General features: G+C 63.6%; 46 protein-coding genes (1 of these 46 running past the window's edge). 32 read left to right on the top strand and 14 right to left on the bottom strand.

The annotated features are described in order from the left end of the window. Positions 1-1,440, bottom strand: partial view of a sulfatase-like hydrolase/transferase gene (locus tag AAZU54_RS16630; protein WP_434727413.1) — the 5' portion only. The gene continues 258 nt to the left of window position 1, outside the view; only the first 1,440 of its 1,698 coding nucleotides appear in the window; its start codon is at positions 1,438-1,440; the stop codon falls past the left edge of the window. 390 nt (positions 1,441-1,830) lie between these two features. On the opposite strand from AAZU54_RS16630, the gene AAZU54_RS16625 reads away from it, so the two are divergent. The 15 genes from AAZU54_RS16625 to AAZU54_RS16555 all read left to right on the top strand — a co-directional run bounded on the left by AAZU54_RS16625 (position 1,831) and on the right by AAZU54_RS16555 (position 17,855). After that, positions 1,831-3,183 carry a UDP-glucose dehydrogenase family protein gene (locus tag AAZU54_RS16625; protein WP_434727412.1) on the top strand — a complete coding sequence of 451 codons (1,353 nt, stop codon included), beginning with the start codon at positions 1,831-1,833 and terminating at the stop codon, positions 3,181-3,183. Then, positions 3,180-4,244, top strand: a complete 1,065-nt coding sequence (locus tag AAZU54_RS16620; RefSeq protein WP_264233040.1) for an NAD-dependent epimerase — start codon at positions 3,180-3,182, stop codon at positions 4,242-4,244. The genes AAZU54_RS16625 and AAZU54_RS16620 overlap by 4 nt, the downstream gene beginning before the upstream one ends. After that, positions 4,241-4,987, top strand: a complete 747-nt coding sequence (locus AAZU54_RS16615; protein ID WP_312155706.1) for a sugar transferase — start codon at positions 4,241-4,243, stop codon at positions 4,985-4,987. The genes AAZU54_RS16620 and AAZU54_RS16615 overlap by 4 nt, the downstream gene beginning before the upstream one ends. Before the next feature lies 1 nt (position 4,988). Continuing rightward, positions 4,989-5,636 carry a CpsD/CapB family tyrosine-protein kinase gene (locus tag AAZU54_RS16610; RefSeq protein WP_186554560.1) on the top strand — a complete coding sequence of 216 codons (648 nt, stop codon included), beginning with the start codon at positions 4,989-4,991 and terminating at the stop codon, positions 5,634-5,636. Positions 5,637-5,655: 19 nt separating this feature from the next. Continuing rightward, the gene (locus AAZU54_RS16605; protein ID WP_186554561.1) at positions 5,656-6,675 is read left to right on the top strand and encodes a polysaccharide biosynthesis/export family protein; all 1,020 of its coding nucleotides are present in this window, start codon (positions 5,656-5,658) and stop codon (positions 6,673-6,675) included. Positions 6,676-6,689: 14 nt separating this feature from the next. Next, positions 6,690-8,264 (top strand): GumC family protein, encoded by a 1,575-nt coding sequence (locus tag AAZU54_RS16600; protein WP_186554562.1) that lies wholly within the window; start codon positions 6,690-6,692, stop codon positions 8,262-8,264. Further along, a complete protein-coding gene (locus tag AAZU54_RS16595; RefSeq protein ID WP_434727411.1) occupies positions 8,261-9,343 on the top strand; it encodes a glycosyltransferase family 4 protein in 1,083 nt (360 codons plus the stop codon). The genes AAZU54_RS16600 and AAZU54_RS16595 overlap by 4 nt, the downstream gene beginning before the upstream one ends. Beyond that, entirely contained in the window at positions 9,340-10,710 is a 1,371-nt protein-coding gene (locus AAZU54_RS16590; protein WP_405129083.1) for an O-antigen ligase family protein, read from the top strand. Before AAZU54_RS16595 ends, AAZU54_RS16590 begins: the two co-directional genes overlap by 4 nt. Then, on the top strand, positions 10,707-11,672 hold the full coding sequence (locus AAZU54_RS16585; RefSeq protein WP_186554564.1) for a glycosyltransferase family 2 protein: 966 nt from the start codon (positions 10,707-10,709) through the stop codon (positions 11,670-11,672). The genes AAZU54_RS16590 and AAZU54_RS16585 overlap by 4 nt, the downstream gene beginning before the upstream one ends. Then, positions 11,665-12,801 carry a glycosyltransferase family 2 protein gene (locus tag AAZU54_RS16580; protein ID WP_405129082.1) on the top strand — a complete coding sequence of 379 codons (1,137 nt, stop codon included), beginning with the start codon at positions 11,665-11,667 and terminating at the stop codon, positions 12,799-12,801. The genes AAZU54_RS16585 and AAZU54_RS16580 overlap by 8 nt, the downstream gene beginning before the upstream one ends. A gap of 9 nt (positions 12,802-12,810) precedes the next feature. After that, positions 12,811-13,821: a polysaccharide deacetylase family protein gene (locus tag AAZU54_RS16575; protein WP_264233047.1), complete on the top strand. Its 1,011-nt coding sequence runs from the start codon at positions 12,811-12,813 to the stop codon at positions 13,819-13,821. Further along, positions 13,818-15,122 carry a lipopolysaccharide biosynthesis protein gene (locus AAZU54_RS16570; RefSeq protein WP_186554567.1) on the top strand — a complete coding sequence of 435 codons (1,305 nt, stop codon included), beginning with the start codon at positions 13,818-13,820 and terminating at the stop codon, positions 15,120-15,122. Before AAZU54_RS16575 ends, AAZU54_RS16570 begins: the two co-directional genes overlap by 4 nt. Before the next feature lie 106 nt (positions 15,123-15,228). Further along, entirely contained in the window at positions 15,229-15,918 is a 690-nt protein-coding gene (locus AAZU54_RS16565; protein WP_186554568.1) for an N-acetyltransferase, read from the top strand. 4 nt (positions 15,919-15,922) lie between these two features. Continuing rightward, entirely contained in the window at positions 15,923-17,092 is a 1,170-nt protein-coding gene (locus AAZU54_RS16560) for a GNAT family N-acetyltransferase (protein ID WP_405129080.1), read from the top strand. Continuing rightward, positions 17,064-17,855 carry a ChbG/HpnK family deacetylase gene (locus AAZU54_RS16555; RefSeq protein ID WP_186554570.1) on the top strand — a complete coding sequence of 264 codons (792 nt, stop codon included), beginning with the start codon at positions 17,064-17,066 and terminating at the stop codon, positions 17,853-17,855. Before AAZU54_RS16560 ends, AAZU54_RS16555 begins: the two co-directional genes overlap by 29 nt. Before the next feature lie 19 nt (positions 17,856-17,874). Here the strand turns inward: AAZU54_RS16555 and AAZU54_RS16550 are convergent, their stop codons facing one another. Further along, positions 17,875-20,109 (bottom strand): putative bifunctional diguanylate cyclase/phosphodiesterase, encoded by a 2,235-nt coding sequence (locus AAZU54_RS16550; protein WP_186554571.1) that lies wholly within the window; start codon positions 20,107-20,109, stop codon positions 17,875-17,877. Positions 20,110-20,249: 140 nt separating this feature from the next. Between AAZU54_RS16550 and AAZU54_RS16545 the strand changes: the two genes are divergently transcribed. The 3 genes from AAZU54_RS16545 to AAZU54_RS16535 all read left to right on the top strand — a co-directional run bounded on the left by AAZU54_RS16545 (position 20,250) and on the right by AAZU54_RS16535 (position 23,786). Then, a complete protein-coding gene (locus AAZU54_RS16545; protein WP_186554572.1) occupies positions 20,250-21,875 on the top strand; it encodes an NADP-dependent glyceraldehyde-3-phosphate dehydrogenase in 1,626 nt (541 codons plus the stop codon). A 174-nt stretch (positions 21,876-22,049) separates the two neighbouring features. After that, a complete protein-coding gene (locus AAZU54_RS16540) occupies positions 22,050-22,517 on the top strand; it encodes a VOC family protein (protein WP_434727410.1) in 468 nt (155 codons plus the stop codon). Positions 22,518-22,601: 84 nt separating this feature from the next. Continuing rightward, the gene (locus AAZU54_RS16535; RefSeq protein WP_428630216.1) at positions 22,602-23,786 is read left to right on the top strand and encodes a hypothetical protein; all 1,185 of its coding nucleotides are present in this window, start codon (positions 22,602-22,604) and stop codon (positions 23,784-23,786) included. Positions 23,787-23,850: 64 nt separating this feature from the next. On the opposite strand, the gene yiaY is transcribed toward AAZU54_RS16535, so the two are convergent. The 3 genes from yiaY to AAZU54_RS16520 all read right to left on the bottom strand — a co-directional run bounded on the left by yiaY (position 23,851) and on the right by AAZU54_RS16520 (position 27,308). Beyond that, on the bottom strand, positions 23,851-24,999 hold the full coding sequence (gene yiaY / locus AAZU54_RS16530) for an L-threonine dehydrogenase (RefSeq protein ID WP_312153358.1): 1,149 nt from the start codon (positions 24,997-24,999) through the stop codon (positions 23,851-23,853). A 129-nt stretch (positions 25,000-25,128) separates the two neighbouring features. Continuing rightward, the gene (gene ilvA / locus AAZU54_RS16525) at positions 25,129-26,691 is read right to left on the bottom strand and encodes a threonine ammonia-lyase, biosynthetic (protein WP_392466801.1); all 1,563 of its coding nucleotides are present in this window, start codon (positions 26,689-26,691) and stop codon (positions 25,129-25,131) included. Between the two features lie 185 nt (positions 26,692-26,876). Further along, positions 26,877-27,308, bottom strand: a complete 432-nt coding sequence (locus AAZU54_RS16520; protein WP_186554577.1) for a PACE efflux transporter — start codon at positions 27,306-27,308, stop codon at positions 26,877-26,879. A 187-nt stretch (positions 27,309-27,495) separates the two neighbouring features. Between AAZU54_RS16520 and wecB the strand changes: the two genes are divergently transcribed. From wecB to AAZU54_RS16495, 5 genes are all read left to right on the top strand, one after another. After that, positions 27,496-28,650 carry a non-hydrolyzing UDP-N-acetylglucosamine 2-epimerase gene (wecB, locus tag AAZU54_RS16515; RefSeq protein ID WP_186554578.1) on the top strand — a complete coding sequence of 385 codons (1,155 nt, stop codon included), beginning with the start codon at positions 27,496-27,498 and terminating at the stop codon, positions 28,648-28,650. Then, a complete protein-coding gene (gene nrfB, locus AAZU54_RS16510; RefSeq protein ID WP_312154158.1) occupies positions 28,647-30,821 on the top strand; it encodes a cyclic di-3',5'-guanylate-activated glycosyltransferase NrfB in 2,175 nt (724 codons plus the stop codon). The genes wecB and nrfB overlap by 4 nt, the downstream gene beginning before the upstream one ends. After that, positions 30,818-33,808: a phage receptor gene (locus tag AAZU54_RS16505; protein ID WP_434727409.1), complete on the top strand. Its 2,991-nt coding sequence runs from the start codon at positions 30,818-30,820 to the stop codon at positions 33,806-33,808. Before nrfB ends, AAZU54_RS16505 begins: the two co-directional genes overlap by 4 nt. After that, on the top strand, positions 33,808-34,647 hold the full coding sequence (locus AAZU54_RS16500; protein ID WP_186554580.1) for a DUF4434 family protein: 840 nt from the start codon (positions 33,808-33,810) through the stop codon (positions 34,645-34,647). Before AAZU54_RS16505 ends, AAZU54_RS16500 begins: the two co-directional genes overlap by 1 nt. A 118-nt stretch (positions 34,648-34,765) precedes the next feature. Continuing rightward, entirely contained in the window at positions 34,766-35,854 is a 1,089-nt protein-coding gene (locus AAZU54_RS16495; protein ID WP_405129074.1) for a GGDEF domain-containing protein, read from the top strand. 105 nt (positions 35,855-35,959) lie between these two features. Here AAZU54_RS16495 and AAZU54_RS16490 read toward each other — a convergent pair whose 3' ends face one another. Beyond that, positions 35,960-37,258 carry an ATP-binding protein gene (locus AAZU54_RS16490; protein ID WP_186554582.1) on the bottom strand — a complete coding sequence of 433 codons (1,299 nt, stop codon included), beginning with the start codon at positions 37,256-37,258 and terminating at the stop codon, positions 35,960-35,962. Positions 37,259-37,265: 7 nt separating this feature from the next. Next, positions 37,266-37,967 carry a response regulator transcription factor gene (locus AAZU54_RS16485; protein ID WP_312154667.1) on the bottom strand — a complete coding sequence of 234 codons (702 nt, stop codon included), beginning with the start codon at positions 37,965-37,967 and terminating at the stop codon, positions 37,266-37,268. Positions 37,968-38,125: 158 nt separating this feature from the next. On the opposite strand from AAZU54_RS16485, the gene AAZU54_RS16480 reads away from it, so the two are divergent. From AAZU54_RS16480 to mobA, 3 genes are read left to right on the top strand one after another with little or no spacing between them, the layout of a single operon-like run. Further along, a complete protein-coding gene (locus tag AAZU54_RS16480) occupies positions 38,126-39,301 on the top strand; it encodes an efflux RND transporter periplasmic adaptor subunit (protein WP_434727408.1) in 1,176 nt (391 codons plus the stop codon). 11 nt (positions 39,302-39,312) lie between these two features. Then, positions 39,313-42,435, top strand: coding sequence for a multidrug efflux RND transporter permease subunit (locus AAZU54_RS16475; protein ID WP_405129072.1), 3,123 nt, complete (start codon positions 39,313-39,315; stop codon positions 42,433-42,435). A 60-nt stretch (positions 42,436-42,495) separates the two neighbouring features. Next, a complete protein-coding gene (mobA, locus tag AAZU54_RS16470) occupies positions 42,496-43,071 on the top strand; it encodes a molybdenum cofactor guanylyltransferase MobA (RefSeq protein WP_186554586.1) in 576 nt (191 codons plus the stop codon). Between the two features lie 314 nt (positions 43,072-43,385). Here the strand turns inward: mobA and AAZU54_RS16465 are convergent, their stop codons facing one another. The 5 genes from AAZU54_RS16465 to AAZU54_RS16445 are packed head-to-tail and all read right to left on the bottom strand — an operon-like array spanning position 43,386 to position 48,465. Continuing rightward, complete coding sequence (locus tag AAZU54_RS16465) at positions 43,386-43,529, bottom strand: DUF2474 domain-containing protein (protein WP_186554587.1); 144 nt, start codon at positions 43,527-43,529, stop codon at positions 43,386-43,388. Positions 43,530-43,531: 2 nt separating this feature from the next. Further along, positions 43,532-44,539, bottom strand: coding sequence for a cytochrome d ubiquinol oxidase subunit II (gene cydB, locus AAZU54_RS16460; RefSeq protein WP_186554588.1), 1,008 nt, complete (start codon positions 44,537-44,539; stop codon positions 43,532-43,534). Positions 44,540-44,553: 14 nt separating this feature from the next. Beyond that, the gene (locus AAZU54_RS16455; RefSeq protein ID WP_186554589.1) at positions 44,554-45,978 is read right to left on the bottom strand and encodes a cytochrome ubiquinol oxidase subunit I; all 1,425 of its coding nucleotides are present in this window, start codon (positions 45,976-45,978) and stop codon (positions 44,554-44,556) included. A gap of 2 nt (positions 45,979-45,980) precedes the next feature. Beyond that, a complete protein-coding gene (locus tag AAZU54_RS16450; protein WP_405130356.1) occupies positions 45,981-46,466 on the bottom strand; it encodes a DUF934 domain-containing protein in 486 nt (161 codons plus the stop codon). Next, a complete protein-coding gene (locus AAZU54_RS16445) occupies positions 46,453-48,465 on the bottom strand; it encodes a DUF2849 domain-containing protein (RefSeq protein ID WP_434727407.1) in 2,013 nt (670 codons plus the stop codon). The genes AAZU54_RS16450 and AAZU54_RS16445 overlap by 14 nt, the downstream gene beginning before the upstream one ends. A gap of 168 nt (positions 48,466-48,633) precedes the next feature. Here AAZU54_RS16445 and AAZU54_RS16440 point away from each other — a divergent pair, with 168 nt between their 5' ends. The 3 genes from AAZU54_RS16440 (at position 48,634) to AAZU54_RS16430 (ending at position 52,251) form a co-directional block, all read left to right on the top strand. Next, entirely contained in the window at positions 48,634-50,040 is a 1,407-nt protein-coding gene (locus AAZU54_RS16440; RefSeq protein WP_434727406.1) for a PLP-dependent aminotransferase family protein, read from the top strand. A 378-nt stretch (positions 50,041-50,418) separates the two neighbouring features. Continuing rightward, positions 50,419-51,711, top strand: a complete 1,293-nt coding sequence (locus tag AAZU54_RS16435) for an MFS transporter (protein WP_186554593.1) — start codon at positions 50,419-50,421, stop codon at positions 51,709-51,711. Between the two features lie 222 nt (positions 51,712-51,933). Continuing rightward, positions 51,934-52,251 (top strand): hypothetical protein, encoded by a 318-nt coding sequence (locus AAZU54_RS16430; RefSeq protein WP_186554594.1) that lies wholly within the window; start codon positions 51,934-51,936, stop codon positions 52,249-52,251. Between the two features lie 148 nt (positions 52,252-52,399). On the opposite strand, the gene AAZU54_RS16425 is transcribed toward AAZU54_RS16430, so the two are convergent. After that, positions 52,400-53,332 (bottom strand): LysR family transcriptional regulator, encoded by a 933-nt coding sequence (locus tag AAZU54_RS16425; RefSeq protein WP_392463362.1) that lies wholly within the window; start codon positions 53,330-53,332, stop codon positions 52,400-52,402. Positions 53,333-53,452: 120 nt separating this feature from the next. Here AAZU54_RS16425 and AAZU54_RS16420 point away from each other — a divergent pair, with 120 nt between their 5' ends. Continuing rightward, positions 53,453-53,722: a DUF2790 domain-containing protein gene (locus AAZU54_RS16420; protein WP_186554596.1), complete on the top strand. Its 270-nt coding sequence runs from the start codon at positions 53,453-53,455 to the stop codon at positions 53,720-53,722. Between the two features lie 22 nt (positions 53,723-53,744). Here the strand turns inward: AAZU54_RS16420 and AAZU54_RS16415 are convergent, their stop codons facing one another. Continuing rightward, the gene (locus AAZU54_RS16415) at positions 53,745-54,437 is read right to left on the bottom strand and encodes a tRNA (adenine(22)-N(1))-methyltransferase (protein ID WP_434727405.1); all 693 of its coding nucleotides are present in this window, start codon (positions 54,435-54,437) and stop codon (positions 53,745-53,747) included. Between the two features lie 176 nt (positions 54,438-54,613). Between AAZU54_RS16415 and AAZU54_RS16410 the strand changes: the two genes are divergently transcribed. Together AAZU54_RS16410 and AAZU54_RS16405 are read left to right on the top strand one after the other, a co-directional pair. After that, positions 54,614-54,994, top strand: coding sequence for a RidA family protein (locus AAZU54_RS16410; protein ID WP_312154519.1), 381 nt, complete (start codon positions 54,614-54,616; stop codon positions 54,992-54,994). A 136-nt stretch (positions 54,995-55,130) separates the two neighbouring features. Beyond that, positions 55,131-57,215, top strand: coding sequence for a TonB-dependent receptor family protein (locus AAZU54_RS16405; protein ID WP_434727404.1), 2,085 nt, complete (start codon positions 55,131-55,133; stop codon positions 57,213-57,215). Positions 57,216-57,671: the final 456 nt, after the last annotated feature.

The following is a 57,671-nucleotide window of genomic DNA, read 5'->3' as shown; positions in this document are numbered from 1 at the left end:
CCAGTCGAGGGTCTTGAGGCCCTTGCCTTGGATGATCACCAGTGGCACCAAACCTTCCTCAGGCACCGGATCACTGTCGCAATGGGTATTGAGCCCTGGGTTGCCGCGCTCGTGCAGGTCCTGGCCATGGTCGGAGGTGTAGATCACCACCGCCTGGCTCAAGTCGGCTTCGGCGAACAAGCGGCGGAAGAACTCGCCAACGCTCCACAGCACGCTGTTTTTATAGGAGTTGCGATACAGCACCCAATCCTCGCTACGTCCATCGAAGCCTTCACGCGTGCCTGAGTCGGCCACGTCGGCAAAGCGTCCACGCGGCAGCGCCGGCTGATACTTCATGAACTCATCCGGGTACTTGTCGTGCACCGGAAAGTGCGCACCCACCTTGTTGATCACGATCAACTGCGCCTGGCCATCGTTGAGCAATGCGCTAAGCTTGGCTACCGCTGCCATGTCACGCTGTAACACGGGCGTGTCATCAAACTGAATGAACTGGTCGATATCCTGCTTCTCAGTGGCGGTCATCAGGTTCTGCAGATTACCCGCAGTGCGCTGGCCGTCGATGTACACCGTGCGTAGCCCGGCTTGCTTGGCGTACTGCCAGATCGAAGGCAGGGTCGAATTGATCCGCAGGTAATCCTCGCGGGTGCCGCCATAGCGCAACGTGATGTTGGTATCAGCACTACAATTGGCAATGGATGCGGCATATCCGTAATTGAAGATGTCTGCCTTGGGTTGCAACTGGGCCAGATGGCTGGTCACCCCGCCCGCCGCATTGACGTCCAGGTAGTTGCCAGAAATGCTTTCGTCGATCACCAGCACGATGTCTCGCGCCAGCGGTGCACCGCTGCGTGCCAGGCTTACGGGTTCGCGCGGGCCGACATTGTCGCTCAGCGTTTCATAAGTGAGCAGGCTCACGTAGGCCAGCGGCGTGTACATCACCGGCAGCCCGCGCGCACCTTCGCCAGCGCGCACGAACAGCACGCTGATCAGCAGCAGCAAGGCCAGTACTGGCGCGGCAATCGGCAACCACTGCGGCAGGCGCGGCGCCGGGCCTGGGCGCAGGCCGACACCCAGGAGCAGCAACAGCGATTTGGCCAACGCCAAGGTAATTGCGTAGTGGTATTGCTGCAGCGCTTCGCCGACAAAACCGCCGGCATACACCATAGAGACGAATGCGCTATAGGTCATGTACGAGTCAGTAATGCGGGTATAGGCGTCGAAGAACACCGCACTGACCGCCAGCGCCAGTGCCAGCGGCCAGCGCAGCCAGGCCGATCGTATCCAGGCGGCCAGCAGCAAAGCCACTACCAATACTGCGAATACGCCCAGGAAAAGTACCAGCGGCAGGCCTAGGCCCAAGGCATCTATGCGCTCCAGGTAATAGGCATGAAAGGAGCCAAGATAGATAAGCACCAACAGCAACTTGATCCACCCGCGCATGATTTGGCCCCTCCATTCATGGAAATCTACCCAAACCGTAGCAGCCCTGAAACAAATCACAAGTCGCAAAAGTCAATTTTCCGACGATATCACAACGCCAGAATTTGGCGTCTTCACGCCCTCTCACCCGACCCTCTCTATTACTCAAACTTCCCAAATTTCGGGGGCTTAGACCGTTCATCGGCTTGTTGACCGGCCAATTGCCAGTAGCTTTGAGCGCTAAGCCTCGGATTGGCAAAGGGTTGGTGGCCAATGGCCCGTTCAGCTAGCGCGTGTAAATCTGACGAAACATGCCATTGCTTTGACGCAATTCCCCACAGCTGAGCTATACCGAACTCACACCCTGTTTCATCCACCTTACTTACCCCCCATCCATACGAGGCACCGCGCATGGACGTGAGCGTTTTTGGCACCGGTTATGTCGGTCTGGTTCAAGCAGCGGCTTTGGCGGATGTCGGCCATCGCGTGTTGTGCGTGGATTTGGACACCCACAAGATCAACCAACTGCGCCAAGGCGTGCCGCCGATCAGCGAGCCAGGTCTTTCGGAGCTGCTCGAGGACAACATCAAGGAAGGCCGCCTGCTGTTCAGCACCCAGGCCAGCGACGCGGTCAGCCACGCCGAGCTGATCTTCATCGCCGTTGGCACCCCGCCCGACGAAGACGGCTCCGCCGACCTCAGCCATGTGCTCAACGTCACCCGCCAAATCACCGAACTGATGGACGCCGACCGGACCTTGATCGTCAAGTCCACCGTGCCGGTAGGCACCGCCGACCAGGTCTTGGCCCTGGCCCGCGCCGAACTGCAGCGTCTGGGTAAAGACCACTTGCAGGTGCGCGTGGTGTCCAACCCCGAGTTTCTCAAGGAAGGCAGCGCCCTGGCCGACTGCATGCGCCCCGACCGGATCATCGTCGGCACCCGCGACGCGCTTGCGCATGACCAACTGGCCGAGCTCTACGCACCGTTTTGCCGCAACCATGAAAAGCTCATGTTCATGGATAACCGCAGCGCCGAGCTGACCAAGTATGCCGCCAACGCCATGCTCGCCACGCGCATCAGCTTCATGAACGAGCTGGCCAACCTCAGCGAGCACCTGGGCGCCGACATCGAAGCGGTGCGCAAGGGCATCGGCTCCGACCCGCGTATCGGCTACCACTTCATCTATCCCGGCTGTGGCTTTGGTGGCTCGTGCTTCCCCAAGGACATCAAGGCCCTGCTGCACACCGCAGAACACAGCGGGATGCCACTGCGCCTGCTGCAAAGCGTGCACGACGTCAACGATCGGCAGCGGCAGATTCTGTTCGCCAAACTCCAGCAACGCCTGCAAGGCCAGCTGGCCGGCAAGTCTATTGCGGTCTGGGGGCTGGCGTTCAAACCTAACACCGACGACATGCGCGAAGCGCCGAGCCGCTATCTGATGGAAGCGCTGTGGGCCGAGGGCGCCACGGTGCGCGCTTACGACCCAGAAGCCATGGATGAATGCCGGCGCCTGTACGGCTACCGCGATGACCTGCAACTGTGCGCCACCCGCGACGACACCCTGCAGGACGCTGACGCCCTGGTGATCTGCACCGAGTGGAAGAACTTTCGCGTGGTCGACTTCGCCCTGCTCGCCAGCAAACTGCGTGAGCGGCTGATCATCGACGGGCGCAACCTGTACAACCCCGAGCACGTGGCAGCCCACGGCCTGCACTACAGTGGCATCGGTCTGCGTCAGGTCAACGCACAAGTGAGTGCGTCATGAAGGTGTTGGTAACCGGCGCGGCCGGCTTCATCGGTGCCCACACCTGCCTGCGGTTGCTGCGCGATGGCCATGAGGTGGTGGGCCTGGACAACTTCAACGACTACTACGATCCGGCGCTCAAACACGCTCGGCTGCGTTGGGTACGTGAGCAAGCCGACGACTTTGAGGTGCATCGCCTGGATCTGGTCGACCGCGACGGCGTCGCCCGACTGTTTGCCATCGAACGCCCCGAGGTGGTCATCCACTTGGCTGCTCAAGCCGGGGTGCGCTACTCGCTGCAAAACCCTCAGGCTTATGTCGACAGCAACCTGGCAGGCTTTCTCAATATCCTCGAGGGTTGCCGCCGTCATCCGGTGCGCCACCTGCTGTACGCCTCGTCCAGTTCGGTGTACGGCGCCAACCAGCGCACGCCTTATCGGGTCCAGGACGCGGTCGATCATCCGCTGTCGCTGTACGCGGCTACGAAAAAAGCCAACGAGGCGATGGCCCACAGCTACAGCCACCTGTTCGGCATTGCTTGTAGCGGCCTGCGCTTCTTTACCGTGTATGGCCCCTGGGGCCGCCCGGACATGTCGCCGATGCAGTTTGCCAAGGCGATCAGCGAAGGCCGGCCCATCCAGCTGTTCAACCACGGCCGCCACCAACGCGATTTCACCTACATCGACGACATCGTCGAGAGCCTGGTGCGGCTGATGCCCCACCCCCCGGCAGGCAATTCGGACTGGAACGCCCTGGAACCTGATCCGGCCAGCAGTCAAGCGCCGTGGCGGCTGTTCAACATCGGCGGGCAACGCCCGGTGGAACTGCTCGACTACCTGGCCCTGCTGGAGCGCCACCTGCAGCGCAACGCCGTGATCGAGCTGCTGCCACTGCAACCGGGCGACGTGCTGGCCACCTGCGCCGACGCCAGCGCCTTGGCTCAGGTGACCGGCTTTACCCCACGTATTTCCCTGGATGAAGGGCTCAGGCGGTTCGTCGCCTGGTTTCAAGAGTACTACTCGCACACCGCCTTGGAGGCCAACCGTGCTGGCGAGCAGTCCGATCAACGGAGGGCGGTATGACAGGACAACCTAAAAGCGCGCAACTACAGGCGCTATACCAGGATAAACGGATGGATCCGGCGCATCGGCAACGTATCGATGCGGCCATCCACATGCAAGGTCGCGGTTGGATCACCGGCCGGGTGGGCGGGCGCCCGTGGACCTTGTCACGCACCAACCGGGTGTTGTCCGGCATCGCGGCGGTGGTTCTGCTGCTGTTGCTGTCGCCGATGTTCCTGGTGCTGGCAATACTGATCAAGACCTCAAGCCCAGGCCCGGTATTTTTCGTGCAAAAACGCACCGGCTACCGCGGCCGCCTGTTCGGCATGTTCAAGTTCCGCACCATGGTCGCCAATGCCGAAGCGCTCAAGGACTCGGTGCGCCACCTGAACAAGCACGGCGCCGACGCCATCGACTTCAAGATCGACAAGGATCCGCGCATCACCTCGGTGGGCAGCTGGCTGCGCCGCAGCAGCCTGGACGAGCTGCCCAACCTGATCAACGTGGTCACCGGCGACATGCGCCTAGTCGGCCCCCGCCCCACCTCCTTCAACGCCTACCGCTACAAGGACAACCACCTCGCGCGGCTGTCGATCTACCCCGGCATGACCGGCCTGTGGCAGATCTCCGGGCGCAGCAACATCGATTTTGACCAACGCGTAGAGCTCGACCTTAGCTACATCAACGAACAGAGCCTGATGCTGGATCTGAAGATCCTCTTCAAGACCCCGTTCAAAGTGTTCACTGGCCACGGAGCAAGTTGAGATGGACGGTTCCACTTCGAGAAGCCTGAGTATCGCCACCCCGAGCGAGACCAACCTGACCGCCACCGTTCTTGACCTGGAGCAGCGCACCTTGCTGCTGACCGCGGCCAACACCGGCAGCGGTACCAGTACCAGCGCGCTGGCGTTCGCCAGCCAACTGGCGCTAATGAGCGCCGGCGCCGTGCTGCTGATCGACAGCAGCAACAGCACCGGTGGCCTCAGTCAGCAACTGGGTCTGGGCAAGCTGCGCGGGTACACCGACCTGTTGTTCGACCAAGACACCCCGCCACTGGCCCAGGACTGCATCGTGCGCCTGTCCGATCAACTGTTCGACATCCTCCCCGGGGGCACCTGGAAGCGCGGGCGCGCCGCGCTCGATCCTGAGCGCCTGCGCGTGCTGCTGCACCAGCTCGGCGGCCAGTACCGCTTCGTGGTGATCGACGGCGAAGCGATCTATGCCAGCGCCGACAGCCTGGTGATCGGCACCCTGGTCGATGGCGTGATCCTGGTGGTGTGCGCCGAGGAGACCCGCAAGGAAGTCGCCCAGGCCGCCGCCCAGCGCCTGACCCAGGCCGGCGCGCGCCTGATCGGCAGCGTGTTCAACAAGCGCAAGTACTACATGCCCAAGTGGCTGTACAACAACCTCTAGGCCGGTACAGGAGAGACCCATGAGATACCCATCCATTGCCCTGTGCCTGCTGGTCCTGACCGGTTGCGCCAGCCAGGATAACCGCGAGATGCCGGTGCAGATCCTCACCGCTGCGCCCGAAGACAGCCAGGCCACCGAGGTGGCGCGGCGCGAGCAGGTGCTGCGCCCGCAAGACGTGTTGGAAGTGATCTTCCACATCAGCGGCACCAGCGCCGGCGCCTATCGCATCCAGTCGGGCGACAGCATCGACCTCAACTTCATGGCCGCCAGCGGCCTCAACGGCAGCCAGCTGGTGCAACCAGACGGCACCATTACCCTGCCCAGCACCAACTCGACGGTCAAGGTCGAAGGGATGACCCCGGGCGAAGCTGAAAACGCCATCCGCGAGGCCTACCGCAACAAGCGCGTGTTCCAGAACAACCGCGACCAGGTGACGTTGCGGGTGATCAGCCCGATGACCAATGAGGTCACCCTGAAGAACACCCTGACCCACCCTGGCACCGGCATGAGCCGCGACATCACGGTCGGTACCGACGGCCGCGCGACCTTCCCGGAAATTGGTTCGGTGCCGCTGCAAGGCATGACCGTCAACCAACTGCGCGACTACCTCAACGAGCGCTACGCCAGCCTGCCGGGCCGGATGACGGTCGACGTGCTGCTCAAGTCAACCGCTGCCAACGAGATCTATGTCCTGGGTGAAGTCGGCCAGCCGGGTGCCTTCCAGATCCGCCGGCCGGTATCGGTGCTCGAAGCACTGACCCTGGCCCGCGGCCCGACCCTCAAGGCCAAGCTCGGCTCGGTGGTGATCATGCGCCGTAACGGCAACACCGTGCATGCCTACAACTACGACGTCGACCAGGCCCTCTCCGGTGGCAGCCAGAAGATCGCCTACCTGCAGCCCGAAGACATGCTCTATGTGCCCAAGAGCAAGCTGGCCAGTGCCGGCGAGCTGTCCCGGCAATTGGCTGACGTCGTGCTGTTCCAGGGCTTCGGCTTCAGCTTCAGCTATCGCGTCGACAACAAAGACGACAACAACTGACCGGGGATCGGACCATGACGACGCAACCCAAAGAAAACTATGTGCATGAGTTCTTCCGCATCTTTTTCGCCAATAAGCAGTTGGCCAAGCGGGTGTTCCTGGTGTTTGCGGTGATCGCCCTGGTGCTGCCGTTCGTGCTCAAGCAGAGCTACGACATCACCGCTGAGGTCATCGTGCAGTCGAAGAAACTCTCACAGAGCGACACCAGTTCGGCGCTGACCCAGGAAGCCGACCGCTTCATTCCACCGACCCTGGCCGACATGGAAACCGAGAGCAACATCCTGCGCTCGCCGACCCTGATTCGCCAGACCATCGACCAGCTGCGCAAGGACGGCCAGTTCAAGACCGAGCCCGGCGTCTTGCAGCGTCATGTGTTCACGCCGCTGCGCGAGCAGGTGCTCAATCCGCTGAAAAGCCTGTTGGGCAGTGAGCCCGCAGTACAGCGCGACACCGAGCTGGACGCCCTCACCGACCAAGCGGTCAAGGCACTCACCGTCGAGACCCTGCCAGGTTCGAACGTCATCTCGGTGACCTACAGCGCCGATGATCCCAAGGTCGGCACCCTGTTCGTCAGCCAGTTGCTGGACAACTTCCTGAAAAACCGCCAGGACCTGCAGTCCAACGAGCTGCCACAAAGCTTCTACGAGCAGAAAAAACTCCACTACCAAGCCCGCCTGGGTGACCTGGAAGGGCAACGGATGGGCCTGCTGACTGCGATCAGCTCGTCTGACCCGAAAGAGGAGATCACTTTCCGCCTGAACGCGATCAACACCGAAGAGCAGGCGCTGAACGTGCAGCGCGACCGCCAGTTGCAGAACCAGAAATGGCTCGAATACCTGCAAACCCACCTGGCTGCCGCCAGCAAGGCAAGAATTGCCGACTACGCCTTCCCCTACACCTTCACCACCACCCTGGAGAACGTGGCGTTCGAAGACCGCGAGATCAAGCAACTGGGCGAGCAGCTGACCACCCAACTGGCGCGCTACAACGCCGACCGGACGGTGTTCCAACCGGGCTCCGAACCCATGCTGCTGGCACGTGAGCAGATCGCCCAGCTGCGCGGGCAGTTCCTCAAGATCGTCGAGAACCGCATCCGTGAGCGCCAACAGGATCTTTCCGTCACCCAGCAAGTGATCGACCAGAAGACCCAGCGCATCGCCGACTACAAGGCGCGCATCCTGCAACTGCGCGAAACCCAGAGCAAGACCCGCCAGCTGGACACCGAAATCGATGCCCTGCACAAGGCCTTCTCGACCTACGCCCAGCGTTATGAAGAAAGCCGTGGCCAGGGCCTGCTCGACGGTAGCCAGTCCAACGCCAGGATCCTCAGCGCACCTTACGAGCCAACCGCGGCGGCCTTCCCCAAACCTGGCCTGATCATTCCGTTCGGCTTGCTCTGCGGCTTGCTTCTGGCGATTGCCGTGGTCTACGTCAAGGAGTTCTTCGACCATCGCTTCAAACACCCTGCGCAAATCGGTCAAGAGCTGGGCCTGCCAGTACTGCTGGTAATCAACGACCACGCCCCGGCCCTGCCCAACCCGCACAAGACCTGGTCGCTGCCGCGGCTGGTGCACTGGGTGCGCAATTGAACGCCGCCGTGCCCGCCGCCGGCCGGCCGATCGTGCACCTGCTCAGCAGCGGCGGCTTCTATGGTGCTGAGCGCATGCTGCTGGACCACTGCCAGGCGACCTCGGGCGACCATCGCGTGGTGTTCCTCGATGCCCCGGCGGAGCTGGTTACCCGGTTCCGCGAGGCAGGGGTTCAGTGCCAGTCGTGCGACAGCCTGCCAGCGCTGCTGCGGCTGTTGCGCGAGCAACGGCCGTTGATCAATACGCACAACTTCAAAGGCCTGGTGTTCGGTTGGCTGGGTGCCAGCGTGTGGCGCTTGCCGCTGGTGATCACCCAGCACGGCTTTACCCCCAGCAGCCGCAAGCAACGCCTGTATACCTGGCTGAGCCTGCAACTGTGCCGCATGCCCAACGTTGAGCGGGTGGTCTGCGTGGCCGAAAGCATCGCGCGTATTTTGCGCGATGCGGGGGTACCGGCGAGCCGCCTGCAGGTGATTCCCAATGGCCTGCCGCAAGCCGCTGCCCTGCCTGAACGGATACCGGCGAGCGGGACGTGGCTGGCCGGCTATGTGGGACGCTTGAGCCGCGAAAAAGGCCCGGACCTGTTCCTCGACGCCTTGATCCCGCTGTGCCAACGCCACCGGCAGGTGCGTGGGGTAATGCTCGGCGAAGGCCCTGAACGCGCTGAACTGCAAGCGCGCATCGATGCCGCCGGGCTCACCGAGCGCATCACCCTGCCAGGCTTTCAGCGCGATATGCGCAGCTGGATGGCCCGCCTGGATGCGCTGGTGATCAGCTCGCGCACCGAAGGCACGCCGATGATCCTGCTCGAAGCCATGCAGGATGGCGTCCCAGTGGTGGCCTTCGGCGTCGGCGGCATCCCTGACGTCATCGAACATGGGCGCAATGGCCTGTTGGCCCGGCCATTGGCCGTCGATGAGCTGGGCCAGCAGCTGCTGGCCTTGCTCGAAGACCCGGCGCAGGCTGCCGAGCTGGTCGCCCGCGCCCGCCAGACCCAACGTGAACGCTACCACCTTCCCACCCTGGCACAACGCTGGGCCCAGGTTTACCGGGGCGCGGCACAGGAGGTCGTCGCATGATCATTCCACTGTCGCTGGTCGGCCTGGTCGCCATGGTGTGCCTGGGCTTGCTGGCCAGCCCCTACCCCTACCTGGCGCCTGGCGCGGTGCTCGGCCTTGCCGGTGCGCTGGTCTTGTACCGGCGGCCGGCCTTGGGCTTGCTGGCGATCGTCACCCTGGTGCCGCTGGAAGGCTTGCTCAAAGATGGCCTGGTCTCCGGCGCCAAACTGGTGGGGATTGGCCTGGCCCTGATCCTCACCCTGCAACTGGCGGTCGGCCAGTTGCAAGGTGCGCGCCTGCGCAGCTCGCACTGGCGGCTGCTGGCGCTGTTCCTGACCTTCTATCTGCTGAGCCTGTGGACCAGCGACAACCTCAGCTTGTCGCTGAACCACCTGCGCGACCTGATCGTTGGCCTGGTGGTGTTCGTTCTCACCTTGCTCATCGGCCGCGACCTGAACCTGCCTTGGCTGGCCCGGGTAATTACCCTCAGCGTCTGCGTGATGTGCCTGTTCGGCCTGTTCTCGACCAAGTACCAGGAAGGCGGCCGCGCCACCGCCATGCTCGACGCCAACCTGTTCGCCATGATGATTACCGTGGCCATGCCGATGGGCTTGTGGCTGGCCTTGAAGAGCCGCCAGCTGCCGATCAAGCTGTTCTGGATCGGCTGCTGCCTGTTGCTGCTGGCCGGCATGACCAAGACCGACTCACGCTCAGGGCTGGTGGTGCTGCTGATCAGCTCGGGCATCCTGCTCTACAACTACCGTGAACAGCTCAGCCACATTCGCCCGCGCCACCTGGGCTTCGCCATGCTGGGCATCGCCATCATCCTGCCGTTGGCCGCTGCGGTAGTGCCGGCCAGCTATGTCGATCGTATCGCGTCGCTGGCGATGCTCAAGTCCGGGGTCAATGCGCACAAGGACGAGTCACTCGGCCGGCGCGCCACCTACCTGGTGGTGGGCAAGCAGATGATCAGCGACAACCCGGTCCTCGGTGCCGGCCCAGGCACCTTCCCACTGCATTACGCCGACACCGGCTTCTCCAAGGCCTTTGCCCCGGTCAACAGCGTCGCCACCGACCTGTATCGCCGCGCGCACAACACCTACCTGGAAATCTTCAGCGAAATCGGCCTGCCGGCTGGGTTGCTGTTCGTTGGCATGATCGCCCTGGCCTTGCGCAACTTCTGGCGGGCGCGCGCGGCCTGGGCGGCGATCGGCGAGCACGACAAAGCCGACATGATGACCCACCTGACCATCAGCATGCTGGCCATTGCGCTGTTCCTGATGTTCCTCAGTTCACCGAGCCTCAAGTACCTGTGGCTGATGCTGGCGCTGTCCAGCGTGGTCTGGCGTGAAGCGGCCCAGGCCCGGGCATTGCAGGGGGCGGCATGAGCCTGATCAGCATCGTCATTCCCATGTTCAACGAGGCCCGGCATATTGCCCGGACCTTGCAGGCGGTGCAGCTGGCGGCGGCCAATGCCGGGCTCGATTGTGAAGTGCTGGTGGTCGACAACGGCTCCAGCGACGCCGGCCCTGCTATTGCCGCAAGCTTCGGTGCGCGGGTGCTGAGCTTGCCGAAAATGGCCATCGGCGCCCTGCGCAACTACGGCGCCCGCGCTAGCAACGGGCAATGGTTGGCGTTTCTCGACGCCGACATCGAGGTGCCCAGCGATTGGCTCAGCCGCTTGCTCGACCTGCAGCGCCGTGGCGAGGGCGATGTGTTCGCCCTGGATTGCGACACCCCACGCCAGGCGCCGTGGTTCGCCTACGCCTGGCAGCGCCGCACCTTGCGCGCCGGGCAGACCCTGCAAGACAGCAGCTGGCTGCCGACCCCCAACCTGTTGATGCAGCGCCAGTGGTTCGACCGGGTCGGCGGTTTTGACGAACGGCTGCGCACGGGCGAAGACAAAGACTTCACCTTGCGCCTGCATCAAGCTGGCGCGCGCCTGCGTGTGCTGCGCCAACCGGTGGTGCTGCACTGGGGCTTCGAAGGCAGTTGGGCGGAGTGGCTGGGCAAGGAGCTGTGGCGCCAGGGCAGCCACCTGCAACTGCTGCGAAGCAACGGCCTGAGCCTGCGCTTGCTACGTTTCCCGCTACTGTCGCTGGCGATCTGGCTGTTCGATGCACTTGCCCTGGCGCTGCTAGTGGCCGGCAATGCTCGCGCAGCCTTGCTGCTAGCGCTGGTCGGCGCCCTGCCCGCCCTGGTCTTGAGCCTGCGCCAGAGCCTGAAACACCGCGATCCACTGTTTGTCCTGCAGCTATGGGGCCTGCACTGGGTGCGCCTGCACCTGGCCGGCGCGGCCTGTGTACTCAGCCTGTTCAACTGGAATGCAAGGAGGCCCGCACGTGGCTGAATCAATCTTCTGGCTCTGCCTGCTACTGCCCTTTTATGCCTGGCTCGGCTACCCGCTGCTGCTGACCCTGGTCGGGCCGTTATTCGCCCGCCATCGGCCAGGGCCGTTGCCCCGGCAACAGGTCAGTGTGGTGGTGGCCGCACACAACGAGGAGCGGCATATCGAAGACAAACTGCGCAACCTGCTCGCGCAGAACTGCCCAGCCGCCGACCTGCAGATCATCGTTGCCAGCGATGGCTCCAGCGATCGCACCGTGGCCCTGGCACGCAGCTTCGATGACCCACGAATTCACGTGCTGGACCTGCCACGCCAAGGCAAGAACAGCGTGCTCAACGCCGCCGTCGAACACTGCAGCGGCGATATCCTGGTGTTCACCGATGCCGATGTGCACTGGCTCGATGGCACCCTCAGCGCCCTGCTGGCACCGTTTGCCGACCCAGCCGTGGGCGCCAGCGTCGGCAACATGGTCATCCCCGTCGCCGGTAAAGGCCTGAGCCTGGGGGAAAGCCTGTATCGCCACTACGAAGCCTGGCTGCGCCGGGTGGAGAACCGCACCGGCTGCACGGTTTCGGCCGATGGCGCGCTGCAAGCGGTACGCCGCGAGTATTACCAACCGATCCCGCCACGGGTCAACGACGACTTCTACATCAATACCTGCGCACCGGTGGCCGGCAAGCGCGTGGTGTACGTCGACCAGGCCAAGGTGCTGGACATTGGCGTGGACGAAGCGCATCGGCAATTCAGCCGCCGCCAGCGGGTCACGGTCGGCGGCCTGATCAGCCTGGCCGCACGCCGCGAGCTGCTCAACCCACTGCGCCATGGCCTGTACGCCATCGCCCTGATCAGCCACAAGCTGATTCGCCGGCTGGCGCCGGTACTGCTGCTGCCGCTGTTGCTGGCCAACTTTTTCCTGCTCGACGAGCACGTTTTCTACCGTCTGACGCTGGTCGCCCAGTTGCTCTGCTACGCGATTGCCGTGGCGGGCCTGTTGGATGTGCGTCATCGCCTGCCCAAGCCGTTTCGCCTGGCCGCATTCGTCCTGGTGACCTTGGCGGGGATGAGCGTGGGCCTGTGGCAGTTCTTGCGCGGGCACAGCTACAACCAATGGAACCCCGACCAGACTCGATGAGTGCCTGACATGCCGATCAAGACCAGTATCAAGCGTGCCAGCGGTTGGCTCTACCTCAACTCTCCCAAGGGCCGCAGCCAGCTGCGCGGTGCCGGGGTGATACTCATGCTGCACCGGGTGCTGGCCGACGACGCCAGCGCCGCGCTGCCCCATCGCAATGAACTGTGCGTCGGCCCCAAGGCCTTCGAGGGCCTGCTGCGCTGGCTGCCGCGGCACTTTGACTGCGTCAGCCTGATGGACCTGCTCAAAGACCACCAAGGCACTCGCGGCAGCGGCCGGCCCAAGGTTGCCCTGACCTTCGACGACGGCTGGCGCGACAACGCCCTGAACGCCTTTCCCTTGCTGCGCAAACATCACATACCGGCGAGCATCTTCCTCTCCACCGATTTCATCGGCAGCCGCCAGCGTTTCTGGTGGGAAAGCGTCGGCGAAACCCTGTGGGGCAGCCATGGCGAAGAGCCGCGCCGGCAACTGATCGAGCGCTTGCGCAAGCTCGGGCGGCCGCTGCCTGCGGCCTACTTCATGAACGACCGGCCCAAAGCGCGCAGCCACGCGCTGGCGCAGTATCTGCAAGGCCTCAAGAGCCTCAATCATCAGGCCTTGCAGTTGCTCACCGACGCCTGCCCGCCAGAGTCCCTGGCCCAGGCCATGGACTGGCAGCAGGTGCGCGAACTGGAAGACTCAGGCCTGGTGCGCTTCGGCCCCCATGGCGCCAGCCATGCGCTGCTGCCGTACCTGGACGACCGCCGTCTGGACGAAGAACTGCAGCGCAGTCACGCCGCCCTCAACCAAGGCTGCCAACAACCGCTGCCGGTGTACTGCTACCCCAACGGCGACCACGACGAGCGGGTTCGTGCGCGGGTCGCCGCGCACCGCTACCCCTATGCCCTGAGCACCCGCGCCGGGATTTGCCAAGGCTATGACGACCCGTTGGCGTTGCCCCGTATCGGCGTCAGCCAACGCAATGCCAGCCGGCCTTCGCTGCTGGCTTGGCGCATCAGCCGCGGGAGCCGCTCATGAACCGCAACAGCTACCTGCGCCATCTGCTGCTGAGCATGGGCACCAAACTTGCCATGATCGCCCTGCGCCTGGCGCGCAACGTGTTGCTGGCGCGCATCCTCGGCCCCAGCGAGCGCGGTTTGTTCGCCCTGCTCAGCACCCTGCCCGACCTGATCAGCGCCGCCACCAGCGGCGGGCTCAACAGTGCCGTCGGCTACCAGGCGGCCAAGCAACGCGATATGGGCCTGCTGCTGACCCAGGTGCTGATCTATGGCTGCCTGCTGGCCGGGTTGCTGACGCTGGTGTGTGTCGTGCTTGTGCGCGAGTTCGGTGCTGAGCTGGAGATCACCCTGCAGCTGGGCGTGCTCGCCTGGCTGTTGCTGCTGGCAGTGCCCATGACCGTGCTCAAGAGCGGCCTGCTGACCCTGCACAACGCCAGCGGCGGCGTCGGCGCCTTCAATGCCCTGCGCCTGAGCGAATCACTGGCGCCGCTGCTGCTGTTCGTCGGGCTGTACTGGATGTGGCAGGAGCACGCCCTGGAAGCGGCGCTGATCAGCTGGCTGGGCGGTATCGCCCTGGTGCTGGTACTGGGCCTGTGGTGGCTACGGCGGCAACACCCCCTGCACCTGCGCTGGGACCGCAGCGGCCAGCGCGAGCTCTTGAACTACAGCGCCAAAAGCCATCCGGACCTGTTGTTCCAGCAACTGATCCTGCGCTCGGACTACCTGTTCATCGGCGCGATTCTGGGCAGTACCGCGCTGGGACACTACGCCATGGCCAGCGCCGCCGCCGAACTGCTGCTGATCATCCCCGAAGCGGTCACCACGCCGCTGATGAAGCGCCTGCTGCAACAAGATGCCGGCATGGACAAGATCACCCCATTGGCCCTGCGCCTGACCGCCACGGTCATGCTCGGGGCCTGCCTGGGCATGGCGCTGATTGGCCAATGGCTGATCGTGACCCTGTTCGGCGCCGAGTACCAACCCGCCTACCCGGCCCTGCTGGCGCTGCTGCCAGGCCTGCTTGGGCTGTGCTACGCGAGCATCCTGCGCCTGGACCTGCTGGGCAAGAATCGCCCCGGCACGGTGTCTCTGATGATGGGCGCAGGCGCCGCGCTGAACCTGGTGCTCAACCTGATCCTGATTCCCACCTGGGGCATCGTCGGCGCCGCCATGGCCTCCTCGATCGCCTACCTGGCGGTGACCGTGGCCATGCTGGTGCTGTATTGCCGGCTCAGTGGCGTAGCGCTGGGGCAGACCTTGATCGTTCTACCCAGCGACTTCGCCCCGCTGCGCCAGATGCTGCAACGGAGGCCGGCATGAATCTCTCTTCTCTCACTCCACCTCCAAGCGCCAGGGCAGTAGGAGGTCGCCCTGAGCTGGAACGCGTCAACCGACGCATCTCGACCTGCCACAAACAGGAGGCACCATGCGTGCATTGAGCAAAATCCGGGAGCGCATCCAGCGCAAAGGATTGCGCAACACACTGCGAGCCGCGTTCAAGCGATTCGTCTTCTATCATTGGGAGTTGCTGTGGATGGAGCGTGACCTGGTCAGCCCCGTCCCTCCCCACCGGCTTAAAGCGTACACGCCGCTGCGGGTGGAGCGGATCACGGTGAACAATGTCCAGGCCTTTGCCAAGCATTTCGGCGATCGCGTGGAAGTCATGCGCGAGCTGGCCGCCGAGGGCCACACCGGGCTGATGTTCCTTGACGATGACAACCACACCTGTGCGTTCATCTGGGGCAGCAGCCGGCACTACCACGACCGCCACTTCTACGGGTGCTGGTTCCCGGTGCAAGCGGGCGAATTCTTCGAGTTCGGTGGCGAGCTGATCCGCAAATACTGGGGCACGCGCTTGTCCCTGGATATCCAGTTGGAAATCTGGAAAGCCATGGCCGCGCAAGGCTGCACCAAGGTGGTGGATGTGTGCGAAAGCGACAACATCCCTGCGCTGAAGCTGCATTTGCGTACCGGCTACAAGGAGCAAGGACGAATCATGAACGTGTATTGCCTGTTTGGTCGCTGGAAGTTCTTCCGCGAAACCCGCTACACCGAGTCACGCCTTGAGCCACTGCGCAAACCTGAGCGGGAAACCGTCTCGGCCACGGCGTCGTGAAGCCATGGGCTTGCGCCTGAGCTGGTGCGCCTCGCTGCGCACCCCCGACTTCCCCGCTGCCGACTACGAGGCGCTGCGCCAGCGCCTGGCCGGCAGCACCCCTTTCAACCACCTGGGCTGGCTACGTGCCGCCGAGGCCGCCCTGCAACCTGGGCAATTGCTGCAAGTGCTGCTTGGCTACAAGAACGGCCAGCTCTGCCTGTGCCTGCCGCTGGTGCGCCAGCGCGAAGCATTCGGCCCCATCTCCTTGGCGGTGGTACGCCACCTGGGCTACCCACTGAGTGACCGCATCGCCCTGTTGATCGACCTGCCGGGCAATGCGGCTGGCAAAGTCCTGCGCGCCATTCGCAACCAGCTGCCACATGCCCTGCTGCAATTGAGCGAAGTGCCCGACGGCGCGGCCGGTGACAACTGGCTGCGGCGCTGGGCCAGCCGCAGCTCGACCTTCGAACGGCGCCTGACCTGCAGCGTGCCGGTGCATCGCATCAGCGACGCCGATCGCCAGGAAGTCAGCGGCGATCCGCGCTATAAACTGCGCCGCGCGCGCAAACGCATCGCCGCCTGTGGCGCGCAAGTGCGGCGCGTCATCGCCACTCAGGACAACATCGGCCAGCTGCTCGATGCCATCAGCGCTGTCGAAGCGGCCAGCTGGAAAGGTGACGATGAAGTCGGCATCTTCTCCGGCGAGCAGCGCCGCCAGTGGATGTACCAGGCCTTTACCGCCCTGGCGGGTGAAGGCCTGGTGTGCCTGGTCCTGCTGGAGCTCGACGGCCGCTGCATCAGTTACCGCCTGGGCCTGCTCGAACGGGGCCGGGTGTACGACTACAACCTGGCCTTCGAGCCTGCCTATCGCGACCTGGGCAGTGGCCGGGTGCTGCTCGAAGAGTTTATCCACTGGGGCCTGGACGACGGCTGGCAGTGGGTCGACGCCTCCCGCGTCAGCCTGGAAAACTCCAGCCACCAGCTGCACGAACGCCAGACCGAGCAGGTCGACCAGTGGCGCCTGAGCTGCTACAGCTGGCGCCTGGACGGCATCGCCCTGGGGCTGGCGCTGCGCTGCTGGCAGTGGCTCAAGCCGCGCCTGCGCAAGCGCGCCGCCAGCCCCCAGGTCACGGCCACCCCCAATCCCCCACAGGAGAGTCCGAATGCCATCTCAGGTCATAGTCAACGCTGACGATTTCGGCCTCAGTGCCCATACCAACGCGGTGATCTTGCATGCCTTCCAGGCCGGCTTGATCAGTTCGGCGACGGCCATGGCCAACATGCCGGCGTTTGCCGCAGCCTGCGTCCTGGCCCAGCAGCCGGCGCTCAAAGGACGGATTGGCTTGCATTTCAACCTGACCTACGGCCGGCCGTTAAGCCAGGCCATCTTGGCCGAAGCGCGTTTTTGCGCGCCGCACGGCGAGTTCGAGCTCAAGCTCAAGCGCCGCACCCTGCGCCTGACGCGGCGTGAGCGGCTGGCAGTCGAGCAGGAGCTCGAAGCCCAGTGGAACCGCTGCCTGGAACATGGGGTGATGCCCAGCCACCTGGACTCGCATCAGCATGTGCACAACATCTGGCCGATCGGCGAGATCGTCGCACGCTTCGCTCGCAAACAAGGGGTGCCAGTGCGCTTGGCGCGCAACCTGGGGCAGAACATCGGCCCCTTGAAGAAAACTTTCAAGGCGCTGCTCAATCGGCGCTTGCGCCAACTCAGCGGGGCGACGGCAGACTACGTGTGCACGCCGCTGGACTTGAAAGCGGGCCTGGCGCCCAAACAGGGCGTACTGGAAATCGTCGCCCATCCCAGCGCACTGGGCGGGCATGACTTTGGTGATGCCTACCTGGCCACCGGCGAGTCGCTCAAGAGCCTGATTGACCAGCGGCTGGCGGGGCTTCCTCGGGTTGGCTACACCTGCCTGGCTGCTCAGCCTTCGGCACTCGCTGCGCAGACTTGATAGGCGTCGAGCAGCGATCTCAGCGCGCCGGCCGCCGCTGCTCATGTTGCACCAGCCATGCCTGCAACGCCTGCGCAGGCATCGGCCGGGCCATCAGGTAGCCTTGGCCCTGATTGCATCCGGCATTGCGCAGAAAATCGTACTGCTCCTGGGTTTCGATGCCTTCGGCGGTGATCCGAAAGCCCAGCGCATGGCCCAGGTCGATGATCGCGCGGGCAACGGCGACGGCATCGTCGTCGCCAGGCAGGTCCTTGATGAAGGCGCGGTCGATCTTCAGGTGATCGATCGGCAGCGAGCGCAGATAGGCCAGCGACGAGTAGCCGGTCCCGAAGTCGTCCACCGCGGTGGCCACGCCCATGGCTTGCAGCTGGGCCAGCACCGCGCAGGCCTGCTGCTGGCTTTCCATCAGCAAGCTTTCGGTGATCTCCACCTCCAGCAGTTGCGCCGGCAAGTCGTAACGTGCCAGCGCCGTAGCGAGGCTGGTGACATAGTCGCTGCGCTCGATCTGCAAGGCCGCGACGTTGATCGCCAATGGCCCAGGCAAACAGTCTGCGGCGCGCCAGCTGGCCAACTGCGCGCAGGCCAGATCCAGCACCAACTCACCTAGCGGGATGATCAAACCGGTGCGTTCGGCCAACGGGATGAACTCGGCCGGCGACACCAGCCCATGCTCGGGGTCACGCCAGCGCAACAGCGCCTCGACCCCCTCCAGCTGACCACTGAACAAATCCACCTTGGGCTGGTACCACAGCTCGAATTCGTTGTCCTGCAGGGCCCGGCGCAGGTTGCGTTCCAACTCCAGCCGCTGCTGCAGGCGCGCGGTCATCTCGGGGTGATACGGGCGCCAGGCATTGCGGCCGCTCTCCTTGGCCACGTACATGGCCGTGTCGGCATGGCGCAGCAGGCTGTCGACACTCTCGCCATGCTGCGGACACCAGGCCAAACCGATGCTGCCGGTGACCAGCGCGGCATTGCCGTTGAGGTCGAACGGCCGTTGCAGGCAACGCAAGATCGCCCGTACCTGATGACTGACCTGGCCCTGGCTACCTTGGAGCATGAACACGAACTCATCGCCGCCGAGTCGGCATACGCGGTCGGCGCTGTCGAGCTCTTGCAAAAAGCGCGCGGTGGCTTGTTGCAAAAGCAGATCGCCCATGGGGTGGCCGAGGCTGTCATTGACCTGCTTGAAGCCGTCGATATCCAGCATCAACACCGCCAGGCCATTGCCCTTGAGGATGGCAGCGGCCAACTGCTGCTGGAACAGCACGCGATTAGGCAGCCCAGTGATGGTGTCGTAGTGGGCCAGGCGCTCCAGCTGAGCCTGTGACTGGCGCAGTTCGCGGTTGCGCTGCTTGAGCAAACGGTGATTGCGATTGAGCTGGGCGACGAACACGCTGAACAGCCCGGTGCAACTCAAGGCGAACAAAAACAAGGGCGACGCGAACAAGCCCAGCACCGGCCAGCCGGCACGCGGGGCGGCGACCAGCTGCCAGCGACCACCTGGCACTTCCACCGTCTGGCTGAGCAGCGGGTCTTCGAACAGCCGTGCATCGCCCCAGATCAACCCGCCTTCGCCGCCTTGGCCATTGGCGCCACGCACGGCCACGTCGATCTCAAGCTCCGGCCCAAGCCCGGCGGCGGCCAGCAGCCGATCGATGTCGGCCACGGTCGAGACGTTGCCCCAATAGAACTTCACCCCGCGCTTGCCATTGATGAACACCGGGCGCCGATAAATCAGCGCCTGGCCGCCCTGATAGAGCTTCACCGGCCCGGCAAGCACCGGCTGCATCTGCTCGCGCGCCGATTGCAACAGCGGGAACTGCTCCGGCAGACGCCGGTAGTCCAGGCCAATGATGGCCTGGTTGTCCTTGAGCGGATAGACATCGCTGATCACATCGTCCGGCGCCAGCGACACATGGCGCATGTACGGCACCGAAGCCAACGCTTCACGCGCCATGCCATGGAAGTGCTCGGCACTGATATGGCCATCGGCGGCAATCAGTTGGGCAATGCCCTCGGTTTCGCCGAAGGCTGCGCGCAGTTGCGCCTCCAAGGCGGCCCGTACCCCAGACAAATGTGCAGCAATGGTGGCGACCTGCTCGCTCTGCTCGCGTTGCACGTCCAGCCGGCCAAGCACCAGCGACAAGCTGATGCCAATCACGGCAAAACCCACTGGCAGCAGGCGGTTGGCGCTGCGACGCAGCGAGCCCGCGGCGGCTGGCGGGTCATCAGGGGAAGGGTGGACGGTTCTCATGGGCCCGCGATCGGAGGACGATTGATCCTGTATCGGCGCAGGCTGGCCAATGTTGAGCCAGACTGGTGTTTTTCTTGCGGCGGGTGCATGCTCGGACGCTGAAGCGTTTCACCTAGCCAAACCTGTGAGGTGCAGTAACCATGGACCGTTTGCTCGATTCGCTGTTTCCGACCGCCGAAGAGATCCCCGAAGCCTGGCGCCTCGGCCCGCCACTGGAACAGCGCGATTACCTCGTCAATGGCGAACTCAGGCAATGGCACGGGCCCTTGGCTACCGTGCGCAGTCCGGTCTGGCTCAAACAGGGCGATGAAGAGCACCAGGTGATTTTGGGCAGTGCACCGTTGCTTGACGCCGACACCGCCCTCACCGCCCTGGATGCTGCGGTTCAAGCCTATGACAAAGGCCGCGGCAGCTGGCCGAACATGCGCGTGGCCGAGCGCATCCAGCACGTCGAAGCGTTCCTGGCGCGCATGCGCGAACAGCGCAGCGCGGTGGTCAAGCTGCTGATGTGGGAGATTGGCAAGAACCTCAAGGATTCGGAGAAAGAGTTCGACCGCACCTGCGACTACATCGTCGACACCATCAACGCCCTCAAGGATTTGGACCGACGCTCCAGCCGCTTTGAACTCGAACAAGGCACCCTCGGCCAGATCCGCCGTGCGCCGCTAGGCGTGGCGCTGTGCATGGGCCCTTACAACTATCCGCTGAACGAGACCTTCACCACCCTGATCCCGGCGTTGATCATGGGCAATACCGTGGTGTTCAAGCCGGCCAAGTTCGGCGTGCTGCTGATCCGGCCACTGCTCGAAGCGTTCCGCGACAGCTTCCCGGCCGGGGTGATCAACGTCATCTATGGTCGCGGCCGGGAGACCGTCAGCGCCTTGATGGCCAGCGGCAAGATCGACGTGTTCGCCTTCATCGGCACCCACAAAGCCGCCAGCGACCTGAAAAAACTCCACCCACGCCCGCACCGCCTGCGCGCAGCGCTGGGCCTGGACGCCAAGAACCCCGGGATCGTGCTGCCCCAGGTGGACCTGGACAACGCCGTCGAGGAAGCAGTGACCGGCGCCCTGTCCTTCAATGGCCAGCGCTGCACCGCGCTGAAGATCCTGTTCGTGCACGAGGATGTGGTCGCGCCGTTCCTGGAGAAATTCCAACGCAAGCTGGCTGCGCTCAAGCCCGGGATGCCCTGGGCACCGGGGGTGGCGCTGACGCCGCTGCCAGAGCAAGGCAAGGTCGACTACCTCAACGCCTTGGTGGAGGATGCCAAGGGCAAGGGCGCGCAGGTACTCAATGAGCATGAAGGCGGCGGCCACAGCCGGGGTTCGTTCTTCTATCCTGCCCTGCTCTACCCGGTTAGCGCCGATATGCGCGTGTATCACGAGGAGCAGTTTGGGCCGGTGGTGCCGGTGGTGCCCTACCGCGACCTTGAGACAGTGATCGAATATGTACTGGACTCCGACTACGGCCAGCAGTTGAGCCTGTTCGGCAATGATCCCCAGACCATCGGCACGCTGGTCGATACCTTTGCCAACCAGGTGGGGCGCATCAACATCAATGCGCAGTGCCAGCGTGGCCCGGATACCTACCCGTTCAACGGCCGCAAGAACAGCGCTGAAGGGACCTTGTCGGTACATGACGCCTTGCGGGTATTCTCGATCCGCACCTTGGTCGCGACCAAGTTCCAGGAGGCTAACAAACAATTGATCAGCGAGATCATTCGTAATCGACAATCGAGCTTCCTGACGACCGACTACATCTTCTAGCCAGACGGTTGCTTATGGGGAATTGGCATTTGCGTTAAGCGGCTAGCTGTATAAACATACAGCCTCGCTGTTTATATTGGCCTCATCGCGCGACACCGTCCGTGTAGCAGCGGGCTGGTCCCGCGAGAGGCCAGCATGACCCGCCCAATGCTCAAACCCCAAGGAGATAACAAGATGGCAGCCAAACCGATTCCCGAAGGGCAACACAGCATCACCCCCTACCTGGGCATCAAGGACGCCCACCTGGCCATCGAGTTCTACAAAAAGGCCTTCAACGCCCAAGAGATGTTTCGCCTCGACAGCCCAGACGGCCGGGTCGGCCACGCCGAGCTGAAAATCGGCGACTCGTCGCTGATGCTCGCCGAGCCCTGCGGCGAAAGCGGCGGCTTGACCGCCAGCCAATCGGTCAACGGCGTGGCTGTTGGCCTGCACCTGTATGTCGAGGACTGCGACCAGATCTACGCCCAGGCCATCGCTGCTGGCGCTACCCAGGTCAGCCCTTTGCAAGACCAGTTCTACGGCGACCGCAGTGGCACCGTGAAGGACCCGTTCGGCAACCTGTGGTTCGTCTCGACCCATAAGGAAGAACTCTCGGTTGAAGAAATTCGCGCCCGCGCCGCGAAGATGTTCGGCGCTAACTGAGCCTTGAGCACCAAGCCACAAGCTTCAAGTTGAAAGCGGCGCGGCTTTGCTTGAAGCTTGAGGCTTGTAGCTTGGAGCTGCTTCATGCGAATCATCGAAAAAAACGCCACCCTGGTGCGCAGCCTGACCCCAGCCGAGGAAGAACTGCTGGCCGGTTTTGCCAGCGCCAGCCTCAGCGGCCCCGCCGTGCTACAGGCCAACCAGATGCTGATGAAGGTGCGCAGCGCCAACCAGTGGCTGGCCTGTGATTGCCGCAAGGATGCCTTGCCGGTGCTCAACATCGCCCTCAATGGCGACACCGGTCGGCTGATCCTGCGCAACAACCCGGACACCCCCGAGCATGCCCCCGGCTGCCCGTTCACCAAGGATGAGCGCGAGGCCGACGAGCGCCGCAACGAGACCACCCCGCCACCGGCTTGGCTGGCGCCCGATACGCCGCTGCGGCTGATAGGCGATTTTCGCAAAACCGCAGAAGGCGGCGCGGCTGCAGAGCCTGGCGATCGGCGTGAGCAGCAACATCTGCTGTCGCTACTGCTGACCTGGATCGAGATCAGCGGCCTGAACGTCTATGCCACCCACCTGAAAAAAGACCTCACCGCCCAGTTCGCCGAACTGCGCAGCGTCGCCAGTCGCTACCCCTTGCTCGAACGGGTGCCGGCCAGCAACTACCTGGAAACCCGCCTGGACATGAAGCACATGATGATGCTCAAGTCCCGCCTGCGCGAAGCCACGGTATTTGCCAACCACCGCCGCCACGGCCTGTTGCTCGACTGCGTCGATCAGATCAAGGCACGCAAGCTGTTCAACGCCCGCAGCGAAGATGGCTTCGATTTCCAGGGGCATCACTTGTATTGGGGTGGCAGCCGCACCACTGGGCCACTGCTGGCCTTGGCCCTTTACTCACCGACCACGGCAGGCAGCCACTTCTATGAGTTGATCCATGTCGCCAGCGTGCCGGTATTGTCGCGCGCGCATCTGTTCCCGGTGTACCGCGATGAAGAGCGCGAACCGCTCAAGGCGCTGGTGTCGTTGATCGACTGGATGGCGAGCAAGGGGGTCAAGGTACTGATGCGCCGGCCGGTAATCGGTGGCCAGGTGATGGATGAACTGGTGCTGACCTCGGATCAGGACCGGGTGCTGTCGGTGTCACTGCTCGAACAACCCGTCGGGCCGGAGCCTGAGACCGAGCACTTCAAGCGCTATGCCGACTTCAAGAGCCTGGAGACGTTTCGCAAGTATGTGGCAGGGTTCTTCATGCGCGAGCGCTGAAGACTGTAGCGCTGCCAATCGCCGGACACGTCACTGGGACGTGTCCGGCGATTGAGCTGAACGATCAGAACGCCGCGCGGAAGATCGCCTCGATCTCAGCCTGGCTGGCCGGCCGCGGATTGGTCAGCCCACACGCATCCTTCAACGCGTTTTCAGCCAGGACCGGCACGTCCTGGACTTTGGCACCCAACTCCGCCAGCCCCGCGGGAATGCCGATCGCCGCAGCCAGATGCTCGATTGCGCTGATCGCCGCCCCCGCGCCCTGCTGCGCATCCAAGGCACACACCCGCACGCCCATGGCCTTGGCCACATCGCGCAGACGCGCCGCACTGACCTTGGCATTGAAGCGCTGCACGTGCGGTAGCAGCACCGCATTACAGACCCCATGCGGCAAGTCGTAATAGCCGCCGAGCTGATGGGCCATGGCATGGACGTAGCCGAGCGAGGCATTGTTGAACGCCATGCCGGCAAGGAACTGGGCATAGGCCATGTTCTCCCGCGCTTGCAGGTCCTTGCCGTCCGCCACCGCCTGGCGCAGGTTGTCGCTGATCAGGCTGATGGCCTTGAGCGCGCAAGCGTCGGTAATCGGGGTTGCCGCTGTCGACACATACGCCTCGATGGCATGGGTCAGGGCGTCCATGCCCGTCGCGGCCGTCAGGCCCTTGGGCATAGCGGCCATCAAGGCTGGGTCGTTGACCGAGAGAATCGGCGTGACGTTACGGTCGACAATGGCCATTTTCACGTGGCGTGCTTGATCAGTGATGATGCAGAAGCGAGTCATCTCGCTGGCCGTACCGGCAGTGGTATTGATCGCAATCAGCGGCAACTGCGGCTTGCTTGAGCGGTCGACACCCTCGTAATCGCTGATATGCCCGCCATTGGTTGCGCACAGGGCAATGCCCTTGGCGCAGTCGTGGGGTGAGCCGCCACCGAGGGACACCACACAGTCACAGCGTTCACGCTGGAGCACCGCCAGGCCCGCTTCGACATTGGCGATGCTCGGGTTGGGCTGGGCGCCGTCGAACACCACCGAATCGATGTCACGCATTGCCAGCATCTCGGCGATACGCTGGGCCACGCCAGCCTTCGCCAGCCCTTCGTCGGTGACGATCAATGCCTTGCGCAGGCCATAGCCGGCAATGGCGGTCATCGCCTCCTCCAGGCAATCGATGCCCATGATGTTGACGGCGGGGATGAAGAATGTGCTGCTCATGGGCGGTTCCTCGGCAAACTGGGTCTGGCTTGAGGATCGACCTGAATGGCGCGGAGGGTGTTGATCCAGGGCAATGTGTTGTGAGTGACGCGCCCATCGCCGACTTGCTCTGCGATGGGCGCGGTACTTCTAGCCCAAAAACAGCTGATACGCCGGGTTATCCGTCTCATCCCAATAGCGATAGCCCATTTCATCCAACGCCACCGGCAGGCCCGCCAGTTCATCCCCAGGCACTTCCAGCGCGGCAAACACCCGGGCCTCGGCCGCACCATGGTTGCGGTAATGGAACAGGCTGATGTTCCAACGCTTGCCCAAGCGCTCCAAAAAGCCCAACAACGCCCCCGGCCGCTCCGGGAACTCAAAGCGCAACACCCGCTCATCCGCCCCAGGCGCGGCATGCCCACCGACGGTATGACGCACATGCAGCTTGGCCAATTCGTTGTCGGTCAGGTCGAGCACGCTGTAGCCCTGCTCACGCAGGCTGGCCAGCAGCTGTTCACGCGGGTCGTTCAGCGGATGCGTTTGCACCCCGACGAACAGCCGCGCTTCTTTTCCTGGGTAATAGCGGTAGTTGAACTCGGTGATCTGGCGCTTGCCCAGGGCCTGGCAGAATGCGCGGAAACTGCCTGGCTGCTCCGGGATGGTCACGGCGATGATCGCCTCGCGCTGCTCACCCAGCTCGGCCCGCTCGGCGACATGACGCAGGCGGTCAAAATTGACGTTGGCGCCCGAGTCGATCGCCACCAGGGTCTGCCCCTGCACGCCGTCACGGGCCACGTACTTCTTGATCCCGGCCACCGCCAACGCGCCAGAGGGCTCGGTGATAGAGCGGGTGTCGTCGTAGATGTCCTTGATCGCCGCGCAGAGCTCATCGCTGCTGACGGTGATCACTTCATCGACGAAATGTCGGCACAATTCGAAGCAATGGGCGCCGATCTGCGCCACCGCAACGCCATCGGCGAACGTGCCGACCTGCGCCAGGATCACCCGCTCACCGGCAGCAATGGCCGCTTGCAGGCAGTTGGAGTCCTGCGGCTCGACGCCGATCACCTTGACCTCGGGCCGCAGGTATTTGACGTAGGCGGCAATCCCGGCGATCAGGCCGCCGCCACCCACCGGCACGAAGATCGCATCCAGCGCCCCAGGCTGCTGGCGAAGAATCTCCATGGCCACGGTGCCTTGGCCTGCGATCACGTCTGGATCGTCGAACGGCGGCACGAACGTCGCGCCGTGCTCGTCGGCCAGGCGCAGGGCGTGGGCCAGCGCATGGGGAAAGCTCTCGCCATGCAGCACCACATTGCCACCGCGCGAGCGCACGCCTTCGATCTTCAGCGTCGGCGTGGTGGTGGGCATGACGATGGTCGCACGCATCCCCAGGTGCGCCGCAGCCAGGGCGACCCCCTGGGCGTGGTTGCCCGCCGAGGCGGTGATCACCCCGCGCTCGCGCTGGGCAGTGGTCAGCCGTGATAGCCGGGTGTAGGCACCGCGGATCTTGAACGAGAAGGTTGGCTGCAGGTCTTCACGCTTGAGCAGCACCTGGTTAGCCAAGCTTGCCGACAAGGCGGGGGCGACTTGCAGTGGGGTCTCGATGGCCAGGTCGTACACGGGGGCGGCAAGAATCCGCCGCACCTGCTCCGAAAGCAATTGTTGCGGCGTGGTGGCGGTACGCGGGCTGACACTGAGGCTGGTCATCGATGACTCCTGGTTTTTTTAATTTGCCCAGGAGTCAGAGAGAAAAAACCCGCCTCCAGGGCGGGTTCGGTGCACGTACGCGCTAGCCCGCCAATCCGATAATGGCGGTAATAATAATGCTCAGGGCGCGACGTTGCGGGAAGGTATTCATGGGCGCTGACGTTAGCCTGCCTGGGTACGGCAAGTCAACATTTGACGTGCTGGGCCGAGAGCGGCACATCGAACACCTTGTCAAAGCCCCATTGGAACACGAAGGCATAGACGAAGAAGAACACGAACAAGGCCAGGTTGGTCAGCAATGCCTGCCACAGGCTGATGTCGAGCCAGAACGCCACCAGCGGCAGCAGGATCAACACCAGCCCACCCTCGAAGCCCAACGCATGCAGCACCCGGCGCAACAGGGTACGGGTACGCTGCTGCTGACGCGCCTCCCAGCGCTCGAAGGCCCAGTTGTAGCCCATGTTCCAACTCATGGCGATGCCCGACATCAGCACCGACAGCACCGTCGAATGGGCCATGCCTGCGTCGAACATCAACGACAGCGCCGGCGCTACGCAGGCCACGGCGATGACTTCATAGCAGATGGCCTGGACGATCTTGCGGGCCTTGCCTTGCATGGGGGCCTCCTGATGAGAAATGGACAGAAACGGTACGCCGCTCTGGGCGGATCTTCAACCTTTGCAGCATCCGCTGGCCGCTGCGCACGCAATTGGACAACCCCTGGTTCGCCTGCTTGTATCTAACTCCTACAAGCGCGACGCATTCGTACAACTTCGGACACGGAATCGGACGAGGAGCGAGACGATGCCCCATACCGTCATGATGGTTTTCGGTACCCGCCCAGAAGCGATCAAAATGGCTCCGCTAGCGCGCGTGCTGCGCGAATGGCCCGAGCTCGACCTGCATATCTGCTCCACCGGCCAGCACCGGGAAATGCTCGAACAAGTGCTGACTGCCTTCGGCCTGTCGGTCGATCAGGACCTGCAGGTGATGACCAAGAACCAGACCCTCAATGGCCTGGCCCGCGACCTGCTGGACAAGATCGACCAGGCCTACGCACAGGTAAACCCGGACATCGTGCTGGTCCACGGCGATACCACCACCAGTTTCATCGCCGCCCTCGCCGCCTTTCACCGGCGCATCCCCATCGGCCATGTCGAAGCCGGGCTGCGCACCGGTAACCTGCAGCAACCCTGGCCGGAAGAGGCCAACCGGCGCCTGACCGGGGTGCTCGCCGATCTGCATTTCACCCCTACCACCAAGTCCCGCGACAACCTGTTGGGCGAACATGTGCCCGCCGAACACATCGAAGTGACCGGCAATACCGTGATCGACGCGCTGCTGTGGATGCGCGCGCATCTGAACACCAGCGGCTGGCATCCGGCAGCCGATTCGCCGCTGGCAGTGCTGGGCGCTGATCAGCGTATGGTGCTGATCACCGGCCATCGTCGGGAAAACTTCGGCGCCGGTTTCGAGCGCATCTGCCTGGCGCTGGCCGAGTTGGCCTTGCGCTACCCAGACGTGCAGTTCGTCTACCCGGTGCACCTCAACCCCCAGGTGCAAAAAGCTGTCTACGGCGTGCTCTCGGGCCGCGACAACATCCATTTGGTCGCCCCCCAGGATTATCAGCACTTCGTCTGGCTGATGGACCGCGCCCAGGTGATCCTCACCGACTCTGGCGGGGTCCAGGAAGAAGCGCCGGCGCTGGGCAAGCCGGTGTTGGTCCTGCGCAAGGTCACTGAACGTCCGTCAGTGCTCGAAGGCGGTACGGTCAAGCTGGTCGGCACCCTCACCGAACGCATCGTCAGGGAAACCAGCCAACTGCTCGATGACCCCGAGGCGTATCGGCAAATGGCTCGGGTGTACACCCCGTTCGGCGACGGCCATGCCAGCGAGCGCATTGCCGAACGCCTGCAACGCTGGTTCGAGGAGCGCGAAAACGGACGAGACGACGCATGAGCCTGGCCTTTATCGATTTTCTGACCTATGTACTGTTCGGCCTGAAGATTCTCGCCATCATCCTCGCCAGCCTGATGTTCCTGCTCGGCCTGGATGACCTGTTCATCGACCTGTGCTACTGGGGCCGCAAGCTGGTGCGGCGCTTCCGGATCTATGACAAATACGAACCGGCCGATGAGAAACGCCTGTTCGAAGTGCCGGAAAAACCCCTGGCGATCATGGTGCCAGCCTGGAACGAGGTGGGCGTGGTCGGCGAGATGGCGCGCCTGGCCGCTTCGACCATCGACTACGAGAACTACCAGATCTTCGTCGGCACCTACCCCAACGATCCGCAGACCCAAGCCGATGTCGATGCGGTGTGCCTGCACTACCCCAACGTGCACAAAGTGGTCTGCGCCCGGCCAGGCCCGACCAGCAAGGCCGACTGCCTGAACAACATCATCGACGCCATCCTGCGGTTCCAGCAGGACGCACGCATCGAGTTCGCCGGGTTCATCCTGCATGACGCCGAAGACGTCATCTCGCCAATGGAACTGCGCCTGTTCAACTACCTGCTGCCCAACAAAGACATGATCCAGATCCCGGTGTATCCCTACGCGCCAGAATGGAAAGGCTTCACCGCTGGGCACTACGTGGATGAGTTCGCCGAAAACCACGGCAAGGATGTCATCGTCCGCGAAGCGTTGACCGGGCAAGTGCCCAGTGCCGGGGTCGGCACCTGCTTCAGCCGGCGGGCGATCAGCGCGCTGCTCGAGGACGGTGACGGCATCGCGTTCGATGTGCAGAGTCTGACCGAGGACTACGACATCGGTTTTCGCCTGAAACAAAAAGGCATGAAGTGCATCTTCGCCCGTTATTCCATCACCGACCCGGCGCTGACGCTCAAGCAGGACTGGCGGTTCGGCATGAGCCGGGCCTTCTCCCAGGTGATCTGCGTGCGCGAACACTTCCCGCGCGACTGGCAGCACGCCATTCGGCAAAAGTCGCGCTGGATCGTCGGCATCGTGTTCCAAGGCACCAGCAACCTGGGCTGGAGCCGCAAGGGCGCGCTCAATTACTTCCTTTGGCGTGACCGGCGCGGGCTGTTCGCCTACCTGCTGAGCTTTTTGGTCAACCTGTTGTTCCTGGTCCTGTTGGCGATGTGGCTGGTGACGGTGATCGCCCCTGAATCGTGGCGCTTCATGTCGATCCTGGGTGACAGTTGGCTGCTCTCCACCCTGCTCTGGCTCAACGGCTTGTTGCTGATCAATCGGCTGTTCCAGCGTGGTTGGTTCGTCACTCGCTACTACGGTATTGGCGAAGGGCTGCTGTCGGCGCCGCGGATGATGTGGAGCAACTTCGTCAATTTCTTCGCCAACCTGCGTGCCCTGCGCCAAGTGATGGAAATGGGTGATTCACGGCGGGTGGCCTGGGACAAGACCACCCACGAATTCCCGGCCCTCGCCTCACCAGCTCGCACGCCCCTGGGCCATCGTCTGGTTGAAAAAGGCTACATCAGCGAAGCGCAACTTGAGCAAGCCATCACCAGCCCAGTACGCCGCCGGTTGGGACGCGAACTGCTGTTGCGTGGATGGCTGACCAGCGAGCAACTGGTCGAAACCCTGGCTGAACAGCTGGAGCTGCCCTGGGCACCACTCAATCCGTTCAAGATCCCCCCAGCGCTGATCGGCAAACTCCCGCGCCGCCTGGCCGTTCACTATGGCGTGCTGCCTGTGGCGGAAGATGGCGACACGCTGGTGCTGGCCAGTGAAAGCCCGGTCAGCCAGGTGTCGCTGGGGGTCATCAGCCGCCAACTCAAGCGCCCGGTGCGCAGCCGCTTGGCGCCCCAGGGGCGGGTGACGCTGGGCCTGCGTTATCACTATCCCAGCCCCTGGCAAAAACCCGAGACCCAACAGATGCTGGCCGTGCTGGAACGTCATCAGGATGACGCCGAGCTGATCGAGAAGGTCAGCACCCACCAGGTCATGCTCGGTGCACTCCTGCAAGTGCGCGGTATGGTCCCGGCGACCTTGTTCAATCAGGCGCTGATCGATTTCGACCCCGACACCATGAGCCTGGGCGAGCACCTGATCGCCCGCGGCATCATCACCGAGCAGGTGCTGCAACAAGCCCTCGCCGAACAAGCCAGCGAACAGCAGGCTGCCTATGACCTGACGCGGGAGGTGGCATGAAGCCCGGTATTTCCCTGACGTTGACTACCTTGTTGCTGTGTTCCACCGCCCTGCCGGCGTTGGCAGCCCCGATGACTGACTTCCAGCGTTTCACCAGCTATCCCTTCATGGAGCGTGGCTATCGCGAGGCGCAGAAAGACAACTGGGCCGAGGTCGAGCGGCTGACTCGCCATGTGCTCGACCGGGTACCGAACAACGATGAGGCACGTGCCTTGCTGATGTCGGCACTGGCCCACCAGCGCCGCTATAAAGAAGCCCAGGCAATGGCCGAGCAGTTGCAGAACAGCCCCGAGCACGCCGACGCCCTGCTCGAACTGCGCTTGACCTGGATCGAGCAAGACCCGCCACCGGCCAGCCAGGTCGAGGGCTGGATCGCCAGCAGCGAAGGCAACACCCGTGTGCGCCTGTGGCAGGCCTACAGCATGAGCCTGGCCAAGTTCGGAGGCGCCGGGCGAGCCTTGGCGTGGCTCAACCAACTGCCAGCGCATGGCGACGGCATGGTCTTGCGCCTGACACGGGCCAACTTCGCCGAACAGTTGCGCAATTGGGGCGAGACCATCGAGCAACTGCAACCCTTGGCCGACAAGGGCCAGCTGTCAGCCGAGAACTGGCAGCGACTGGCCAACGCCTACGTGCAGCAAGTCGACGAAAACGGCCTGAACAAACTCCTGGCCAGCGCGCCATCGGCCGAGGTGGCCAACCAGACGCGCCTGGCCATGGCCAACCGGGCAATCGCCGTGGGCCATAATCAGCAGGCCGAGCGCTGGCTGCAAAGCCTGCCCAGTGAGCAGCTACAACACCCCGAGCAACGCCAGCAACTGTGGGAACTGGCGCGCCAGGGCGATAACGCGGCGCAGGTCCAGCAGCTGAGCAACCAGCTCGGCAAACCGTGCCTGGAAACGGTCGACTGGCTGTCGCGACACGATCCTGCGCTGGCCCGCGAGCAGCTCAAGGGTTGTACCCGCGACGACAACCCACGCGCCCATGCCGTGCTCAAGCAACGCCTGTATGGCGACCCGCCGCAACCACCGCAGCCGCGCACGGCCGCGCAGTGGGAGCAGCGTTACCGGCAAAGCGGCGACCTGGCGGCGCTCGAACAAGCCAGTTTCCTGCTAGTCGAGCAAGGCCAGGCCGAGCGCGCACGACACCTGCTCGTGCAGGCCTACGACCGTCGCCAGGGCCGCTTGACGCCGTCCCTGCTGCGGCGCCTGGGCAACCTTTACGCACGCAATGATGGCCCGCTGGACAGCCGCCGCATGCTGGCGCTGGTCCCCCGGGTCGACGCCGCCACCCGGGCGCAACTGCTCGCGCGCCTGGCCGAAGCCGGACAGTGCGATGCGGTGCGCGGGGTAATCCCGGGTAAACCAACCGAACCCGGCCAATACCGTGCCCTGGGCCGCTGCGCCATGCCCGAGCATCCCGGCGAAGCGGTGGTTTATTACCAGGCCGCAGAAGGCCTGGGCGACACTGCCAGCCGTCTGCCGCTGGCCTATGCGCTGCAGGCAGCGGGTGACTTCGAAGCAGCCCTGCCAATCTGGCGCAGCCTGCCCGCCGAAGCCTGGACCGACAACGCCCGCCTGACCGCCGCACAAGGCGCCTTGAATGCAGGCGACGCCCAAGCCGCCCAGCGCTATTGGCAGGCGGCAGCGCACAACAGCGCCGATGATTGGGCCTTGGGCGCCGCCATCGCCCAGCGCCAGGGCGATTTCAACACGGCGCTCAACCGCCAACGCCAGGCGCTGGCGCGCAACCCACGAGCCGATCATTACTACGCCGCCGCGGGCACCGCCCAAGCGGCCGGTGACAGTGCGCAAAGCACCGCCTGGCTGGCCGAAACGGTGCGCCTGGCGCCAGACCAGCCGCGCTACCGCGCCGACTACGGCATGCGTTTGGCAAGCTCGGCGGACCCGCAACAGCGCCGCGCAGCGATCCCCTACCTTGAGCGTTCGACCCGCGATTTTCCCGAGGACTACCGCCTCGGCGAAACCCTGGCGCTGCGCTATGACGAAGTCGAAGACAGTGCCTCGGCCCGCCGCGAACTGCGCCGCGTCATCGATGTGGAGCAGCATGTGGTCGACGGCGACGACGAATACGGCAGCCTGGAAGCGCGCAAATACCGCCAGCGTCGTGCCCACGAAACCCTGTCGCGGCGCGACAGCATCACCCTGGCCAGCACCTGGTCGCCCGCCGGTACCTCGACCAACGACAACTTCGACACCGGCCGTAGCGAGCGCCGGGCGCGCTCGCAGAACGTGCAGCTGGCGATGTGGGACCATGCCCTGGGCGAACAGCCCAGCCGCAATGGCAGTACCCTGTCGGTGTATGGCCGGGTGCTGTTTGGCGGTCCGGGGCGCTCCGACTACGCGCAAAGCATGGGCACTGGCGTAGGCCTGCGCTGGAAACCGTTCGGCCAGGCCAACCTAAACCTCTACGCCGAGCTTTATCACCAGCGCCAGATCGACGACCAGCACTACAACGGCTTGAGCCTTGGCCAGTTGCTCAGCCCGAGCAAGGTCGGCGATAACTGGGGCGATCTGCGCGGGCACGCCGAGTCGAGCAACGACTTGCTGCTGCGCGCCACCGCCTCGGTGCTCGACCAGGGCGATTGGCGTAACGACTGGCGCATCGATGAAGATCAATGGAACGAGCGCTTCCTCTACCTCGACGCTGCCTGGTGGACTCGCGCCGGCGACCACGCCTGGCTGTCGCGCTATCAGCAAGGCCACGCCTGGAAACTGCCGGTCGACTCGCCGCAGACGATCATGCCCTATGGCTTTGTCGAGTTCGCCAGCCAAGACCCCAGCAACGACTGGCGCCAGGATCTGCGCAGCGGCGTCGGCCTGCGCTGGCAATGGTGGTTCGATGATGATCGCTACAACGCCTACCGCGGCTCGTTGAAAGTGCGCGCCGAGTACCAGCAGGCACTGGGCGGCAACCTCTATGAGCGGGCCAACGGCGTGCTCCTGGGTGTGGAGATGACCTTCTGATGCGCAAGCTCCTGGCAATTGGCATGCTGCTGTTGTGCCTACCGGCGCTGGCCGACCAGCGCCTGTTCTATCAACCGCTGAACCGCGATGCAGCGCTCACCCCGGCCCAGTGGCAACAGCTGTGGCGCGCCACCGTGGCCCAGGGCGGCAAGACCTTGATCGTGCAGTGGAGTGCCTATGGCGACAGCGATTTCGGTGGCGCTCAGGGCTGGTTGGCCAACAGCCTGCGCGAAGCCCACGCGCAAGGCCTGGAACTGGTGCTGGGGCTGTACATGGACCCTGGCTACTACCAACGCATCGAGCAATTGGACGCCCAGGGGCTGTCGGACTACTGGAAAGCGCAACTGGGCCGTTCCCTGACCCAGTTGCAACAGGTCCAGACCAAATGGGACGTGCAGCTGGCGGGCTGGTACCTGCCCATGGAGCTGGACGACCTGCACTTCGCTGATGCTGCCCGCCGCGAGGCGCTGCACAGCCAGTTGCAAGCATTCAACCGGCAACTGGACAAGCCGCTGCATATCAGCGCGTTCAGCGCCGGCAAGCTGTCGCCGCGGGTCACTGGTGTGTGGCTGGAACAGCTGAGCGGCATGGGCTTGACTGTCTGGTGGCAGGATGGCGCAGGTACTGGGCGCTTGCCGGCGCTGGTGCGCCAGGGCTATGAACAGGCGCTGCCCTGCCGGGTCGGCATTGTCCGGGAGGCGTTTCGCCAGACCAGCGCACCGGGGCAGCCGTTTCGCGCCGAGCCTGCGCCGCCAGCGCTGAGCGGTGGATGCCACGCCCAAGCCGTGTTCGCCTTGCGTTATCGGCCTTGGGCGCAGGGTTTATTGCCGGTCAATTGAGTGGGTTTCACCGGCCTCATCGCGGGGCAAGCCCGCGCCAATGAGTTGCGCTACACGTGGGAGCGGGCTTGCCCCGCGATGAGGCCAGTTCAGCCAGCAAGGAGTCCCCGACTAAACCATGTTCAAAACCATCGAAGAGCACGTGCGCAAGCAGGTCGCCCCCGCCGCCCTGCGCGCGGAATTTCGCCAGCACGAATTCGAGCTGATGCGTCCGTTCTGCCAGTTGATCTTCTGCTGCAGCATTGGCATCTGGCTGATCTTCGACCTGATCGTCAGTTACCTGGGCAATCAAGGCTTCACCTGGCTGTCTGGCCTGTTCATGGGTTTACTGGGCTGTATCACCGTGGTCCTGGGTTTCACCCGCAAAAGCCACCACTTCGATGTGCTCAACTTGCTGTTCATCGCCGTGATCACCCTAGGCATGCGCCTGGTGATCGAGGGCATCCCTATCGCCCTGCGTCCGGTATGGCTGGTGCTCGGCGTGTCGACGGTGCTCTACAGCGTTTCGGTGCTGCCAGTACGGCGTTGGTCGTTCTTCTGCGCCATGGCCATCTGCTGGGCGATGCTCAACCCCTTCTACGGCACCAATATCGACCTGGATGACCTGGAAGCCGCCATGCTGCTCAGTTATGCGGTGTTCCTCAGCGGCCTGGTGATCTACAGCTACCTGCGCATCCGCCAGGCCAAGCTACACAACTTCTACATGTCCAAGGTGCTGTTGGAGCAAGCTTATGTCGATGTGCTCACTGAAATACCCAACCGCCGCTCGTTCATGGCCAAGGCCGAACGCCAGTTGCAGCAAGCGCCGCCGGGGCAATTCCTGGCGATGATCGACATCGACAACTTCAAGAAGGTCAACGACCAATTTGGCCATGATAGTGGCGATGAAGTGCTCAAGCGTGTGGCTGGGCATATAAAGGCATCGATGGCAGGTTTCGAGTTCGCAAGGCTCGGCGGCGAGGAATTCGCGATCTTCTTCCAGGGCCTGGATCAGCAAGCTGCCGAGCGTCAGGTCGCAGCCTTGTGCAAGCGCGTGCGCGAAGACCTGGGGGCGCATCCAGTGACGATCAGCATCGGCCTGGCCCAGGTCAACGGCGGCGATAGCCTGAGCCTGGCGCTGGTACGTGCCGACCAGGCGTTGTATGAGGCCAAGCATACGGGCAAGGATCGGTTCGTGTTGTGGACTGCCCAGTTGGGGGGCGCCTGACACAGGTCCAGTACCTGCCGCTGCGTGGTCACCCCACGCCCGCAGCCCCTACACAAAACCTGTAGGAGCGGGCTTGCCTGCGAAGAGGCCGGAACAAACACACCCTCAACTGGCAGGCAAACGAATCTTGAACTGCGCCCCACCCAACACCGACTGCGCCACGGTAAGCGTGCCACCCTGCCCCTCGATCGCCCGCCGGCTGATCGCCAGCCCCAAGCCAAACCCGCCGGTATTGCGATCGCGGCTGCGATCGAGCCGATAGAATGGCTGGAAGATCCGCTCACGCTCCTCGACCGGAATGCCAATGCCGTCATCCTCAACCGTCAGCAAACAGGCCCCATCGGCTTCCAGCTTGAGCCGCAACAGCAGGCTCTCGTCGCAATAACGCATGGCATTGCGCACCAGATTCTGCACCGCGCGGGCGGTCAGGCGCGGATCGAGGACAAAGCGCGGCAGCTTGTCATCGGCGCGCACTTCCCACTGGATGCCGCGCCCATCGAGCTCTTCGGCAAAGCCGCCGAGCACACTGTCGACCAGCTCAAGCAACGACACCTCGACCCGCTCGCGGGCCTGCTCGGCATTCTGCAAGCGGCTGTAAGACAGTAACTCCAGCACCAGCTCATCCAGCTCGCGCACATGCCCGACCAGCTCCAGCAGGCGCTTGCGGCTGGCTGGCGGGACCTCGTCGAACAGCAGCACCAGGCCAAAATCCAGGCGGGTCAACGGCGTTCGCAGTTCATGCGACACCGCATTGAGCAGCTCGCGCTGCTGGTTGACGTGGCGCTCCAGGTCGCCGGCCATGGTGTCGAACACCCCGGCCAGTTCGCCGATGTTCGAGTGCGCCGAGATGTGTGTGCGCTCCGACATCTGCCCCTGGCCCAAGCGCCGGGCGGTCTCCTTGAGCCGCTCCAGGTCGCGCCAGTGCGGCCACACCCAGACCAGCAGGCAACCGAGCATGGCGGCGCCGATCAACACCGTCACGCCCCAGGACAACACATTGATATCGACCGGATCCGGCGGGCTGTGAAGACTCACCAGCCAGTCCGGGTCGAGCGCTGCCAGGGCGGTCTGGTAATAGCCCCAGTCGCCGATGCGCACCACCTTCAAGCCATGCTCAAGACGTGCCCGCTCGGCCACCGTCAGCTCGGCTTCGTCCCACTTGAGCAGCTTGACTTGCAACGGCGTGAAGTGCGCCGCCAAGTCGCTTTCCACCGCTGGCCACTGCTCGCGCGGTGCCTGCTGGAACTGGCGCACGATCAGCGACTGCACGCCCTTGGCCTGGTCGAGGTTGTAGGCCATGAAGCGCTCATGGAAGGCACCGACGATAGCGTCGGGGATCAGCAGCAAGGCACCGGCATAGGCGACGATGATCACCAGGTACAGGCGCACCAGGATCTTCAGCATGATGCGCTCAGAACTCCCACTCGACGCGGCTGAACAAGTAGCCCTTGCCCCACACGGTCTTGATCTTGCGCGCTTCGCCGGCGTTGTCGTCGAACTTGCGCCGCAGTTTGGAGATGGCGACGTCCACCGAGCGGTCGGTGCCGTTGAACTCGATCCCGCGCAACTGCTGCAGGATGCGGTCGCGGCTGAGCACTTCACCGGCATTGCGCGCCAACACCACCAACAGGTTGTACTCGCCGCTGGACAATTCGACTTCCTCGCCACGCCAGGTCACGGTGCGTTCGGCCAGGTTGATCTGCAAACCGCCGACCAGGATCAGGTCACTCTCCAGGCGCGGCTCATTGATACTGCTGCGGCGCAGCAGGGTGCGCACCCTGGCCAGCAGCACCCGCGGCTCACAGGGTTTGGTCACGTAGTCGTCGGCGCCCATCTCCAGCCCCAGCACCTGATCGTGGCTATCGTCGCGGGCGGTCAGCATGAGGATTGGCAGGCCTTGGGATTCCTGGCGCAACAGGCGGCACACTTGCAGGCCGTCGAGCCCCGGCAGCATCAGGTCGAGCACCACCAGGTCAGGTTTGTCCCGGCGAAACGCTTCCAGCACGTGGTCGCCCCGGGCGATCACCCGGACATGAAAGTCGTTGCGTTGCAGGTAGCTGGCGATCAATTCAGACAACGCGCTGTCGTCTTCGACCAGGAGAATGTTCGGCATAAAGGGCGTAGTAGCGAAATGGTGAGAGGCAGGATATAGAATCCTACGCCTGGCCAGCGGCATTCCTTACACTTTTTCACACTCGTCCTACACTGCTTCACACCCACGCCGCGAGCGCCTGCTTTAGCATACGCCTGGTCATTTTCGGAAAACCCCGCATGTCTACTCACCGCCCTACCCGCCTGCGCCGTTTGGCGCCTTTGGTGCTGCTGAGCGTATTACTCGCTGGCTGCGACGATGCTGCCGAGCAGCAAGAACAAGCGCCCACGCCGCAGGTGCGGGTGGAAATGGTGCAGGTCCAGCCTCTGGCGATCAGCACCGAACTGAGCGGGCGCATCCTGGCGCCGCGCACGGCAGAGGTGCGCGCACGGGTCGCGGGGGTGGTGCTCAAGCGGGTGTACCGTGAAGGCAGCGATGTCAAACAGGGCCAGGTGTTGTTCCTGATCGACCCGGCGCCCTTCAAGGCCGATCACGACAGCGCCCGCGCCACCCTGGCCAAGGCCGAGGCCACCCGCTACCAGGCGCGCCTGCAAGCGCAACGCTACAGTCAACTGGTCGACGACAAGGCGGTCAGCCGCCAGGAATACGACAATGCTCGCGCTGCGTTGCTCCAGGCTGATGCCGAAGTCGCCGAGGCCAAGGCTGCCCTGGAGCGGGCGCGACTGAACCTGGGTTACGCCACGGTCACCGCGCCGATCTCTGGGCGCATCGGCCGCGCGCTGGTGACCGAAGGTGCGCTGGTCGGTCAGAACGAAACCACGCCGCTGGCCACCATCCAGCAATTGGACCCGATCCATGCCGATGTCAGCCAGTCGACCCGCGAGCTCAATGCCCTGCGCCGCGCCTTGCGCGCTGGTGAATTGAGCCAGGTCGGCGAAGGCCAGGCCAAGGCTACCTTGATTCAGGATGACGGCAGTGCCTACCCGCTGGCGGGCAAGTTGCTGTTCTCCGACATCAGCGTCGATCCGAGCACCAACCAGATCACCCTGCGCAGCGAGTTCCCCAACCCGGATCTCGACCTGCTGCCCGGCAGCTATGTGCGCGTGCGCCTGGAGCAGGCCGTGCAGCCCAAGGGCATCAGCGTGCCACAGCGGGCGATCTTGCGTGACAGCGCGGGCGTGCCGAAGGTACTGGTGGTCGACGCGCAAGCCCGTATCAGCGAACGGCAGATCGTCCTGGGCAGCGCGCAAGGCGATCGCTGGATCGTCAGCGAAGGCCTCGCCGCAGGTGAGCGGGTGGTGGTCGAAGGCCTGCAACACGTCAAGGCCGGCGACCAGGTGCAAGTCGAGTCATCACAGGACGCGCTTCCGATCGTCCAGCACAACGGCCAGTGAGGGCCTGATTCATGCCGCAGTTCTTTATCGACCGCCCAGTATTCGCCTGGGTGATCGCACTGTTCATCCTGCTGGCCGGCGCCCTGGCGATCCCGCAATTGCCGGTGGCCCAGTACCCTAACGTGGCGCCTCCGCAGGTGGAGATCTACGCCGTCTACCCCGGCGCCTCGGCCGCGACCATGGATGAGAGCGTGGTCAGCCTGATCGAGCAGGAGCTCAATGGCGCCGACAACCTGCTGTACTTCTCCTCGCAGAGCAGCCTGGGCAGCGCCACCATTACCGCGACCTTCGAGCCAGGCACCCACCCGGACCTGGCCCAGGTCGATGTGCAAAACCGCCTCAAGGTAGTCGAGTCGCGCCTGCCGCGGCCGGTGACCCAGCAGGGTTTGCAGGTGGAGAAGGTCTCCACCGGCTTCCTCTTGCTGGCCACCCTCACCTCCGAGGACGGCAGCCTGGATGAAACCGCGCTCAGCGACATCCTCGCGCGCAACGTGATGAACGAGATCCGCCGCCTCAAGGGCGTCGGCAAAGCCCAGCTGTATGGCTCGGAGCGGGCCATGCGGATCTGGATCGACCCACGCAAGCTGATCGGTTTCAACCTCACGCCCAACGATGTCGCCGAAGCGATTGCCGCACAGAACGCGCAAGTCGCCCCCGGCAGCATCGGCGACCTGCCCAGCCGCCCGACCCAGGAAATCACCGCCAACGTGGTGGTCAAGGGTCAGCTGAGCCTGCCTGAGGAATTCGCCGCCATCGTCCTGCGCGCCAACCCCGACGGCTCCAGCGTGACCATCGGGGATGTCGCCCGGGTCGAGATTGGCGCCCAGGAATACCAGTACGGCACACGTCTGAACGGCAAGCCGTCGACGGCCTTTGCCGTGCAGCTGTCGCCCGGTGCCAACGCCATGGAAACCGCGACCCTGGTGCGCGAGAAGATGGCCCAGCTGGCGCACTACTTCCCCGAAGGGGTCAAGTACGACATCCCGTATGACACCTCGCCGTTCGTCAAGGTGTCGATCCAGCAGGTGATCACTACCCTGTTCGAGGCGATGCTGCTGGTGTTCGCGGTGATGTTTTTGTTCCTGCAAAACCTGCGCTACACGCTGATCCCGACCCTGGTGGTACCGGTGGCGCTGATGGGCACCTTTGCCGTGATGCTGGCGCTGGGCTTCTCGGTCAACGTGCTGACCCTGTTCGGCATGGTTTTGGCGATCGGCATCCTGGTGGACGACGCCATCGTGGTGGTGGAAAACGTCGAACGGATCATGGCCGAAGAAGGCCTGCCACCCAAAGAAGCCACGCGCAAGGCCATGGGCCAGATCAGCGGCGCTATCGTCGGGATTACCCTGGTACTGGTGGCGGTGTTCCTGCCGATGGCCTTCATGAAAGGTTCGGTGGGAGTGATCTACCAGCAGTTCTCGGTATCGATGGCAGTCTCGATCCTGTTCTCGGCGTTTCTTGCCCTGAGCCTGACCCCGGCGCTGTGCGCGACCTTGCTCAAGCCAGTGGCCAAGGGCGAGCACCATGAGCGCAAAGGCTTCTTTGGCTGGTTCAACCGGCGCTTCGAAGGCATGAGCAACGGCTATCAACGTTGGGTGGTACAGGCACTCAAGCGCAGTGGCCGCTACTTGCTGGTGTATGGCCTGCTGTTAGTGGCGTTGGGCTTTGGCTTCAGCCAGCTGCCGACCGCCTTCCTGCCCACCGAAGACCAGGGTTACACCATTACCGATATCCAACTGCCGCCTGGCGCCAGTCGCGCCCGTACCGAGCAGATCGCCGCCCAGATCGAAGCGCACAACGCCGAGGAGCCTGGAGTGGGCAACACCACGCTGATCCTGGGCTTCAGCTTCTCCGGCAGTGGCCAGAACGCAGCACTGGCCTTTACCACCCTCAAGGACTGGTCCGAGCGTGGTGCCGACGACAGCGCCCAGTCCATCGCCGACCGGGCGACCCTGGCCTTTAGTCAACTCAAGGATGCCATCGCCTACTCGGTACTGCCGCCGCCGATCGACGGCCTGGGCGAGTCCACTGGCTTCGAGTTCCGCTTGCAAGACCGCGGCGGGCTTGGCCATGCGCGGTTGATGGCAGCGCGTGACGAGCTGATGGCCAACGCGCGCAAGAGCAAGGTGCTGGTCAACGTGCGCGAAGAGTCGCTGGCCGAGAGCCCGCAGGTGCAGCTGGAAATCGACCGACGCCAGGCCAACGCCCTGGGCGTGTCATTCGCCGACATTGGCGCTGTGCTGGACACCGCGGTGGGCTCCAACTACGTCAACGACTTCCCCAACCAAGGCCGCATGCAGCGGGTGGTGGTGCAGGCTGAAGGCGACCAGCGCAGCCAGGTCGAAGACCTGCTGAAGATCCACGTACGCAACACCAGCGGCAAGATGGTGCCGCTGGGAGCCTTCGTCCAGGCGAACTGGGTCAGTGGCCCGGTACAACTAACCCGCTACAACGGCTATCCGGCGGTGGCGATCTCCGGCGAGCCGGCGGCTGGCTACAGCTCCGGCGAGGCCATGGCTGAAATCCAGCGCCTGGTCGACCAACTGCCCGAAGGCACTGCCCTGGAATGGACCGGCTTGTCACTGCAAGAGCGTCTGTCCGGTAGCCAGGCGCCGTTGCTGATGGCGCTATCGCTGTTGGTGGTGTTCCTCTGCCTGGCGGCGCTGTACGAGAGCTGGTCGATCCCTACTGCCGTACTGCTGGTGGTGCCATTGGGGGTGCTCGGCGCGGTCCTGGCCGTGACCCTGCGCGGCATGCCCAACGACGTGTTCTTCAAGGTCGGCCTGATCACCCTGATCGGTCTATCGGCAAAGAACGCCATTCTGATCATCGAGTTCGCCAAGAGCCTGGTCGACCAGGGCCAAGACCCGGTGGACGCTGCCGTACACGCTGCACGTCTGCGCCTGCGGCCAATCGTGATGACCTCGCTGGCGTTCATTCTCGGCGTGGTGCCGCTGGCCATCGCCACCGGTGCCAGCTCCGCCAGCCAACAAGCGATTGGCACCGGGGTGATCGGCGGCATGCTCAGTGCGACCTTGGCGGTGGTGTTCGTGCCGGTATTCTTTGTGCTGGTGATGCGTTTGGCTGGGCGCGGCAAGGCCAAGCATACCGCGGCGGTCGTCAGCGAAGGCTGACTGGACAAGCCACCTGCGACATGGGAGGGTTTCTGGCTTAACCGCCAGGAACCCTTTTTTATGTCCGCTGCCCTTCTCCCCTGCTCCATCCTCATTTTGGCCGGTGGTCGCGGCCAGCGCATGGGTGGCCGTGACAAAGGCCTGGTGTGCTGGCGCGGCGAGCCGCTGGTGGCGCATGTGCAGCGGGTGGTGCGCGATTTGAGCGATGACGTGGTGATTTCCTGCAACCGCAATCAGGAGGCCTATCGGGTTTTTGCCGATCAATTGGTGGGGGATGCCGAGGTGGACTATCCCGGGCCGTTGGCTGGAGTGATTGCCGGTGTCGAGGTGGCTCGGCATGAATGGGTTGTCGTGCTGGCCTGCGATGCGCCGCTGATTGATCAAGGGTTGATTGAGGACCTGCTGCGGCTGGCGGTTGAGCACGATAGCGCGGCCATGGTGCGTCAGGCTGGGTATTGGCAGCCGATGTTCAGCGTGCTGCCGCGGCGTTTGTTGCCGGTTTTGCAGCAGGCTTGGCAGGTGGGTGAGCGGAGTTTGCAGAAAGTTTTGTTGCTGGGTTCGGTGCAGGGATTGGAGTGTGCTGAGGGGGATCGGCGGTTGAGTAATTTCAATAGTCCGCGGTGGTTGGAAGAATAGGTTCTTGGGGTTCTGGGCTCTAGGATAGTGAGCTTATCCATTTGATGTGGCGGCGCTACTGGCCTCTTCGCGGGCAAGCCCGCTCCCACAGGTACCGCGCAGATTTATGACCTGCGTTGAACCAGCACTGACACCACGCAGATCCTGCGCACGCCACGAACCCTGTGGGAGCGGGCTTGCCCGCGAAGAGGCCGAATTATCCACCACTACTGCCCACAGGCTCGGAACTCAGAAGAACCCAGCCCCCTTCGAACAACCAAAAAAAGGGCCTGAAGCGAACCCCAGACCCTTACGGACAACCCAAGCGCAACAGTTTAAACCGTCATCCCCGCAAACCTCATGGCCAACCGCGTAGCCAACGCAACCGCACCCAGCGCCATGACGCTAGCCGCCCAGATCGCCAGCAACCACAACAGACGCTTGCTCCACCCGGGCCCCTTGGTAGTAGATGGATTCATGATCAGTGAAACTCCTCGCCAACTTTGACTTTGCCTCGGAACACGTAATACGACCAAGCCGAGTACCCCAGGATGAACGGAATGATGAACAGCGCCCCCACCAGCGCAAAGCCCAGGCTCTGCGGCGGTGCCGCGGCTTCCCAGATGGTCAGGCTAGGCGGCAGCACGTAAGGCCAGATGCTGATCAGCAAACCGGTGTAGCCCAGGAAGATCAGCACCAGCGACCAAATGAACGGCCCGGCATGCGGCTCGCCGCGCAGCGAACGCAAGATCGCCCAGGTCGCCACCAGCACCAGCGCCGGCACCGGCAGGAAGAACCAGAAGTTCGGCAGGCTGAACCAGCGCTCGAAGATCGCCGGGTGCGTCAGGGGCGTCCAGACGCTCACCACCAGCATCGACAGCACGGTCGCCACGGTGATCGGCCCGGTCGCGCGCATGATTCGCGCCTGCAAGTCGCCTTCGGTCTTGAGGATCAGCCAGGTCGCCCCCAGCAACGCGTAGGCGATGACCACGCCGAAACCACAGAACACGTTGAACGGCGTCAGCCAGCTCATGACGCCATCGGTAGCCACGCCATCGACGATCTGGTGGCCCTCGATGAACGCGCCAAGAATCACCCCCTGGAAAAACGCGGCCATGAACGAGCCAGACATGAACGCTCGGTCCCAGAACGGCTTGTGCGCATCATCGGCCTTGAACCGGAACTCGAACGACACTCCACGCCAGACCAGCCCTACCAGTAAACCCAGGGCCGGCAGGTACAGCGCGCTGAGCAAGATCGCATAGACCTTGGGGAATGCAGCCATCAGCCCTGCCCCACCCAGTACCAGCCAGGTTTCGTTGCCGTCCCACACCGGAGCGACGGTGTTGACCATGGTGTCGCGATGATCGCGGTCGGGGATGAACGGAAAGAGGATGCCAATGCCCAAGTCAAAGCCATCGGTGATCACATACATCATCACGCCGAAGCCGATGATCAGAAACCAGATCAGCGCAAGATCGATACCCATGAAAGACGCTCCCGTCAGTGGTTCTTAGGGGTGGTGGAATACAGCGACTCATCGACCGCCGACAGCGGCCGCGCCGGTCGCTGGTTGGCCGTGATTTCAGCCTCCAGCTCATGGTGTTCATGCTCCTGCGGGCCTTTGCCAACCAGGCGCAGCATGTACACGATGCCGGTGCCGAAAATGCCCAGGTACATCACCACCAGTACCACCAGGCCAACCGACAGGGTCATGGCCGAGTGGTTGGACACCGCATCCTTGGTGCGCATCAGCCCATACACCACCCACGGCTGACGCCCGATCTCGGTGACGTACCAGCCTGCGAGCAACGCCACCAGCCCGGATGGCCCCATCCACAGCGCGAAACGCGCCAGCGCCTTGGACTCATACAACCGGTGCCGCCAGCGCAACCAGGCGCCGCACAAGCCAAGCACGACCATCAGCACGCCTAAGCCCACCATGACTCGGAACGACCAGAACACGATGGTTGCGTTGGGCCGATCCTCAGGCGGGAAGTCCTTCAGTGCCGGGATGTGACCGTTCAAACTGTGAGTCAGGATCAGGCTGGCAAGATTGGGGATCTCGATCTTGTAGTGGGTGGTTTCCGCCTGCATGTCGGGGATGCCGAACAAAATCAGCGGTACGCCTTCACCCGGGGTATTGCTCCAATGGCCTTCCATCGCCGCCACTTTCGCCGGCTGGTGCTTGAGCGTGTTGAGGCCATGCATGTCGCCGATCACCACCTGCAAGGGCGCGGTGAACAGCAGCATCCACATGGCCATGGAGAACATCCGCTTGACCGCTGGCGTGCGCGTACCGCGCAGCATGTGCCAGGCCGCCGAGGCGCCGACGAACAGTGCGGTCGAGAGCATCGCTGCGGTGACCATGTGCGCCAGGCGGTAAGGGAACGACGGATTGAAAATGATCGCCAACCAGTCCACCGGCACCACGATGCCATTGATCACCTCATGCCCCTGGGGCGTCTGCATCCAGCTGTTGGACGCCAGGATCCAGGTCGCCGAGATCATCGTGCCGACGGCGACCATGGCCGTGGCGAAGAAGTGCAGCCCGCGCCCGACCTTGTTCCAGCCGAACAGCATGACGCCCAGGAAACCGGCTTCGAGGAAGAATGCCGTGAGCACCTCATAGGTCAACAGCGGCCCGGTGATACTGCCGGCGAACTGCGAGTAGAAACTCCAGTTGGTGCCGAACTGATAGGCCATGACCAGCCCCGAAACCACGCCCATGGCGAAGTTGACGGCGAAGATCTTCGACCAGAAGTGGTACAGGTCAAGGTAGGCGTTGTCTTTCTTCCACAGCCACAGGCCCTCGAGGACCGCGAGGAACGAGGCCAGGCCGATGGTGATGGCCGGGAAGATGATGTGGAAGGTCACGGTGAAGCCAAACTGAATACGTGCCAGCTCCAAGGCTGTCAGGCTGAACATGGTTATGCCTCATTACTTAGGGAAAGGCGCTCGAGCAGCGTGCGCGGCCGGGCCTGGGCTTGCAGGCGGGCCCTGGCGGCGTCTTGCCAGCGAACCAGCGGCACCGTGGCCGGGGCCAGCAGGCTGGTGAAGCCGCACTGCAGCAACATCGAGAACTGATCGGGCAGCAACGGCCCGGCGGCACGCAGATCGCCAGCGAAGGCGTGCCGGTCGCGCAACAGGCGCGCAAGGGTAAAGCCGCGACCGTCGCGCGACTTGGCAAAGTCGATGACGATCACTTCGAGCTGGGCCAGTAGCGCCAGCACGCCCGCGGGATCCTGCTCGCCGCTGATCCGCACACCTTGGGCAGGCGCGCCGAATTGGCTGAGGTATTCGTCCCATTGCTCAAGGCGAATCACGCAGCGTTCGGCCAACACCAAGGGTGCGTCTTGTTGTTGATACAGCCACAGGTCTGTAACCGGCAGGCCGTTACGATCAATGAGCGTCACGCAACACCTCCTTGAACACATCGATGCCGACGCGGCGGTAGGTATCCAGGAAGCGTTCGCCCTCGACCCGTTCGCGCAGGTAGATCGCGACAATCGCCTCGACTACTTCTGGCAGCGCCTCATAGCTCACCGAGCGGCCAAGGATGGTGCCCACCGCGGCATCCTCTGCCGCGCTGCCGCCGAGGGTGATCTGGTAGTTTTCATGCCCGGCCTTGTCCAGGCCGAGAATGCCGATGTGGGCGACATGGTGGTGGGCACAGGCGTTGATGCAGCCGGACACGTTGAGCTTGAGCTCGCCAATCTCACGCTGCTGGGCCTCATCGAAACGCTGCGCGATGCGCTGGGCCACCGGCACCGAACGGGCCGTGGCCAAGCTGCAGTAGTCCATGCCTGGGCAAGCGATCGAGTCGGAGATCAGGTTGACGTTGGCCGTGGCCAGGCCGGCGCCGCGCAGCGCTTGCCAGACCTGGTAAAGCTCACTGAGGCGCACATGCGGCAAGACCAGGTTCTGCTCGTGGGACACGCGGATTTCATTGAGCGAATGGGCCTCGGCCAAGTCGGCGATCAGCAGCATCTCTTGGGCACTGACATCGCCCGGAATACCGCCCTGGGGCTTGAGCGAGATGACCGCGCTGATATACCCGCGTTTCTTGTGCGGATGGGTGTTGTTGCGCACCCAAAAGGCAAACTCGGCATCGGCTGTGCGCGCATCGAGGTAGTCCTCACAGATGCCGGGCAGCTCCGCGAAGGCGGGCTTGACGAAGCGCTCGTGTATCGCCTGGACGATGCCCGGCTCCAGGTGCTGATGGTCCGCGGGAAGGCTGGCGAACTCCGCCTCGATCATCTCGATGAACTTGGCTGGCTTGAGCTCGCGAACCAGGATCTTGATCCGCGCCTTGTACAGGTTGTCGCGCCGCCCGAGGCTGTTGTAGACCCGCAGGATCGCCTCGACATAGCGCAGCAAGTCGCGCTCGGCCAGCCAGTCGCGCACCAGCGTGCCGACGATAGGCGTGCGCCCCAGCCCTCCACCTGCGTAGATCTGAAAGCCTACTTGGCCCTGGTCGTTGCGCGTGGCGAGGATGCCGATGTCGTGAAAGCGCACCGCTGCGCGGTCGATCGGGCTGCCGGTAATGGCGATCTTGAACTTGCGCGGCAGGTAGGTGAACTCAGGGTGGTCGGTGGACCACTGGCGGAGGATTTCGGCGTGCACCCGCGGGTCTATCACTTCATCCTGGGCAGCGCCGGCGAAGTGGTCGGTGGTGACGTTGCGGATGCAGTTGCCGCTGGTCTGGATGCAATGCAGGTCAGCATCGGCCAGCACCGAGAGGATTTCTGGGGTATCGGACAGGTGCGGCCAGTTGAACTGAATGTTCTGCCGCGTGGTGAGGTGGCCATAGCCCTTGTCGTAGGTGCTGGCGACATAGGCCAGCTGGCGCAATTGAATCGCGCTCAAGGTGCCATAGGGGATGGCCACCCGCAGCATGTAGCCATGCAACTGCAGGTACAGGCCATTCATCAGCCGATAGACCTTGAACGCTTCTTCGTCGAGCTCGCCACTCAGGCGCCGGGCCACTTGCTGCTCGAACTCGCGGGCACGGGCCTTGAGGTAGTCGCGCTCGAACGGGTCGTAGCGATAGACCCCAGCGTGCTCGACCTGTGCCGCGATCACCGGGCGCGGCTGGGCAGCGCTCGCGGGTGGGCTGAGGCGGGCCGCCTGTTTACCCAGATCGGTGCGCACCGATGGCCCACGAGCACGCAAGCGTTCGCGCAACTCGATCGGCTCGACAACGCCGTCCACTCGCCGTGCAGCGCAGGGCAGCGGGCCGACCACCAGGTTCGCGTCCACCGCTCGTTGCGCCGCAGCCTGGGCGGCAGGGAGTTGCTGCGGGGCAAAGGCACTGGCCTGTGCAAGGGTCTCGACCCACTGGTGCTCCGCGTCCAGCCAGACCACTGCGCCATCGTCGAGACGATTGGCGCAGATCAGTTGGCAGTCATTCATCAAACATCTCCATGACTGGCAGCCTAGAAGCGCTTATCGTTGCAACCCTGCTGCGCCTCTCCGGTGCCTGACAATAAAATCCATACACAGTCCGTTTGTATGGATTTACTATGTAACCGTATGCCATGTTATGCTTGAGCGTATGGATTGACAACCTGAGGAATTCGCATGCCTCTCGCTGACGAGACGAAAGAATCAGCTCAAGCCCGCTGGACAAGGCCCTTCAAACCTAAGGGCGGGCCAAGATACATACAGATCGCCGAAATGATCGCAGAATCCATACAATCGGGCTCTTTGCAGTCTGGCGACCAGGTTCCGCCGCAACGCACCCTGGCCGCGCAACTGGGCGTCGACCTGACCACGGTGACCCGCGCCTATGCCGAAGCGCGCAATCGCGGCTTGATCGCCTCGTACAGCGGGCGCGGATCGTTCGTCACCGGGGTCAGCGAGCCGGGCGCTGAGGTGCGCATCGACCTGACCATGAACATTCCCCCGCAACCGGCCAACGGCGCGATGGCGGAGCTGGTTGGCAAGGGCCTGGACGATGTGCTGCGGCGCAACCGCATCGAGGCGTTGTCGACCTACCAGGACGAGCCCACCACCCGCTCCGCGCTGCAAGCGGCGCAAGGCTGGTTGAAACCAGCCCTGGGCGATCTCGATACCCGCGCGCTGAGCGTGTGCTCGGGCTCGCAGGCGGCGATTTTCGCCATCTTGGCGTCCTGCGCGAAGCCCGGTGATACGCTGCTCTGCGACCCCTTGACCTACCCTGGGCTGCTATTGGCAGCGCGCCAGCTGGGCCTGCGCGTGCTTGCGGTCGAGGGCGATGCCGACGGCATGCGCCCGGACGCACTGGAGCGCGCCCAGCAGCAAAGTGGCGCGCGTCTTGTGTACCTGAACCCAACCTTCAACAACCCCACCGCGCACACCATGCCCATCGGCCGCCGACAGCAGATCGCCGCCACCGTGCTGCGCCTGGACCTGACGCTGATCGAAGACGACCCCTATCGCTACCTGCTCGACGACGCCCCGGCGGCCATCGCCACGCTGACCGGCGGCGCCAACACCTTCTACCTGGCATCGCTGTCCAAATGCCTGTGGCCAAGCCTGCGCACCTCGTTCGTCCTGCCACCACGGGGCGATACCGGCGAGCGCCTGCAAAGCGGGCTGCGTGCTGCGAGCATGGGTTGTTCGGCGCTGCTGTTGGGGTTGGTCGAGCACTGGATTCGCAGCGGCACCGCCAAGCAGCTGGTGCAGGAGATTCAGCGCGAAGCGCGCGCCCGGCAGCAGCTGGCGGGCAGCTTGCTCACGGCGCCGGTGCAGACTCACCCCACCGGTATTCACCTGTGGTTGGCGCTGCCCGCGCACTGGAACCAAAACCTGTTCACCCATGCCTTGGATGAGCTTGGGGTCAACGTCGCCAGTGCCGATTCGTTCAGCGTTGCCCCGCAGACCCAGGATGCGGTGCGCGTATCGCTCGGCGGCCCGGCCGATCAGGCCAGCCTGGGCAGCGCCTTGCGCAAGATCGACGCGTTGCTCAAGGAAGATCGGCGGCGCAGCTCGCGCGCGTTCGTCTGACTAATAGCAATAAGCTACCCTGCGGCCTCTGGTCGCAGGGGTGGCCCTCTTGGCAAATTCTCCACAAGGCTTAGAATCGCGCCTCCTTTTCGCCCGTCGATCCGTCGACTGATTCCTGCCCCGGCCTTCGCCCGCAGCTACCCGGTTACGAAAAGGCACCCAGCCAGATGCCAGTCAGTTAAGACTCGAGTCGGTTTGTTTTGGGCCCGCCTTGCGGTCCTTCGCGGGCAAGCCCGCTCCCACAGAGATAGCGTTTGCCTGGAAGGTGGCGCGGTACCTGTGGGAGCGGGCTTGCCCGCGAAGGACGGCAAGGCGGGCCCAGGCTTGTAACTCACTGGTATTGCGCACCACCCTGCTTTTTCCAACCTTGAGGTACGTATGTCTCCGCGTTTGCTGGCCCAGGCGCTAGCACCCCTGCTCGGGCTCTTCATCATTGCCCTGGGCAATGGTTTCATGTCTTCCCTGACCACCCTGCAACTGGGCACCGCTGGCGAATCGGCGACCATGATCGGCGTGGTGTCCTCGGCCTACTTCATCGGCCTGACCCTGGGCGCGATCTTCAACGATCGGCTGATCCTGCGCATTGGCCACATCCGCGCCTACACCAGCTTCGCCTCGCTGATCGCCGCGACCATTCTGTTGCAAGGGCTGTTCTACGACACCACCTGGTGGATGGTGCTGCGCCTGATCAACGGCTGGGCTGCGGTCGGGGTGTTCCTGGTGATCGAAAGCTGGCTACTGCTGGCGGGCGACGCGAAGATCCGCGGACGCCTGCTGGCGCTGTACATGATCGCCTTCTATGGCGCTGGCGTGCTGGCCCAAGCCACCCTGGGCGACGTCACCGGCTGGGGCCCGACCGTGCCGTACATGGTCGCCGGTATGCTCGCAACGCTGTCAGTGCTGCCGATCGTGATCCTGCCACGGGTGTCGCCGCTGATGGATCAGGTCGAACCGCTCAAGCCACGTCAGCTGCTGGGCATCGCCCCGACCGGGCTGGTCGGCTGCTTCGGTTCGGGCGTGGCGATCGCCGGGATCTACGCGCTGCTGCCGCTGTACCTGCAACGCATCGGCCTGGATGTCGGTGAGGTTGGCAACATGATGGCCTGGGTGATTCTCGGCGCCATGCTGCTGCAGTATCCGGTGGGGCGCTGGTCGGACCGCAAGGATCGCCAGGATGTGCTGATCTCGCTGGCCGCGCTGTGCACCGTGCTGTCGGTGTTGATCGTGCTGTTGCCGGCCAATTCGGTGCTGCTGCCGGCCATGTTGTTCCTGCTCGGCGGTGGCGTGTTCGCCCTGTATCCGGTGGCGGTCAGCAGCGCTGCCGACCGGGCCCCGGCCGATGCGCTGGTGCCGATGATCCAAGGCTTGCTGCTGATCAACTCGCTGGGCTCGGCAATGGCTCCGCTGGCGATCTCGCCGGTGATGACTTCCTATGGTGAAGTGGGGCTGTTCTGGGCCTTTGCAGTGATCAATCTGGCGATGGTCAGCTTCTTCCTCTGGCGGCGCGGCAAACGCCCGGCACCGGAGCATCCGGCACCTTTCGCGCCGACTGCGACCTTCTCGCCTACCGGTGCTGAGCTGCGCGCTACCGAAGAGCTGATGCATGCGGTGCAGGAGCATCCTTCGATGGCCGAGATACAGACCCCGACACCGGCGCCTGAGCGCGTTTGATCGTTCCCAGCTGGTTTTTGGCTGGGTCAGTCCTGGCCTCTTCGCGGGCAAGCCCGCTCCCACAGGCGGTGAGCCTGTGGGAGCGGGCTTGCCCGCGAAGAGGCCGGCACTGACAGCACAAAACGCCGAAACAGATAACCCCGACCGCCCGTCGCCTGCCGGGCACCCTGCCCCACCCTGCGCAGCCGAAACCATGAAGATCATCCTTACAGGAGACTCACCATGGTCAGCATTCGCCCTCTCCCACTGCTGCTTGCCCTGTGCTTAGGGCTGGCCTCCACCGCCGGCTTCGCCGCCAGCGACCCTTACAGCAGCACGCCCAGCGCCGATCACTCTTCAGGCGATCACCCCAAAGGTGAAACCGCAGGTGATGGCAGCAGCGTCAACAGCCCAGGTGGCAAAGACAACGACAGCAGCGATACCGGCGCCGACACCGATGCCGCTGATGGCACCACTGGCGGCTCGAACAACACCGGCGAGGCCACCGGCACTGGCGCAGGCAGCTCTGGCGGGACCAGTGAAGACAGCGACAGCCGCTGAGCCTGGCTTGGCTTAACTGCTCTGTTTCGACCTAGCGCATAAGGCTTGGCCATGACCATCGGCACCTAAATGGTCGGCGGTAAAGACCTCATCGCCGGACCAGTCACAGCGTCAGCGCGCCGCTGCGACTTGTCCGGCGATAGAACCCTCAGCGCCAGTACTGCGGATCATCCACCAGCCGCTCATGGGCTTTGAACATCACCGGCAACTGCTCCTTGAGCAAATCCAGCCAGGTGCGCACCTTGGCATCCAGATAATGGCGCGACGGATAGATCGCATAAATCTCCCGCTGGCGTAGCCGGTGCGGTGCCAACACCCGGCACAAGCGCCCTTCTTCGATCGACTTGCTCGCCGAATAATACGGAATCAGCCCGATGCCCATGCCCAGCTCAGTGGCCTGCAGCATCGCATCGGCCACATTGGTCAGGAAGGTGTCTTGGGGCAGGATGACGTAATTGTCCGGGGTCTGCTCGAACGCCCAGTCTTCCTCGAACAACGGATCGCCCATGCGCAAGCACACATGTTCATGCAGGTCTTGCGGGCGCTGTGGCACGCCATGGCGCGCCAGGTAGTCGGGCGATGCACACAGAATGCTGTAGATGCTGCCCAACGGGATGGCGATCAGTTGCGAGTCTGGCAACCCACGGCCAACGGTGAGCACCACGTCATGACCTTCGTCCAGCGGATCGGGGTTGCGCTGGGACAGGGTCAACTCCATCACCACTTCCGGACACGCCGCCTTGTAGGCCGCCACCAGCGGCATCATCAACATGCCCAAGCCGTGGGTGGAGTGAAAGCGCAGCCGGCCACGCGGCGTGAGGTGAGCGCCGCGGGCTTCATCCATGGCCTCTTCGGTGAGTAGCATGATCTGCCGCGAGCGCTGCAGAAAACGCTCGCCCGCCTCGCTCATGCGCAAGCGGCGGGTGGTGCGGTGCAACAAGCGGGTTTGCAGCTGGTTCTCAAGCTCGGCGACGATGCGCGAGACCTGCGCCGCAGAAATATCCAACGCATTGGCAGCGGCAGCGAAACTGCCGCACTCCACCACGCGGGCAAAGGTTCGCATGGCATGCAGCATGTCCATGAAGGTCCGCTCCTTTCAGTCTTATTCGTACGTCCCAGGCAGGAATCTATCACGGGATAGCCCCTTTATTGTGTATCACCAACGAATACATCATTGGTAAAACATCACAAGGAGCCCGTCATGAAAGCCTCGATCGCCCTGTTTGCCCTGTTTGCATCCTTTGCCTCGCTTGGCGCCTACGCTGACCAAGCCTCCAACCAACCCGTGGCTGCCAGTGCTCAGAACTACGAATACGGCATGCCGCTGGATGTGGCCAAGGTCATCTCGATCACCCCGGCCAGCAACATCGCCGATTGTCAGGTGGGCACTGCGCACATGGTGTATGTCGACCATCAAGGCCAGCGTCGTGAGGTCAATTACCGGGAAATGGGCAACTGCTCGCAGATGTAACTGGCTTGCCGCCAATGCTTGTTCATCCCAGCACCTGGGTAATCCACTCAACCTGCTTGGAAAACTCCCGTGCTTTGTCCTGCGGGACCGCCTGGGCATGTTCGAAGTGCGCCAAGGTCTGCTGGCGCTGACGTAGCACTCGCCGCCACTTGGCCAGAAACGCCTCACTGCGCGCTTGCAGCAGACGCGGCCCGAAGAACAGCTGCTCAGCACTGTAGGCACTGCCCGCGCCGGGCACGGCCACGATGATCTCGTAATCGAAGCGATTTTCTCGCAGCAACTCTTCCTGCTCGATCTGGTAACCGTTTTCCATTAGCCAGGTGCGCAGCTCGCGCTCGCCGCCATTGGGCTGGAAAATCAGCTGCTCCTCGCCGCTGAGGTGATGCTTGCCACGCTGAAGAATCTCGCACATGGTCTCGCCCCCCATGCCGCAGATGCTCACCGTATTGATCCGATCAGCAGGCTCGATGGCTGCCAGGCCATCGGCCAGGCGCACGCTGACCTGCTGTTCAAGGCCATGCTTGCGCACCTTGCGTTGCGCTGAATGAAACGGCGTCAGCGCCACCTCGCCGGCCACCGCATGCTCGATGCGCCCGCGCAGCATCAGCGCTACCGGCAGGTAACCGTGGTCCGAGCCGATATCGGCCAGCCGCGCGCCGGCGGGCACATGCGCCGCCACACGCTCCAGGCGCATCGACAATGTCTGTTCGTTCAAGCCTTGATCCTTCTGCACGACCGACGCAGCGCGCTCGGCCAAATGGCCGCGATTCTGCCGGTCAATGCCGCGTATTTCAATTTCCCTGGCTGAGCGGACATGCCCGGGCGGCTCGACCGACCGGTTTCGCTCAAGTAGGCTTGCGCCTTTCCTTCCGTTGCAAGGCAAGCATTCCCATGGCAAACGCAGATATCACCTTCATTCCAGATCCGGATCCAGAGTCGATTTCCTCGGACGTTACCGGTTTCGGCAACCTGCTGGTGAGCACCCAGATCCCCACCCGTGCCGACGGCAGCCTGGAATTGGGCGGCATCGTCGAGCAGAGCGAATGCACCCTGCAAGCGCTCAAGGTGGCCCTGGAACGTGCCGGCAGCTCGATCGATCGGGTACTGCACCTGACCATCTACCTCACCGACATGGCTGATCGCCCGGCGTTCAACGAGGTCTACCAGCGTTTCTTCAGCAAGCCGTGGCCGGTGCGCGCGGCAGTGGGCGTCGCTTCGCTGGCAGTGCAAGGCATGCGCGTGGAAGTCACTGCGATGGCGGCCAAGGGCTGATTGATTTGTCGCCAGTGCCGGCGCTATCGCGGGGCAAGCCCGCTCCCACGGTGCGTAGCCTTTTTTTGCGGGTTTGCCCCCGATAGCGCCGGTACCGGCAACCAGGATATTCAATAGCTACACAGCAGGAAGCCCCATGCCTCGCCACCTCTACCTCTTGCTCCCGAGCCTCGGCCTTTGCTCTCTGGCTAACGCAGCGTCGCCAACTGCCTTCACCCTGCTCGAACCGATGGTGGTCACCGGCACCTACGCCCCCAACCCCAGCTTCGACTTGCCCTACTCCATCGACACCGTGGAGCGCGGGCAGATTGCCGATGGCCAACTCGGGGTGAATCTGTCCGAAGCGCTTAACCGCGTCCCCGGCCTGGTGGTGCAGAACCGCCAGAACTACGCCCAGGACCTGCAGATTTCTTCCCGCGGCTACGGCGCACGTTCTGCCTTCGGCATCCGCGGGATCAAGCTGCTAAGCGACGGCATCCCGGCCAGCACACCCGATGGCCAGGGCCAGGCGGCGTCGCTCAACCTCGACGTCGCCGAGCGCATCGAAGTACTGCGCGGCCCGGCCTCGGCGATCTACGGCAGTAACGCCGGCGGGGTGATCCAGATGTTCTCCCGCGACGGCGCCGGGCCGCCCAAGGTTGGCCTCGAAAGCACCGTCGGCAGCGACGGTTTCAACAAGAATCACCTGTACGGCGAAGGCGGCAACGACCAGGCCGGGTTCGTCCTCGACGCCTCGCGCCTGGACACCGACGGCTACCGCGACCACAGCGCCGCGCGCCGCGACCAGACCTTTGCCAAGGTGCATGTGCGCCCCGATGACGACAGCCGCCTGGCGCTGATCTTCAGCAGCCTGGAACAAAATGGCACCCAGGATCCACTTGGCCAGACCTGGGAGGCCTACAAGCACGATCCGCGTTCGGTCAGCAGCCGGGCCGAGCAATACAACACACGCAAAAGCATTCACCATCAACAAGTGGGCATGAACTACGAACGCTCGTTCGGCGAGGCTACCCTGCAATTCAATCTGTATGCTGGCAAGCGCAGCGTGATTCAGTACCTGTCGATCCCCAAAGGCACCCCGGCGAACAATCGCGGCGGCGGCGTGGTCGACTTCGACCGCGAGTTCCACGGCGGCACCCTGCGCTGGATCCAGCCCGTCGATGTCGCCTTCGGCGCCCTGACCCTGACCGCAGGGGCCGACTACGACCGCAGTCGCGACGACCGCCGTGGCTACCAGAATTTCAACGGCAACACCTTGGGCGTCAAAGGCGAACTGCGCCGCGATGAACAGGACACCGCCACCAGCCTCGACCCATACCTGCAAGCCCATTGGGAGTTGGAGCGCTGGACTGTCGACGCTGGCGTGCGCCATAGCAGCATGGAGATGGAGGTCAATGACCATTTCCTCAGCAACGGCGACGCCAGCGGTTCGAAGAAATACCAACGCACCACCCCGACCTTGTCGGTGATGTATGCCTTTACCCCCGATCTGCACGGCTACATCAGTGCAGGCAAAGCGTTCGAAACGCCTACCCAGGCGGAAATGGCCTATGCGCCAGGCTCGGTGGAAGGCTTTAACTTCGGCCTGAAGCCGTCCACCAGCACCCAGTACGAGCTGGGCCTCAAGGCTCGACCTGACGAACGTACCCGCATCAATGTCGCGGTGTTCGAGATCCACACCCGTGACGAGATCGTGGTGCTTGCTTCCGAGGGTGGCCGCACCAGTTATCACAATGCCGGCAAAACCCTGCGCCGCGGCCTGGAGCTGGGCATCCAGCGTGAACTGAGCGAGCAATGGCAGGCCAACCTTGCCTACACCCTGCTCGACGCCACCTATGACGAAGCGTTCAGCCAGGGCAGCAACTCCATCGACAAAGGTAACCACCTACCGGGCGTGCCACGCAGCAGCGTATTCGGCGAGCTGGTATGGAAACCGCGTGCCGGTATCAGCATGGGGCTTGAGGGGCAGTACCGCAGCAAGGTCTATGTCGAGGACACCAATGACCAGCACGCGGCCCCCAGTTATGCGGTGTTCAACTGGCGGACCCGCCTTGAGCAACAGTACGGGCCGTGGACCTTCCATCAACTGGTGCGCCTGGACAACCTGCTCGATCGTCAGTACGTCGGCTCGGTGATCGTTGGCGACGGCAATGGCCGCTATTACGAAGCCGCGCCGGGGCGCTCGTGGTATGCCGGGGCTGGGTTGGAGTATCAGTTCTAAGCGCTTGTGCTCTGGGTCTAGGCCGACCCAGAGCTGCTCCATCGCTCCCTAGCTCATCCACCCGCTGGGCTGATCCAGCTCATGCCATCAGCCCCACTCATCCCACTCCCCTCCCTTCGCCTTAAGCCCTCCGCGGCGCAATCACAGAAAGTTCCTACGCAGTTTTCGGAAGCTTGCAGGGCTACCGTGAAGCCGTTCCTCGCTAGTGTTCGGCAACTCTTTGCCCGGATGCGCACAAGCCTCTGGCTCGCCTCAAACCCAGTCTGATGACAGCACGAGTGCTTGGAGCATTTCAGACGCTGACAAGGAATTCATATGAGCATTAGCCAGCACATCGCCCACGCCATCGCCGAGTCGGCGATGCCCCCCGACCAGTGCCTGGCCTGCGAACGCCAAGGCCTGCCAATCCTGCCCCTGCGCCGGGCGCTGGTGCCCGACACCCGTCCCGCCTACAAC

It is taken from the genome of Pseudomonas sp. Je.1.5.c, from assembly GCF_051129895.1.
GTDB lineage: Bacteria > Pseudomonadota > Gammaproteobacteria > Pseudomonadales > Pseudomonadaceae > Aquipseudomonas > Aquipseudomonas urmiensis.
Note: the sequence above shows the minus strand (reverse complement) of the source record. Positions and strands in the feature narration are given on the sequence as shown.

Bases quoted from the DNA above. Each gene is read 5' to 3' on its own strand.
- AAZU54_RS16570 (WP_186554567.1), top strand. From the start codon at position 13,818: ATGAACCGCAACAGCTACCTGCGCCATCTGCTGCTGAGCATGGGCACC.
- AAZU54_RS16565 (WP_186554568.1), top strand. From the start codon at position 15,229: ATGCGTGCATTGAGCAAAATCCGGGAGCGCATCCAGCGCAAAGGATTG.
- AAZU54_RS16475 (WP_405129072.1), top strand. From the start codon at position 39,313: ATGCCGCAGTTCTTTATCGACCGCCCAGTATTCGCCTGGGTGATCGCA.
- AAZU54_RS16495 (WP_405129074.1), top strand. From the start codon at position 34,766: ATGTTCAAAACCATCGAAGAGCACGTGCGCAAGCAGGTCGCCCCCGCC.
- AAZU54_RS16410 (WP_312154519.1), top strand. From the start codon at position 54,614: ATGGCAAACGCAGATATCACCTTCATTCCAGATCCGGATCCAGAGTCG.
- AAZU54_RS16520 (WP_186554577.1), bottom strand. From the start codon at position 27,308: ATGCAAGGCAAGGCCCGCAAGATCGTCCAGGCCATCTGCTATGAAGTC.
- AAZU54_RS16500 (WP_186554580.1), top strand. From the start codon at position 33,808: ATGCGCAAGCTCCTGGCAATTGGCATGCTGCTGTTGTGCCTACCGGCG.
- AAZU54_RS16550 (WP_186554571.1), bottom strand. From the start codon at position 20,109: ATGAGAACCGTCCACCCTTCCCCTGATGACCCGCCAGCCGCCGCGGGC.
- AAZU54_RS16555 (WP_186554570.1), top strand. From the start codon at position 17,064: ATGCCATCTCAGGTCATAGTCAACGCTGACGATTTCGGCCTCAGTGCC.
- AAZU54_RS16485 (WP_312154667.1), bottom strand. From the start codon at position 37,967: ATGCCGAACATTCTCCTGGTCGAAGACGACAGCGCGTTGTCTGAATTG.
- AAZU54_RS16575 (WP_264233047.1), top strand. From the start codon at position 12,811: ATGCCGATCAAGACCAGTATCAAGCGTGCCAGCGGTTGGCTCTACCTC.
- AAZU54_RS16445 (WP_434727407.1), bottom strand. From the start codon at position 48,465: ATGAATGACTGCCAACTGATCTGCGCCAATCGTCTCGACGATGGCGCA.
- AAZU54_RS16620 (WP_264233040.1), top strand. From the start codon at position 3,180: ATGAAGGTGTTGGTAACCGGCGCGGCCGGCTTCATCGGTGCCCACACC.
- cydB (WP_186554588.1), bottom strand. From the start codon at position 44,539: ATGGGTATCGATCTTGCGCTGATCTGGTTTCTGATCATCGGCTTCGGC.
- AAZU54_RS16480 (WP_434727408.1), top strand. From the start codon at position 38,126: ATGTCTACTCACCGCCCTACCCGCCTGCGCCGTTTGGCGCCTTTGGTG.
- AAZU54_RS16600 (WP_186554562.1), top strand. From the start codon at position 6,690: ATGACGACGCAACCCAAAGAAAACTATGTGCATGAGTTCTTCCGCATC.
- AAZU54_RS16560 (WP_405129080.1), top strand. From the start codon at position 15,923: ATGGGCTTGCGCCTGAGCTGGTGCGCCTCGCTGCGCACCCCCGACTTC.
- wecB (WP_186554578.1), top strand. From the start codon at position 27,496: ATGCCCCATACCGTCATGATGGTTTTCGGTACCCGCCCAGAAGCGATC.
- nrfB (WP_312154158.1), top strand. From the start codon at position 28,647: ATGAGCCTGGCCTTTATCGATTTTCTGACCTATGTACTGTTCGGCCTG.
- AAZU54_RS16430 (WP_186554594.1), top strand. From the start codon at position 51,934: ATGGTCAGCATTCGCCCTCTCCCACTGCTGCTTGCCCTGTGCTTAGGG.
- AAZU54_RS16440 (WP_434727406.1), top strand. From the start codon at position 48,634: ATGCCTCTCGCTGACGAGACGAAAGAATCAGCTCAAGCCCGCTGGACA.
- AAZU54_RS16590 (WP_405129083.1), top strand. From the start codon at position 9,340: ATGATCATTCCACTGTCGCTGGTCGGCCTGGTCGCCATGGTGTGCCTG.
- AAZU54_RS16405 (WP_434727404.1), top strand. From the start codon at position 55,131: ATGCCTCGCCACCTCTACCTCTTGCTCCCGAGCCTCGGCCTTTGCTCT.
- AAZU54_RS16465 (WP_186554587.1), bottom strand. From the start codon at position 43,529: ATGAATCCATCTACTACCAAGGGGCCCGGGTGGAGCAAGCGTCTGTTG.
- mobA (WP_186554586.1), top strand. From the start codon at position 42,496: ATGTCCGCTGCCCTTCTCCCCTGCTCCATCCTCATTTTGGCCGGTGGT.
- AAZU54_RS16545 (WP_186554572.1), top strand. From the start codon at position 20,250: ATGGACCGTTTGCTCGATTCGCTGTTTCCGACCGCCGAAGAGATCCCC.
- AAZU54_RS16505 (WP_434727409.1), top strand. From the start codon at position 30,818: ATGAAGCCCGGTATTTCCCTGACGTTGACTACCTTGTTGCTGTGTTCC.
- yiaY (WP_312153358.1), bottom strand. From the start codon at position 24,999: ATGAGCAGCACATTCTTCATCCCCGCCGTCAACATCATGGGCATCGAT.
- AAZU54_RS16615 (WP_312155706.1), top strand. From the start codon at position 4,241: ATGACAGGACAACCTAAAAGCGCGCAACTACAGGCGCTATACCAGGAT.
- AAZU54_RS16605 (WP_186554561.1), top strand. From the start codon at position 5,656: ATGAGATACCCATCCATTGCCCTGTGCCTGCTGGTCCTGACCGGTTGC.
- AAZU54_RS16435 (WP_186554593.1), top strand. From the start codon at position 50,419: ATGTCTCCGCGTTTGCTGGCCCAGGCGCTAGCACCCCTGCTCGGGCTC.
- AAZU54_RS16490 (WP_186554582.1), bottom strand. From the start codon at position 37,258: ATGCTGAAGATCCTGGTGCGCCTGTACCTGGTGATCATCGTCGCCTAT.
- AAZU54_RS16610 (WP_186554560.1), top strand. From the start codon at position 4,989: ATGGACGGTTCCACTTCGAGAAGCCTGAGTATCGCCACCCCGAGCGAG.
- AAZU54_RS16585 (WP_186554564.1), top strand. From the start codon at position 10,707: ATGAGCCTGATCAGCATCGTCATTCCCATGTTCAACGAGGCCCGGCAT.
- AAZU54_RS16455 (WP_186554589.1), bottom strand. From the start codon at position 45,978: ATGTTCAGCCTGACAGCCTTGGAGCTGGCACGTATTCAGTTTGGCTTC.
- AAZU54_RS16535 (WP_428630216.1), top strand. From the start codon at position 22,602: ATGCGAATCATCGAAAAAAACGCCACCCTGGTGCGCAGCCTGACCCCA.
- AAZU54_RS16420 (WP_186554596.1), top strand. From the start codon at position 53,453: ATGAAAGCCTCGATCGCCCTGTTTGCCCTGTTTGCATCCTTTGCCTCG.
- AAZU54_RS16540 (WP_434727410.1), top strand. From the start codon at position 22,050: ATGGCAGCCAAACCGATTCCCGAAGGGCAACACAGCATCACCCCCTAC.
- AAZU54_RS16425 (WP_392463362.1), bottom strand. From the start codon at position 53,332: ATGGACATGCTGCATGCCATGCGAACCTTTGCCCGCGTGGTGGAGTGC.
- ilvA (WP_392466801.1), bottom strand. From the start codon at position 26,691: ATGACCAGCCTCAGTGTCAGCCCGCGTACCGCCACCACGCCGCAACAA.
- AAZU54_RS16625 (WP_434727412.1), top strand. From the start codon at position 1,831: ATGGACGTGAGCGTTTTTGGCACCGGTTATGTCGGTCTGGTTCAAGCA.